This window comes from Klebsiella sp. HMSC09D12, assembly GCF_001808475.1.
Classification (GTDB): Bacteria; Pseudomonadota; Gammaproteobacteria; order Enterobacterales; family Enterobacteriaceae; genus Klebsiella; species Klebsiella oxytoca.
Map to the genome: position 1 here is coordinate 44,119 of NZ_KV793502.1, position 55,408 is coordinate 99,526.

Annotated in this window: 60 protein-coding genes, 2 tRNA genes and 1 riboswitch (1 of these 63 cut by a window edge); of the genes, 31 read left to right on the top strand and 31 right to left on the bottom strand. The window is 58.7% G+C overall.

Annotated elements, in window-relative coordinates:
* Positions 1-279 precede the first annotated feature (279 nt).
* Entirely contained in the window at positions 280-927 is a 648-nt protein-coding gene (gene fucA, locus HMPREF3178_RS21845) for an L-fuculose-phosphate aldolase (RefSeq protein WP_004114950.1), read from the bottom strand.
* A gap of 559 nt (positions 928-1,486) precedes the next feature.
* Here fucA and fucP point away from each other — a divergent pair.
* The 5 genes from fucP (at position 1,487) to fucR (ending at position 7,318) form a co-directional block, all read left to right on the top strand.
* Entirely contained in the window at positions 1,487-2,797 is a 1,311-nt protein-coding gene (fucP, locus tag HMPREF3178_RS21850) for an L-fucose:H+ symporter permease (RefSeq protein WP_004105064.1), read from the top strand.
* Positions 2,798-2,828: 31 nt separating this feature from the next.
* Positions 2,829-4,604 (top strand): L-fucose isomerase, encoded by a 1,776-nt coding sequence (gene fucI / locus HMPREF3178_RS21855; protein WP_053064389.1) that lies wholly within the window; start codon positions 2,829-2,831, stop codon positions 4,602-4,604.
* Positions 4,605-4,707: 103 nt separating this feature from the next.
* Complete coding sequence (gene fucK / locus HMPREF3178_RS21860) at positions 4,708-6,126, top strand: L-fuculokinase (protein ID WP_024274637.1); 1,419 nt, start codon at positions 4,708-4,710, stop codon at positions 6,124-6,126.
* Position 6,127: 1 nt separating this feature from the next.
* Entirely contained in the window at positions 6,128-6,550 is a 423-nt protein-coding gene (gene fucU / locus HMPREF3178_RS21865) for an L-fucose mutarotase (RefSeq protein ID WP_070585508.1), read from the top strand.
* A 57-nt stretch (positions 6,551-6,607) separates the two neighbouring features.
* Entirely contained in the window at positions 6,608-7,318 is a 711-nt protein-coding gene (gene fucR / locus HMPREF3178_RS21870; RefSeq protein WP_004105071.1) for an L-fucose operon activator, read from the top strand.
* Positions 7,319-7,526: 208 nt separating this feature from the next.
* Here the strand turns inward: fucR and rlmM are convergent, their stop codons facing one another.
* From rlmM to HMPREF3178_RS21890, 4 genes are all read right to left on the bottom strand, one after another.
* Positions 7,527-8,627: a 23S rRNA (cytidine(2498)-2'-O)-methyltransferase RlmM gene (gene rlmM, locus HMPREF3178_RS21875; protein ID WP_004114964.1), complete on the bottom strand. Its 1,101-nt coding sequence runs from the start codon at positions 8,625-8,627 to the stop codon at positions 7,527-7,529.
* The gene (locus HMPREF3178_RS21880; RefSeq protein ID WP_004105073.1) at positions 8,620-9,015 is read right to left on the bottom strand and encodes a DUF423 domain-containing protein; all 396 of its coding nucleotides are present in this window, start codon (positions 9,013-9,015) and stop codon (positions 8,620-8,622) included. Before HMPREF3178_RS21880 ends, rlmM begins: the two co-directional genes overlap by 8 nt.
* A 19-nt stretch (positions 9,016-9,034) precedes the next feature.
* The gene (gene gcvA, locus HMPREF3178_RS21885; protein WP_004114967.1) at positions 9,035-9,952 is read right to left on the bottom strand and encodes a glycine cleavage system transcriptional regulator GcvA; all 918 of its coding nucleotides are present in this window, start codon (positions 9,950-9,952) and stop codon (positions 9,035-9,037) included.
* 353 nt (positions 9,953-10,305) lie between these two features.
* Entirely contained in the window at positions 10,306-10,530 is a 225-nt protein-coding gene (locus HMPREF3178_RS21890; protein ID WP_024274638.1) for a YgdI/YgdR family lipoprotein, read from the bottom strand.
* A 198-nt stretch (positions 10,531-10,728) separates the two neighbouring features.
* Here HMPREF3178_RS21890 and csdA point away from each other — a divergent pair, with 198 nt between their 5' ends.
* Positions 10,729-11,934: a cysteine desulfurase CsdA gene (csdA, locus tag HMPREF3178_RS21895; protein ID WP_070585509.1), complete on the top strand. Its 1,206-nt coding sequence runs from the start codon at positions 10,729-10,731 to the stop codon at positions 11,932-11,934.
* Positions 11,934-12,371, top strand: a complete 438-nt coding sequence (csdE, locus tag HMPREF3178_RS21900) for a cysteine desulfurase sulfur acceptor subunit CsdE (RefSeq protein ID WP_004105080.1) — start codon at positions 11,934-11,936, stop codon at positions 12,369-12,371. Before csdA ends, csdE begins: the two co-directional genes overlap by 1 nt.
* 140 nt (positions 12,372-12,511) lie before the next feature.
* On the opposite strand, the gene tcdA is transcribed toward csdE, so the two are convergent.
* The gene (tcdA, locus tag HMPREF3178_RS21905) at positions 12,512-13,321 is read right to left on the bottom strand and encodes a tRNA cyclic N6-threonylcarbamoyladenosine(37) synthase TcdA (RefSeq protein ID WP_004105082.1); all 810 of its coding nucleotides are present in this window, start codon (positions 13,319-13,321) and stop codon (positions 12,512-12,514) included.
* Between the two features lie 165 nt (positions 13,322-13,486).
* Positions 13,487-14,584, bottom strand: a complete 1,098-nt coding sequence (mltA, locus tag HMPREF3178_RS21910) for a murein transglycosylase A (RefSeq protein WP_023330000.1) — start codon at positions 14,582-14,584, stop codon at positions 13,487-13,489.
* 211 nt (positions 14,585-14,795) lie between these two features.
* Between mltA and HMPREF3178_RS21915 the strand changes: the two genes are divergently transcribed.
* A tRNA-Met gene (locus HMPREF3178_RS21915) sits at positions 14,796-14,872 on the top strand.
* 34 nt (positions 14,873-14,906) lie between these two features.
* Positions 14,907-14,983, top strand: a tRNA-Met gene (locus HMPREF3178_RS21920).
* Positions 14,984-15,080: 97 nt separating this feature from the next.
* Here the strand turns inward: HMPREF3178_RS21920 and cobT are convergent.
* The 21 genes from cobT to pduF all read right to left on the bottom strand — a co-directional run bounded on the left by cobT (position 15,081) and on the right by pduF (position 33,318).
* Positions 15,081-16,136: a nicotinate-nucleotide--dimethylbenzimidazole phosphoribosyltransferase gene (gene cobT, locus HMPREF3178_RS21925; protein ID WP_016809884.1), complete on the bottom strand. Its 1,056-nt coding sequence runs from the start codon at positions 16,134-16,136 to the stop codon at positions 15,081-15,083.
* A gap of 74 nt (positions 16,137-16,210) precedes the next feature.
* Positions 16,211-16,756 (bottom strand): bifunctional adenosylcobinamide kinase/adenosylcobinamide-phosphate guanylyltransferase, encoded by a 546-nt coding sequence (gene cobU, locus HMPREF3178_RS21930; protein ID WP_004105085.1) that lies wholly within the window; start codon positions 16,754-16,756, stop codon positions 16,211-16,213.
* Complete coding sequence (locus tag HMPREF3178_RS21935) at positions 16,750-18,273, bottom strand: cobyric acid synthase (protein WP_023330001.1); 1,524 nt, start codon at positions 18,271-18,273, stop codon at positions 16,750-16,752. Before HMPREF3178_RS21935 ends, cobU begins: the two co-directional genes overlap by 7 nt.
* Complete coding sequence (locus tag HMPREF3178_RS21940) at positions 18,270-19,085, bottom strand: energy-coupling factor ABC transporter ATP-binding protein (RefSeq protein WP_004114986.1); 816 nt, start codon at positions 19,083-19,085, stop codon at positions 18,270-18,272. Before HMPREF3178_RS21940 ends, HMPREF3178_RS21935 begins: the two co-directional genes overlap by 4 nt.
* Positions 19,086-19,093: 8 nt before the next feature.
* Positions 19,094-19,771 (bottom strand): energy-coupling factor ABC transporter transmembrane protein, encoded by a 678-nt coding sequence (locus HMPREF3178_RS21945; RefSeq protein WP_053064394.1) that lies wholly within the window; start codon positions 19,769-19,771, stop codon positions 19,094-19,096.
* A complete protein-coding gene (locus HMPREF3178_RS21950) occupies positions 19,758-20,039 on the bottom strand; it encodes an energy-coupling factor ABC transporter substrate-binding protein (protein ID WP_004105092.1) in 282 nt (93 codons plus the stop codon). Before HMPREF3178_RS21950 ends, HMPREF3178_RS21945 begins: the two co-directional genes overlap by 14 nt.
* Before the next feature lies 1 nt (position 20,040).
* The gene (gene cbiM, locus HMPREF3178_RS21955) at positions 20,041-20,778 is read right to left on the bottom strand and encodes a cobalt ECF transporter S component CbiM (protein WP_004105094.1); all 738 of its coding nucleotides are present in this window, start codon (positions 20,776-20,778) and stop codon (positions 20,041-20,043) included.
* A complete protein-coding gene (locus HMPREF3178_RS21960; protein WP_004105097.1) occupies positions 20,775-21,488 on the bottom strand; it encodes a cobalt-factor II C(20)-methyltransferase in 714 nt (237 codons plus the stop codon). The genes cbiM and HMPREF3178_RS21960 overlap by 4 nt, the downstream gene beginning before the upstream one ends.
* Entirely contained in the window at positions 21,485-22,279 is a 795-nt protein-coding gene (gene cbiK, locus HMPREF3178_RS21965) for a sirohydrochlorin cobaltochelatase (protein ID WP_004105099.1), read from the bottom strand. Before cbiK ends, HMPREF3178_RS21960 begins: the two co-directional genes overlap by 4 nt.
* A 10-nt stretch (positions 22,280-22,289) precedes the next feature.
* A complete protein-coding gene (locus tag HMPREF3178_RS21970) occupies positions 22,290-23,075 on the bottom strand; it encodes a cobalt-precorrin-6A reductase (RefSeq protein WP_004105100.1) in 786 nt (261 codons plus the stop codon).
* On the bottom strand, positions 23,072-23,797 hold the full coding sequence (locus tag HMPREF3178_RS21975) for a precorrin-3B C(17)-methyltransferase (protein WP_004105101.1): 726 nt from the start codon (positions 23,795-23,797) through the stop codon (positions 23,072-23,074). The genes HMPREF3178_RS21970 and HMPREF3178_RS21975 overlap by 4 nt, the downstream gene beginning before the upstream one ends.
* Positions 23,797-24,852 carry a cobalt-precorrin 5A hydrolase gene (cbiG, locus tag HMPREF3178_RS21980; protein WP_023321549.1) on the bottom strand — a complete coding sequence of 352 codons (1,056 nt, stop codon included), beginning with the start codon at positions 24,850-24,852 and terminating at the stop codon, positions 23,797-23,799. Before cbiG ends, HMPREF3178_RS21975 begins: the two co-directional genes overlap by 1 nt.
* Positions 24,833-25,606, bottom strand: a complete 774-nt coding sequence (locus tag HMPREF3178_RS21985) for a cobalt-precorrin-4 methyltransferase (RefSeq protein ID WP_004114994.1) — start codon at positions 25,604-25,606, stop codon at positions 24,833-24,835. Before HMPREF3178_RS21985 ends, cbiG begins: the two co-directional genes overlap by 20 nt.
* Positions 25,599-26,168, bottom strand: coding sequence for a decarboxylating cobalt-precorrin-6B (C(15))-methyltransferase (locus HMPREF3178_RS21990; RefSeq protein WP_004105104.1), 570 nt, complete (start codon positions 26,166-26,168; stop codon positions 25,599-25,601). The genes HMPREF3178_RS21985 and HMPREF3178_RS21990 overlap by 8 nt, the downstream gene beginning before the upstream one ends.
* Positions 26,158-26,763 carry a cobalt-precorrin-7 (C(5))-methyltransferase gene (locus HMPREF3178_RS21995; protein WP_004114996.1) on the bottom strand — a complete coding sequence of 202 codons (606 nt, stop codon included), beginning with the start codon at positions 26,761-26,763 and terminating at the stop codon, positions 26,158-26,160. The genes HMPREF3178_RS21990 and HMPREF3178_RS21995 overlap by 11 nt, the downstream gene beginning before the upstream one ends.
* Positions 26,757-27,896, bottom strand: coding sequence for a cobalt-precorrin-5B (C(1))-methyltransferase CbiD (gene cbiD / locus HMPREF3178_RS22000; protein ID WP_004114997.1), 1,140 nt, complete (start codon positions 27,894-27,896; stop codon positions 26,757-26,759). The genes HMPREF3178_RS21995 and cbiD overlap by 7 nt, the downstream gene beginning before the upstream one ends.
* Positions 27,893-28,525: a cobalt-precorrin-8 methylmutase gene (locus HMPREF3178_RS22005; RefSeq protein ID WP_004105109.1), complete on the bottom strand. Its 633-nt coding sequence runs from the start codon at positions 28,523-28,525 to the stop codon at positions 27,893-27,895. The genes cbiD and HMPREF3178_RS22005 overlap by 4 nt, the downstream gene beginning before the upstream one ends.
* A 10-nt stretch (positions 28,526-28,535) precedes the next feature.
* On the bottom strand, positions 28,536-29,495 hold the full coding sequence (gene cbiB, locus HMPREF3178_RS22010) for an adenosylcobinamide-phosphate synthase CbiB (RefSeq protein ID WP_024274641.1): 960 nt from the start codon (positions 29,493-29,495) through the stop codon (positions 28,536-28,538).
* Positions 29,492-30,871: a cobyrinate a,c-diamide synthase gene (locus tag HMPREF3178_RS22015; protein WP_016809887.1), complete on the bottom strand. Its 1,380-nt coding sequence runs from the start codon at positions 30,869-30,871 to the stop codon at positions 29,492-29,494. Before HMPREF3178_RS22015 ends, cbiB begins: the two co-directional genes overlap by 4 nt.
* A gap of 87 nt (positions 30,872-30,958) precedes the next feature.
* Positions 30,959-31,127, bottom strand: a riboswitch (cobalamin riboswitch).
* A 290-nt stretch (positions 31,128-31,417) separates the two neighbouring features.
* Positions 31,418-32,329 carry a transcriptional regulator PocR gene (pocR, locus tag HMPREF3178_RS22020; protein WP_004105115.1) on the bottom strand — a complete coding sequence of 304 codons (912 nt, stop codon included), beginning with the start codon at positions 32,327-32,329 and terminating at the stop codon, positions 31,418-31,420.
* 188 nt (positions 32,330-32,517) lie between these two features.
* The gene (gene pduF, locus HMPREF3178_RS22025) at positions 32,518-33,318 is read right to left on the bottom strand and encodes a propanediol diffusion facilitator PduF (protein WP_004105118.1); all 801 of its coding nucleotides are present in this window, start codon (positions 33,316-33,318) and stop codon (positions 32,518-32,520) included.
* A 525-nt stretch (positions 33,319-33,843) separates the two neighbouring features.
* Between pduF and pduA the strand changes: the two genes are divergently transcribed.
* From pduA to HMPREF3178_RS22130, 21 genes are all read left to right on the top strand, one after another.
* Positions 33,844-34,128, top strand: a complete 285-nt coding sequence (gene pduA / locus HMPREF3178_RS22030) for a propanediol utilization microcompartment protein PduA (RefSeq protein ID WP_001183618.1) — start codon at positions 33,844-33,846, stop codon at positions 34,126-34,128.
* Complete coding sequence (gene pduB / locus HMPREF3178_RS22035) at positions 34,125-34,937, top strand: propanediol utilization microcompartment protein PduB (RefSeq protein ID WP_004105122.1); 813 nt, start codon at positions 34,125-34,127, stop codon at positions 34,935-34,937. Before pduA ends, pduB begins: the two co-directional genes overlap by 4 nt.
* Positions 34,938-34,955: 18 nt before the next feature.
* Complete coding sequence (pduC, locus tag HMPREF3178_RS22040; protein WP_004105132.1) at positions 34,956-36,620, top strand: propanediol dehydratase large subunit PduC; 1,665 nt, start codon at positions 34,956-34,958, stop codon at positions 36,618-36,620.
* Positions 36,621-36,630: 10 nt separating this feature from the next.
* Positions 36,631-37,305, top strand: coding sequence for a propanediol dehydratase medium subunit PduD (gene pduD / locus HMPREF3178_RS22045; RefSeq protein ID WP_004105135.1), 675 nt, complete (start codon positions 36,631-36,633; stop codon positions 37,303-37,305).
* 14 nt (positions 37,306-37,319) lie between these two features.
* On the top strand, positions 37,320-37,841 hold the full coding sequence (gene pduE / locus HMPREF3178_RS22050; RefSeq protein ID WP_070585511.1) for a propanediol dehydratase small subunit PduE: 522 nt from the start codon (positions 37,320-37,322) through the stop codon (positions 37,839-37,841).
* Positions 37,842-37,856: 15 nt separating this feature from the next.
* Entirely contained in the window at positions 37,857-39,689 is a 1,833-nt protein-coding gene (pduG, locus tag HMPREF3178_RS22055) for a propanediol dehydratase reactivase alpha subunit PduG (protein WP_004105140.1), read from the top strand.
* Positions 39,679-40,029: a propanediol dehydratase reactivase beta subunit PduH gene (pduH, locus tag HMPREF3178_RS22060; RefSeq protein WP_004105142.1), complete on the top strand. Its 351-nt coding sequence runs from the start codon at positions 39,679-39,681 to the stop codon at positions 40,027-40,029. The genes pduG and pduH overlap by 11 nt, the downstream gene beginning before the upstream one ends.
* A 19-nt stretch (positions 40,030-40,048) precedes the next feature.
* Positions 40,049-40,324, top strand: a complete 276-nt coding sequence (gene pduJ / locus HMPREF3178_RS22065) for a propanediol utilization microcompartment protein PduJ (protein WP_001057755.1) — start codon at positions 40,049-40,051, stop codon at positions 40,322-40,324.
* A 3-nt stretch (positions 40,325-40,327) separates the two neighbouring features.
* Positions 40,328-40,810 (top strand): BMC domain-containing protein, encoded by a 483-nt coding sequence (locus tag HMPREF3178_RS22070; protein WP_105889103.1) that lies wholly within the window; start codon positions 40,328-40,330, stop codon positions 40,808-40,810.
* Complete coding sequence (locus tag HMPREF3178_RS22075) at positions 40,810-41,442, top strand: phosphate propanoyltransferase (protein WP_004115022.1); 633 nt, start codon at positions 40,810-40,812, stop codon at positions 41,440-41,442. Before HMPREF3178_RS22070 ends, HMPREF3178_RS22075 begins: the two co-directional genes overlap by 1 nt.
* On the top strand, positions 41,439-41,930 hold the full coding sequence (gene pduM, locus HMPREF3178_RS22080; RefSeq protein WP_070585512.1) for a microcompartment protein PduM: 492 nt from the start codon (positions 41,439-41,441) through the stop codon (positions 41,928-41,930). The genes HMPREF3178_RS22075 and pduM overlap by 4 nt, the downstream gene beginning before the upstream one ends.
* Before the next feature lie 3 nt (positions 41,931-41,933).
* A complete protein-coding gene (pduN, locus tag HMPREF3178_RS22085) occupies positions 41,934-42,209 on the top strand; it encodes a propanediol utilization microcompartment protein PduN (RefSeq protein WP_000549823.1) in 276 nt (91 codons plus the stop codon).
* Positions 42,210-42,218: 9 nt separating this feature from the next.
* On the top strand, positions 42,219-43,229 hold the full coding sequence (pduO, locus tag HMPREF3178_RS22090) for a two-domain cob(I)yrinic acid a,c-diamide adenosyltransferase PduO (protein WP_004115028.1): 1,011 nt from the start codon (positions 42,219-42,221) through the stop codon (positions 43,227-43,229).
* Entirely contained in the window at positions 43,226-44,617 is a 1,392-nt protein-coding gene (gene pduP / locus HMPREF3178_RS22095; RefSeq protein ID WP_016809893.1) for a CoA-acylating propionaldehyde dehydrogenase PduP, read from the top strand. Before pduO ends, pduP begins: the two co-directional genes overlap by 4 nt.
* Positions 44,618-44,628: 11 nt before the next feature.
* Positions 44,629-45,741 carry a 1-propanol dehydrogenase PduQ gene (pduQ, locus tag HMPREF3178_RS22100; protein ID WP_004105190.1) on the top strand — a complete coding sequence of 371 codons (1,113 nt, stop codon included), beginning with the start codon at positions 44,629-44,631 and terminating at the stop codon, positions 45,739-45,741.
* A complete protein-coding gene (gene pduS / locus HMPREF3178_RS22105) occupies positions 45,738-47,093 on the top strand; it encodes a cobalamin reductase PduS (protein WP_023330008.1) in 1,356 nt (451 codons plus the stop codon). Before pduQ ends, pduS begins: the two co-directional genes overlap by 4 nt.
* 2 nt (positions 47,094-47,095) lie before the next feature.
* Complete coding sequence (gene pduT, locus HMPREF3178_RS22110) at positions 47,096-47,650, top strand: propanediol utilization microcompartment protein PduT (protein WP_000075777.1); 555 nt, start codon at positions 47,096-47,098, stop codon at positions 47,648-47,650.
* Positions 47,650-48,000, top strand: coding sequence for a propanediol utilization microcompartment protein PduU (pduU, locus tag HMPREF3178_RS22115; RefSeq protein WP_000441103.1), 351 nt, complete (start codon positions 47,650-47,652; stop codon positions 47,998-48,000). Before pduT ends, pduU begins: the two co-directional genes overlap by 1 nt.
* Before the next feature lie 4 nt (positions 48,001-48,004).
* Positions 48,005-48,457, top strand: a complete 453-nt coding sequence (gene pduV / locus HMPREF3178_RS22120) for a propanediol utilization protein PduV (protein WP_004115034.1) — start codon at positions 48,005-48,007, stop codon at positions 48,455-48,457.
* A complete protein-coding gene (locus HMPREF3178_RS22125; RefSeq protein WP_004105218.1) occupies positions 48,442-49,656 on the top strand; it encodes an acetate/propionate family kinase in 1,215 nt (404 codons plus the stop codon). The genes pduV and HMPREF3178_RS22125 overlap by 16 nt, the downstream gene beginning before the upstream one ends.
* 164 nt (positions 49,657-49,820) lie before the next feature.
* The gene (locus tag HMPREF3178_RS22130) at positions 49,821-50,687 is read left to right on the top strand and encodes a GHMP family kinase ATP-binding protein (protein ID WP_004105221.1); all 867 of its coding nucleotides are present in this window, start codon (positions 49,821-49,823) and stop codon (positions 50,685-50,687) included.
* A gap of 261 nt (positions 50,688-50,948) precedes the next feature.
* Here the strand turns inward: HMPREF3178_RS22130 and cobD are convergent, their stop codons facing one another.
* On the bottom strand, positions 50,949-52,028 hold the full coding sequence (cobD, locus tag HMPREF3178_RS22135; protein ID WP_024274646.1) for a threonine-phosphate decarboxylase CobD: 1,080 nt from the start codon (positions 52,026-52,028) through the stop codon (positions 50,949-50,951).
* Positions 52,029-52,045: 17 nt separating this feature from the next.
* Entirely contained in the window at positions 52,046-53,299 is a 1,254-nt protein-coding gene (gene amiC / locus HMPREF3178_RS22140; protein ID WP_024274647.1) for an N-acetylmuramoyl-L-alanine amidase AmiC, read from the bottom strand.
* Positions 53,300-53,526: 227 nt separating this feature from the next.
* Here amiC and argA point away from each other — a divergent pair, with 227 nt between their 5' ends.
* Complete coding sequence (argA, locus tag HMPREF3178_RS22145; RefSeq protein WP_004105227.1) at positions 53,527-54,858, top strand: amino-acid N-acetyltransferase; 1,332 nt, start codon at positions 53,527-53,529, stop codon at positions 54,856-54,858.
* 39 nt (positions 54,859-54,897) lie between these two features.
* On the opposite strand, the gene recD is transcribed toward argA, so the two are convergent.
* Positions 54,898-55,408, bottom strand: partial view of an exodeoxyribonuclease V subunit alpha gene (gene recD / locus HMPREF3178_RS22150; protein ID WP_070585514.1) — the final stretch only. It continues 1,325 nt past the right edge of the window; only the last 511 of its 1,836 coding nucleotides appear in the window; its start codon lies beyond the right edge, outside the window — the gene reads right to left on this strand; it ends in the stop codon at positions 54,898-54,900.

A 55,408-nucleotide genomic window follows, 5' to 3' on the forward strand; every position in this document is an offset into this window, starting at 1 on the left:
GGAGGCGATGCTGCGCATCTGTCCGGGCTACCCAGTCGCAGACGGCGGTGAATGGTGGGGGCTACCCAACCGCAGACGGCGGTAAACCGTGGGGACTACCGGCCCGCAGACGGCGGAATACCTGTAGCCCGGGCAAGGCGCGTCAAGCGCCGCCCCCGGGAGCAGAGCGCAGCGTGGCTGAATTTCCCGGAGGCGATGCTGCGCATCTGTCCGGGTTACCCAGTCGCAGACGGCGGTGAATCTGTACACCGCAGCCGGCAGAAACGTTCGCTTACGAGATCACTCTTCGATACGCAATCCGTAGGTTTTGAATTTCTCCAGCACGATGGCGATAGCCTCATCATCAAGCACCGGAACCGGGTCGATGATGGCCAGGGTGCTGAGATAGAGCTGCGCCAGTACCTCAACTTCATGCGCCAGCCACAGGGCCTTTTCCAGATTCTCTTCACAAGCGATCAGGCCATGGTGCTGCAGCAGGGTCGCTTTGCGATTTTTCAACGCCACGGCCACGTGTTCAGACAACTCACGAGTACCAAAAGTGGCATAGGGTGCGCAAGGAATGGAGTTACCGCCGGCCGCCGCAATCATATAGTGAATGGCGGGAATGGGACGATTGAGGATCGATACCGCCGTGCAGTGAACCGCATGATTATGCACCACCGCGTGAGCATCAGGACGCGTCTGATAAGCCGCCATATGAAAACGCCACTCGCTGGACGGCAGTTTGCCCTGTTCATGCTGACCTTCAGCATCGATATAAACAATGTGCGCTTCCGTCAGCTTTTCATAAGGTATACCGGTTGGTGTGATCAGCATCCCCCCCTGGTACCGCACGCTTACGTTGCCTGCCGTCCCCTGATTTAACCCCAGGCGGGTCATCTCCAGGCAGGTATCAATAATCTGCCGGGCCAGTCTATTACGTTCCATTCTTTACCTCTCTTAATAATGCGCAATACGACAACAGACCGCTCGCCGGGCATGGCGCGCCGACGCTGTTGAATAACTCAAATAATTGCTCACCATCATCATCCCGAATAATCAGAAAGGAATTTACATCCACTGGTTCTGTGATACCCCTCACTTATTTCAGCTTAAAAAAACCGTTTGCTCATTTTTACGTTGTGAAAAAATGCCCGTTATCATCAATAGATTTAAAAACGGTCATTTTACCGATAATGTTAACAACTGACCGTTTTCCACATTATAAATTAAATCGGGCATTCGTTCTGTGGGTTTTAGAATTATCTTTCTCAAACGGTCATGTTTTCCTGATTATTAAAGTGATGATAATCACATAAAATCACTCACCGCATGCTTAGTGTGACCGCCATCATATTAAAAGGCATTTTTTATTTGAAAATGAATTCATGAGTTCATCCCGCGATGTTTATTTCATCATCGTTCTCGTCACAGGAACTCACCTGATTTTTGCGGTCTGGTGGGCAAAGCCGGCTGCTGAATACGCTTCTGAACCAATGAGGATGCTATGGGAAACACAACGATACAAACGCAGAGTTTTCATGCGGTCGAGACAGGGCAAAGCAAGCGCTACATTATTCCCTTTGCCCTGCTGTGCTCGCTATTTTTTCTTTGGGCGGTCGCTAATAATCTTAACGATATTTTATTACCACAATTTCAACAAGCCTTTACCTTAACTAACTTCCAGGCTGGTTTGATTCAATCCGCTTTTTATTTTGGCTATTTTGTTATTCCGATCCCGGCCGGGATCTTGATGAAAAAACTCAGTTACAAAGCCGGCATTATTACCGGGCTATTCTTATACGCTTTTGGCGCCGCGCTATTCTGGCCCGCCGCCGAGGTCATGAATTATACCTTATTCCTGATCGGCCTGTTTATTATTGCGGCGGGGTTAGGCTGTTTAGAAACTGCAGCAAACCCTTTTGTTACCGTGTTAGGGCCAGAAAGCGGCGGCCACTTCCGGCTTAATCTGGCGCAGACCTTTAACTCCTTTGGCGCCATTATTGCGGTGGTCTTTGGGCAAAGCCTTATTTTGTCTAACGTGCCGCATCAATCGCAGGATGTACTCGATAAAATGGCTCCGGAGCAGCTTAGCGCTTATAAGCACAGCCTGGTGCTCTCGGTGCAAACTCCCTATATGATCATCGTCGCGGTTGTCTTACTGGTCGCTCTGTTGATTATGTTGACCAAATTTCCGGCCCTGCAGAGCGACGACCACAGTGATGCCAACCAGAGTTCCTTCTCCGCTTCTCTTGCCCGCCTGGTGCGCGTTCGCCACTGGCGCTGGGCGGTGCTGGCGCAGTTTTGCTACGTCGGCGCACAAACCGCCTGCTGGAGCTATCTGATTCGCTACGCCATCGAAGAGATCCCCGGCATGACGCCCGGTTTCGCCGCCAACTATCTGACTGGCACTATGGTGTGCTTCTTTATCGGCCGTTTCTCCGGCACCTGGCTCATCAGCCGCTTCGCGCCGCATAAAGTGCTGGCGGCCTATGCCCTGCTCGCCATGCTCCTGTGCCTGATCTCCGCTTTCAGCGGCGGCCATGTGGGCCTGCTGGCCTTGACGCTGTGCAGCGCCTTTATGTCGATTCAGTATCCGACCATCTTCTCGCTGGGCATCAAGAATCTGGGGCAGGACACCAAATACGGCTCCTCGTTTATCGTCATGACCATTATTGGTGGCGGCATCGTCACTCCGGTTATGGGCTTTGTCAGCGACGCCGCCGGCAACATCCCTACCGCCGAGCTGGTACCGGCGCTGTGCTTTGCCGTCATCTTCATCTTTGCCCGTTTCCGTTCGCAAACGGCAGCTAACTAAACATTTATCCGCATAACGTGAGGGATCTGGAATGAAAAAAATCAGTTTACCGAAAATTGGCATTCGCCCGGTGATCGATGGACGCCGCATGGGGGTACGCGAGTCGCTGGAAGAGCAAACCATGAATATGGCGAAGGCTACCGCTGCGCTGATTACGGAAAAGCTGCGCCACGCCTGCGGCGCGCAGATCGAGTGCGTCATCGCCGATAGCTGCATTGCGGGGATGGCGGAATCCGCCGCCTGCGAAGAGAAATTCAGCAGCCAGAACGTCGGCGTCACCATCACCGTCACCCCCTGCTGGTGCTACGGCAGCGAAACTATCGATATGGACCCGATGCGGCCAAAAGCTATTTGGGGCTTTAACGGCACCGAACGACCAGGCGCGGTTTACCTTGCGGCAGCGCTGGCGGCCCACAGCCAGAAGGGCATCCCGGCGTTCTCCATATACGGCCACGACGTACAGGACGCCGACGACACCTCCATTCCGTCTGATGTTGAAGAAAAACTGCTGCGCTTTGCCCGCGCCGGTTTAGCGGTCGCCAGCATGAAGGGCAAAAGCTATCTTTCCGTCGGCGGCGTATCGATGGGAATCGCCGGTTCTATCGTCGATCACAACTTCTTCGAGTCCTGGCTCGGTATGAAGGTCCAGGCGGTGGATATGACCGAACTGCGCCGCCGTATCGATCAGAAAATCTATGATGAAAGCGAGCTGGAAATGGCGCTGGCGTGGGCGGATAAAACCTTCCGCTACGGCGAAGACCAGAACGCGCAGCAGTATAAACGTAATGCCGAGCAGAGCCGCGCGGTACTCAAAGAGAGCCTGCTGATGGCGATGTGCATTCGCGACATGATGCAGGGCAACAAGAAGCTGGCGGAAAAAGGACTGGTCGAAGAGTCGCTTGGCTACAACGCCATTGCCGCAGGCTTCCAGGGCCAGCGTCACTGGACCGATCAATACCCTAACGGCGACACCGCCGAAGCGCTGCTTAACAGCTCGTTCGACTGGAATGGCGTACGCGAACCCTTCGTTGTCGCCACGGAAAACGACAGCCTCAACGGCGTGGCGATGCTGATGGGCCATCAGCTGACCGGCACCGCCCAGGTGTTTGCCGACGTGCGTACCTACTGGTCGCCGGAAGCGGTAGAACGCGTCACCGGCCAGCCGCTCACCGGGCTGGCGGAACACGGCATTATCCATCTGATCAACTCCGGATCGGCGGCGCTGGACGGCGCCTGCAAACAGCGCGATGCGGATGGCAAGCCAACCATGAAGCCGCACTGGGAAATCAGCCAGCAGGAGGCCGACGCCTGCGTCGCCGCCACCGAATGGTGCCCGGCGATTCATGAATATTTCCGCGGCGGCGGCTTCTCCTCCCGCTTTCTGACCGAAGGCGGCGTGCCCTTTACCATGACTCGCGTGAATATCATTAAAGGCCTTGGCCCGGTTCTGCAAATCGCCGAAGGCTGGAGCGTGGAACTACCGAAAGAGATGCACGATCGGCTGGATGCCCGCACCAACTCCACCTGGCCCACCACCTGGTTTGCGCCGCGCCTGACCGGTAAGGGCCCGTTCTCCGACGTCTACTCGGTGATGGCGAACTGGGGCGCCAACCACGGCGTGCTGACCATCGGCCACGTTGGCGCCGACTTTATCACTCTGGCGTCTATGCTGCGGATCCCGGTATGCATGCATAACGTAGAAGAGGCGAAAATCTACCGCCCGTCCAGCTGGGCTGCGCACGGGATGGATAGCGAAGGCCAGGATTACCGCGCCTGCCAGAACTACGGCCCGCTGTACAAACGTTAAAAATGCCTGATGGCGCTGCGCTTATTCGGCCTACGGATGATAACGTCTCCGTAGGCTGGATGAGGCGTTTACGCCGCCATCCGGCAACGTCTCGGGAGAGATTATGAAGAATGAAGTCATCCTGGTTCTCGACTGCGGCGCCACCAACGTCAGGGCGATTGCCGTTGATCGCCAGGGGAATATTATCGCCCGCGCCGCAACGGCTAACGCCAGCGATATCGCCGTGGAGAACAGCGCATGGCACCAGTGGTCGCTGGAGGCCATCCTGCAACGCTTCGCCGAGTGCTGTCGGCAGATTGGCGATGCGCTCTCATCCTGCACGGTTCGCGGCATCACGGTCACCACCTTCGGCGTGGACGGCGCGCTGGTGGATGAACAGGGCAAGCTGCTCTATCCGGTCATCAGCTGGAAATGCCCGCGAACCGCAGCGGTGATGGACAATATCGGCCGCTTTATGCCCGCGCAGCAGCTCCAGCAGATCGCCGGCGTCGGCGCATTTGGTTTTAACACCCTCTATAAGCTGATATGGCTGCAAGAAAACCACCCGCAGCTGCTGGAGCAGGCCCATGCCTGGCTATTCATCTCCTCGCTGATCAACCAGCGCCTGACCGGGGAATTCACGACCGATATCACCATGGCGGGTACCAGCCAGATGCTGGATATCCACCAGCGAGATTTCAGCGCGCAGATTCTGCAGGCAACGGGATTGCCGCGCCGCCTGTTTCCCCGGCTGGTGGAGGCGGGCCAGCAGATTGGTACCCTGCAAAACGATGCCGCGAAGATGCTGGGATTACCCGCCGGGATCCCGGTTATCTCCGCCGGGCACGATACCCAGTTCGCGCTGTTTGGCGCCGGCGCGGAGCAGGATGAACCGGTGCTCTCTTCCGGTACGTGGGAAATTTTGATGGTGCGTAGCGTTCAGGTGAATACGCCGCTGCTCAGCCACTATGCGGGATCGACCTGCGAACTGGATAGCCAGCCGGGATGCTATAACCCCGGTATGCAGTGGCTGGCTTCAGGCGTGCTGGAGTGGGTACGCCAGCTGCTGTGGACGGCAGAAACGCCGTGGCGCACGCTGATTGAAGAAGCGCGCGTCATTCCCGCCGGTTCTGAGGGGGTAAGGATGCAGTGCGATCTGCTCTCCTGCCGGAATGCGGGCTGGCAGGGCGTCACGCTGAATACCACTCGCGGCCATTTCTATCGCGCCGCGCTGGAAGGATTAGCCGAACAGCTGGCGCGTAACCTGCAAACGCTACAAAAAATCGGCCATTTTAACGCCAGCGAACTGCTGCTGGTCGGCGGCGGTAGCCGCAACGCGCTGTGGAATCAGATCAAAGCCAATACGCTCGATATGCCTGTCAAAGTACTGGATGACGCCGAAACCACCGTGGCTGGCGCCGCCATGTTTGGCTGGTACGGCGTCGGTGAATTCCACAGCCCTGAACAGGCCAGAGCGCAGGTGAGCTATCAGTATCGCTATTTTTACCCGCAAACCGAACCCGAACTGATTGAGGGAGTATGAGATGCTAAAAACGATTTCCCCGTTAATATCGCCGGAGCTACTGAAAGTCCTGGCGGAAATGGGGCACGGAGATGAGATCGTCTTTTCCGATGCCCACTTCCCGGCGCACAGCATGGGTCCACAGGTCATTCGCGCCGACGGTCTGCGGGTAAGCGACCTGCTGCAGGCGATTATTCCGCTGTTTGAGTTAGACAGCTACGCTCCGCCGTTGGTGATGATGGCCGCCGTGGAAGGCGACACCCTCGACCCGCAGGTCGAAACGCGCTATCGCGAGGCGCTTTCCGCCGCCGCGCCCTGCCCTGAGATCGCCCGCATTGACCGCTTTGCTTTCTACGAGCGGGCGCAAAAAGCCTTTGCGATCGTTATCACAGGTGAGCGCGCTAAGTACGGGAATATTCTTTTAAAAAAAGGAGTAGCGCCGTAATCTCATGCCGCAGCGCCCGTCTGGTGCGGGCGCTCAGCGAACGCCAGGGTGAGAAAAATGAAAGCGGCACGACAGCAAGCGATACTAGACCTGCTCATAAACCATAATAGTCTGACCACCGAAGCCTTATCGCTACAGCTTAACGTCAGCAGAGAAACCATCCGCCGCGATCTCAGCGAGCTTCAGTCCCAGGGAAAAGTACTGCGTAACCACGGTCGGGCAAAAGTCATTCACCGGCAAAGCCAGGACAGCGGCGACCCTTTTCATATTCGTTTAAAAAGCCACTATGCGCACAAAGCGGATATCGCCCGCGAGGCGCTGGCCTGGATAGACGAAGGGATGGTTATCGCCCTCGATGCCAGTTCCACCTGCTGGTACCTGGCTCGCCAGCTACCTGATCTCAACCTTCACGTTTTTACCAACAGTCAGCCGATATGCCAGGAGCTGAGCAAGCGAGAGAACATACAGCTCACCTGCTCCGGGGGGACGCTTCAGCGTAAATACGGCTGTTACGTGAGTTCATCGCTTATCTCCCAGCTCAAATCGCTGGAGATCGATCTGTTCATTTTTTCCTGTGAAGGTATCGACAGCGGCGGCGCGCTCTGGGATTCAAATACGGTCAACGCCGAGTTCAAATCGCTGCTGCTTAAGCGCGCCTCGCAATCGCTTTTGCTGATTGATAAGAGCAAGTTTAATCGTTCAGGGGAGGCCCGAATTGGCCATCTGGATGATGTGACGCATATTGTTTCGGACGTGTCGCAGTCGTAACGGCTATTGCAGCGCCGGATAGCGGCTTAGAGCCTATCCCAATAGGCGTTATTGGTGCAGTCAGTTTGAACACGGACAGCGCGGAAGAACCGGAGCGTACACTTAGTACGTGAGGATTCTGAGCACTGCCCAGGTTCAAAATGGCAAACAAAATAGCCCTAATGGGATAGGCTCTTAGTGCCTTATCCGGCCTACAAAAGCGGCTAAACTAGCGTTCGTCGCGGCGACCGCCGACGGCAGCCCACAGGCGACGAACGTGAACCGTCACTTCTTCGCGATCGTGATACAGCTGGCGCGCCTGGATTTGCGCGTTGATGCCGTGCTCATCCAGCTGCTCCTGGATATAGGCCAGGTTGCGCGACAGCTCTTCATAGCGCTTTTTCATCGGCAGCTTAAGGTTAAAGATGGTTTCACGGCACCAGCCGTTCACCAGCCACTGCGCCATCAGCGCAGCCACTTTCGCCGGCTTCTCCACCATATCGCACACCATCCACGAGATGTTGTTGCGCGTTGGGCGGTACTTGAAGCCATCTTCGCGCAGCCAGGTCACCTGGCCGGTATCCATCAGGCTTTGCGCCATCGGGCCGTTATCCACCGAGGAGACCCACATATTGCGTTTCACCAGCTGATAGGTCCAGCCGCCGGGGCAGGCGCCGAGATCCACGGCGTACATACCGTTCGCCAGGCGCTCGTCCCACTCATCCGCCGGAATAAAGACGTGAAACGCCTCTTCCAGCTTGAGAGTCGAGCGGCTCGGCGCATCGGCCGGAAACTTGAGGCGCGGAATGCCCATATAGAACGGTGAGTTGTTGTTAGACAACGAATAGCCGGTGTAGCAGCAGCCCGGCGCGATAAAGAAAACGTGCACCACCGGACGTTTTGTCGTTTCATAGCTGGTCAGCACGCCCGCTTCGCGCAGCGCAGCGCGCAGCGGTACCGTAAACTTGCGGCAGAACTTCATCAGCTCTTTGCTTTCGTTGGTATCGGCGACCTCTACGCGCAGCTCGCCGCCCTTTTCCACAACGCCCTGCAGCATACCGACGATCGGGGAAATCCGGTCTTCCGGCGGCAGATCGCGCAGCAGTTCGCCGACCACAAACATCTGGCGGGCAAATACCAGCGAGCTGAACGGCAGTTCGCGCACCAGCTTTTCGCCATCTTCAGCCTGATAGCACTCAAAAATCACATAGCCGGAGTCATCTTTGACCCGGGCAAAACCAAATACTTCAAGGCGCGAGGCCTTATCGGTAATTTCTGCTGCGCACTCTTTCTCAAACCCAGGGCGACAATAGAGGACAACTTTATTCATGAACAACGCCCTTACGTTTCAGACGAATTGCACCAATTAACATTAATACCCAACCGGCGAGGAAGCAGACGCCCCCTACCGGCGTAACGAACGCCCACAGGCGTAAATGCGATAGCGCCAGGCAGTAGAGGCTGCCGCTAAAAAGAACGGTACCAAGCGCCATAAAGACGCTGCTCCAGTAAAACCAGATGCTGATGCGGCGCTGCATCGCCACCGCCAGGCCAAAAATAGCCAGCGTATGGAAAGCCTGATACTGCAGGCCGGTGTGGATCCAGCCCATTTCCGCAACGCCCATCGTTTTACTTAAAACGTGCGCGCCAAACGCGCCCAAAGCCACAAAGATAAAACCGCTTATCGCGGCGAATATCAGCATAAAACGGCTGGTCATGTGTTTACCCTACGATGATTTATTGTTCATAACGAAAGCGAAATTTTTCTTGTTCATTAGCCGCTTTTGCCAGAATCCACTGGCGGAAGGCGGCTATTTTACCCAGTTCTGCCTGACTGTCATGACAAACGAGATAAAACGCATTCTTACTGACCAGAACATCATTAAACGGGCAGACCAGTCGGCCTGCCTCAATCTCGGACTGCGCCATCACATTGTTGGCCAGCGCGACCCCCTGTCCATGGATTGCCGCCTGCAGCACCATTGCGCTGTGGCTAAAAATAGGTCCCTGTTGAACATTGATATGGTTTAGACCCAGCTGACGGGTATAAGTTTGCCAGTCGCGGCGGGAAGCGTCGTGCAGCAGGGTATGTTGCGCCAGATCGGCAGGCGTTTTCAACGCTTTATCGCCGGTAAGTAAAAGCGGGGAACATACCGGAAGCAGATATTCGGCGTACAGTTTTTCCACGCGCAGCCCCGGCCAGTTGCCGCGGCCATAAAAAATTGCCACGTCGACATCGTCGGCCAGCTTATCTTCCTGGCGGTCTACCGCCTGGATTCTGACATCGATTCCCGGATAAGCTGAATTAAAGCTTGTCAGCCTCGGCACCAGCCACTGGATGGCAAAACTGGGGAGCATACTGACGGTTAAGGCCCCTTTTGCGCTTCGGGCCTGAAGCTTGCGGGTCGCTTCGGTGAGCTGCGAAAAAATCTCTTTGATATCCTGAAAATAGCTCTGCCCCTCCTCCGTTAAAAGAAGAGAACGATTGCGTCGACGGAACAGCTTGAGGCCGAGGAAATCCTCCAGGGACTTGATTTGGTGGCTGACTGCGGCCTGCGTCACAAAAAGCTCATCGGCGGCGCGAGTGAAGCTAAGGTGGCGGGCGGCTGCATCAAAAACACGTAATGCATTCAGAGGTGGCAAACGCTTGGACATAGTTATTCTGGCTTAGATGTAAAGGCAATTTAACAAATAGGAAACAACAGTTAACCTATTAGTTTTTTTTATCTGAGCTATTATAATTTGTCCGTTGAGCTTCTACCAGCAAATACCTATAGTGGCGGCACTTCCTGAGCCGGAACGAAGAGCTTTTTTTGGAATGCGTGTTCCAACAAGCTTTTGGCTTACGGTTGTGATGTTGTGTTGTTGTGTTTGCAATTGGTCCGGGTTTGCGGACCATGGTAGCGAAGCTACCCCTTTTCACTTCCTGTACATTTACCCTGTCTGTCCATAGTGATTTAATGTAGCACCGCACTGCGCGGTGCTTTTTTTTGCCTGCTATACCTGAATCAGTTATCCAGCTCGCCCAGCTGTTTGACGTCAGAACGGTTAATCTGCTGCTTGTTACCCCAGGCATCTTTGTACGAAATCATGCCAGTATCATTGTCCGTTTGCGGTTTACCGTCGGTGACGATAGTGCGCCCATCGTTAGTGTGCATCACGTAGTTAGAGGAACAGGCGCTCAGGCCAAAGGTCAGCACACAGGCAGAAATAATGGCGGCAGTCTTATTCATTTTCATCTTTCTCTCCTTACGACTATTTATACTGTTTATGATTCGTTCTGTACCAGGTTAAAACACAAACCCAACACTATTTAGCATAACCATCTTTCACGCCGGCGAATTCATATTCAGAAAATTCCAGTAGTTAGCAGAAAACTTGTATCACCCGCTGATTTGCGCGACGATCCTGGTATCGATACGAGGAGTCTCATGAACGCATTCAACCCCGCCCAATTTCGCGCTCAGTTTCCGGCGCTGGCCGACGCTGGCGTCTATCTTGATAGCGCAGCGACGGCGCTCAAGCCGCTGGCGGTCATTGAGGCCAGCGATCAGTTCTATCGCCTCAGCGGCGGTAACGTCCACCGTAGCCAGTTTGCTGCCGCCCGGCAGCTAACCGACCGCTATGAAAACGCGCGCGAACGCGTGGCGGCGCTGCTCAACGCCCCTTCCGGCCAGGATATCGTCTGGACGCGCGGCACCACTGAAGCCATTAACATGGTGGCGCAATGCTACGTGCGCCCGCGCCTGAAGCCCGGCGATGAGATTATCGTCAGCGAAGCGGAACATCATGCCAATCTGGTGCCGTGGTTAATGGTTGCAGAGCAAACCGGCGCGAGGATAGTGAAGCTACCGATCGCTCCCGATCGCCTGCCGGACGTGGCCGCGCTTGGCGCGCTCATCACGCCGCGCAGCCGGGTGCTGGCGATTGGCCAGATGTCCAACGTCACCGGCGGTTGTCCGGATTTGGCGCAGGCGATTCGCCTGGCCCACGATGCCGGGATGGTGGTAATGGTCGACGGCGCGCAGGGGGCGGTGCATTTCCCGGCGGACGTTCAGACGCTGGATATCGACTTTTATGCTTTTTCGGGCCATAAGCTCTACGGGCCGACCGGCATCGGCGCGCTGTATGGCAAAAGCGAACGGCTGGCGAAAATGTCGCCGTGGCTCGGCGGCGGTAAAATGATCGCCGAAGTCACTTTCGACGGCTTTAAAACCCAGCCCGCGCCCTGGCGCTTCGAAGCGGGAACGCCCAATATCGCCGGGGTGATTGGCCTGAGCGCAGCGCTGGAGTGGCTGGACGAGACGGATATCGCACAGGCGGAAAACTGGAGCCGTGGGCTGGCGACGCTGGCGGAAGAGGAGCTGGCGAAACGTCCGGGATTCCGTTCGCTCCGCTGCCAGGACGCCAGCCTGCTGGCGTTTGATTTTGACGGCGTTCACCATAGCGATATGGTGACGCTGCTGGCGGAATCGGGGATTGCGCTGCGCGCCGGTCAGCACTGCGCTCAGCCGCTGCTGGCGGCGCTTGGCGTCAGCGGTACCCTGCGGGCCTCATTCGCGCCTTATAACACGCAGGACGATGTTTACGCGCTGGTGCACGCCGTGGACCGCGCTCTGGAAATACTGGTGGATTAATGACGACTTCTCACCCTTTTGGTACCCGCGTCACCGAAGCGACCCTTCTCCAGACGTTTACCCCGCTCAGCCAGTGGGAGGATAAATACCGCCAGCTAATTTTACTGGGTAAGCAGCTCCCTGCGCTGCCGGACGACCTCAAAGCGCGGGCTAAAGAGATTGCCGGTTGTGAAAACCGCGTCTGGCTGGGACACTTCATTGACGTCGACGGTAAGCTGCATTTCTTCGGCGATAGCGAAGGCCGTATCGTACGCGGCATGCTGGCGGTGCTGTTGACCGCCATTGAAGGCAAAAGCGCCGCTGATCTGCTGGCGCAGGATCCGCTGGCGCTATTTGATGCGCTGGGGCTGCGCGGCCAGCTGAGCGCCTCGCGCAGCCAGGGGCTCAACGCCCTGAGTGAGGCGGTGCTCGCCGCCGCCCGCGAGGTTGAGGTTTAAGCTCATCCCGGGGGCGGCGCTTGACGCGCCTTGCCGGGCTACGGGTTCGTGCGGTTTTGTCGCCCGGACAGGTGCGCAGCACCGCCTCCGGGGAATTGTCTTGTAGCCCAGGTAAGGTGCCTGCGCCGCGACCCGGGAATTTACGCCGTCTGCCGCTCCGCCTTCGCCAGCATTTTCTTCAGCGCATGGGAGACGGCGACAAAGCCAAAGGTTGCGGTCACCATCGTCGCGGCGCCAAACCCGGATGCGCAATCCATTCGCTTCGGCCCCTCAGCGGTGCTTTTCATCGCACAAACGCTGCCGTCCGCCTGCGGATAAACCAGCGCTTCGGTGGAAAACACGCAATCCACGCCGAGCTTACCTTTGCTGTTCTTCACCACCCCAAACTGGCTCTTCAAACGCTCACGCAGCTTTGCCGCCAGCGGATCCTGGATGGTTTTCGCCAGATCGGCGACCTGGATTTGCGTCGGATCGATTTGTCCGCCCGCGCCGCCGGTGGTGACCAGCGGCACCTTATGGCGACGACAGTAAGCGATTAACGCCGCTTTCGGGCGCACGCTGTCGATGGCATCGATCACATAGCTAAAGCCAACGCCCAGATACTCGGCGACGTTTTCCGGCGTGATAAAATCGTCCACCACCGTCACCCGGCACTCGGGGTTAATCAGGCGAATGCGTTCCGCCATCACCTCGGCTTTCGCCAGACCTACGTTGCCGCCAAGGGCGTGGATCTGGCGATTGGTGTTGGTCACGCAGACATCATCCATATCGATGAGGGTAATCGCGCCAATTCCGGTTCTCGCCAGCGCTTCCGCCGCCCATGAGCCTACGCCGCCGATGCCGACCACGCAGACGTGCGCGTCGGCAAAACATTGCAGCGCCTTTTCACCATATAAACGCGCCGTGCCGCCAAAGCGCTGGCGCCAGGCATCGCTAATTACAACAGACATATAACCTCAAAATAAGTGGACATTCCCGGGTCGCGAGGCAAGGGCCTTACCCGGGCAACAAAATCAGCCATCGTTCCGGGAAATATTCCCGGATTACGTCGTCAATGGCTTATTCAGGCGACCGTAGCCCCGGTAAGCGCAGCGCGACCGGGGAAAATGTGAGCACTAGCTGCTAAAGACGTTGCCTGCGCCCGGGGCGTTTTTCAGCACCCATACGCGGCCATAGTGGTTATACCAACCAGCACGGTGCCCGGCATCCGGGCCAATGCCCTGGTAAATATCGAAGTGCTGGCCTTTAATCGCCCCGCCAACATCAAGTGCCACCATTAAACGCAGCTCGTACTGGCCGTTAAACTTACCGTTATTATCCAGCAGCGGCACCTCCGCCAGCAGCGTGGTGCCTGCAGGAACAATGGAACGGTCGGAGGCCACCGACGCGCGACCGATCAGCGGCACCGCGCTGGCGCCTTTCACCGGCGCGAAGGACTGCGGTTTAAAGAAGACGAACGACGGGTTCTGCTCCAGCAGCTCGCGGACTTCCGCCTCGCTGTGCTTTTCGCCCCATTCGCGAATTGCCTGCATCGACATATCTTCGCGCTTTACTTCCCCGCGGTCGATCAGCACTTTACCGATGCTGTAATAGGGCCAGCCGTTTTTCCCGGCATAGCTAAAGAAGTTCAGCGGCGAGCCGTCGCCAAAATCAATGTAGCCGCTGCCCTGCACGTCCATGATGAAGTTATCCATCAGCGAGTTGCTGTAGGCCAGGATGTAGTTGTCGCTCAGAGCCCCGGCGTAGATGCTGGCGCGAGACGGCAGCTTGCCGCGCTTCGGCGGCATCCGGTAAATCGGATACTGGAACTCGCCCTGGCGAGTATGGCGCGCCTGAACCACCGGCGTGTAGTAGCCGGTAAACTGGACGTTACCGTAGTTATCCGTTCCCTGCATCTGCCAGGCGTCGATACCAAACTGGCTCAGCGTACGGGTATCGCCGCCGGAACGCAGCCACTCCTGAACCGCATTGTAGACGTTGCTCTGGCTGGTATAGAGGCGCGGAGAGGCGCTACGAATCTGTCTCACCTGTTCGGAGAAATCGCCGGCGTTGATCGGCGAACCTACCGCATCAGGTTGGTTAACCAATGAAAACGGCTGGGTGAGTTTACCTTCATTATACTGCTGACCGCGATCGGTCGGTTTTGAGGAACAGGCGGCCAGCATTGCCAGCATTGCGCCTGTTACTGCATATTTTGCCCAACGTCCTTTCATGGTATCTCTTCTTTATGCTGCTAAGCCCGGGTGCGTGATGAAGATAACAAACCCCCAGGGCTAATGAAATGCGCTTAGGTACCGCAAAGGCAATTTTGCGCAAAAAATAGGCTGGAAGTGATTCTATATGCACCATTTTTTACAAAATTGATGATTTCTGCCAAAAAGGGTTGCATCAAAACGTTAGCGGAGTATAGTGCGCTTCCACGGACGCGGGGTGGAGCAGCCTGGTAGCTCGTCGGGCTCATAACCCGAAGGTCGTCAGTTCAAATCTGGCCCCCGCAACCAATTAAAATTTGATGAAGTACAAGCAGTACGGTGACGCGGGGTGGAGCAGCCTGGTAGCTCGTCGGGCTCATAACCCGAAGGTCGTCGGTTCAAATCCGGCCCCCGCAACCAACATCATAAACACCCTCAAGGGTGTTTTTTTGTTTCTGCGATTCGCAAAATCTTATACCTGATTCAGGGAACGGCTAAGCGCCGCTCCCTCACCTTCTCAGCCCTTCGGCAACACAATATTGCTCGCCGCCAGCATCCCCATTTCGTGATACATCGCGCAGGCCGCTTCAACGATCGGCATCGCCAGCGCCGCGCCGCTGCCTTCTCCCAGGCGCATCCCCATGTTCAGGTAGGGTTCCAGCTCGAGATGCATCAACGCCGTACGCGCCCCCTTCTCCGCCGAATAGTGCGACGGGATAAGATAGGGTTTTACCTGCGGCGCAATTCGGCACGCCGCCAGCGCCGCTGCGTAGGAGAGGAAGCCATCGAGCACCACCGGCAGACCGCAGGAGGCCGCGCCCAGCATCACACCCGTCATCCCCAATAAATCAAAACCGCCCACTTTTGCCAGCACGTCCAGACCATCATGCGGATCGGGGCGGTTAACGGCGATGGCCCGTCGTACCACCTCAACTTTATTGCCGACCTTCGCCAACGGCAGATTAGCGCCAATTCCCACCACCTCCTGGGCATCGCTGCCGGTCAGGACGCTGACGATTGCCGCCGCCGGGGTGGTATTGGCCATTCCGAGCTCCCCGACGCCAAACAGCGTGACGCCATCCTCCGCCAGCCCCCGGGTATAGCGCATCACCTCCAGCAGCAGCTCTTCCGCCTGGCTGCGGCGCATTGCCGGACCAACGGCGATATTGCCGCAGCCGCGCGCCACGCGCATGTTGATGACGCCCGGTATCAGCTCGGCATCGATTCCAACATCAATCACGTGCATCTTCGCGCCCGCCTGCGCCGCCAGTACGCAAACGCCGGTTTTGCCCAGCGTCATATTCGCCGCCTGAATTGCGGTCACCGCTTTTGGCGAAATGGCGACCCCTTCGTCCCACACGCCGTGGTCGGCGCACATCACCAGCAGCGCCTTTTTTTTCACCTGCGGCACGCCTTCAAGACCGGGCATACCCGCCAGCTGCACGGCAAGATCTTCAAGGCGTCCAAGGCTTCCGGGCGGTTTCAGCAGACCATCAATATGAAGCCGGGCGCGCGCCATCGCGTTTTCATCAGGCGCAGGGATCGCGCCCAGTAGAGAGGTTAAGCTTTGCATAGAGGTTCTCGTCTTGTTGGCTGACTCATCGCAGAGCCAGCAGGAAGAATAACGCCCGTTACGGCGCGCCTGGCCTATTTGATTTTTACGCCAATGCCCGACACCACCAGCCACACCTCGTCTGCCGCCGCCGCAAGGCGCTGGTTGACGCGTCCGGCGATATCGCGGAAATGGCGGGCAAGACGGTTTTCCGGCACAATCCCCATCCCTACCTCGTTGGTCACCAGCACCACGCGGGCCGGGCAGCGCTGGCAGGCGGCAATCAGTACCGCGATTTCGGCGTCGATCGCCCGCTCCATCGCCGCATAATCCCAGCCGTCCGGCGAGCTGTCGCCCCCCAGCGCAAACAGCAGGTTGGTCACCATGGTGGTGATGCATTCCAGCAAAATCGCCTCCTCTGGGGCGATATCCGGGGTGATCAGCTCATCAAGCTGCTGCCAGCGCTCGGCGGTGCGCCAGTGCGCGGGCCTGCCGTCGCGGTGGTGCTGGATCCTCGCCGCCATCTCGTCATCAAAGACCTGCGAGGTGGCGATATACAGTACCTGCGGCGCATGGGCGATCAGCGCTTCGGCATGGCGGCTTTTACCGCTGCGCGCCCCGCCGGTCACTAAAGTCAGCATACGGGCTCCTGATGTTGGCGCATGATGGCGTAGATTTTTTCGATATCAATATGCTGACGCATCGCGTCCGCCAGCAGATCGAACTGGCGCGATTTATACTGCGCATACTCGAAATTGCTATCCAGCGCCGCCAGCCCTTTACGCTGGCGCAGGCCGTTAACCAGCGCGCGGGTAAATGCATCGCTATCGAACAGGCCGTGCAGATAGGTGCCAAACGCCAGGCCGTCATCGCTGACCGCGCCGTCCGCCACGCTCAGGCCGCCTTTATGTAATTGCATCAGCGAACGGCAGCCGTCGCGCAGCTCGGTTTCGCCCATATGAATTTCGTAGCCGCTTACGGCCAGCCCCGCCGTTGCCGCCAGCCACGCCGGCAGCGCTGTTGCCAGGGTTGCCGTTACCTGGGTCGTCGTCTTGCTTTGCGCAAAGTGGGTGACGGTATTTAGCAACCCCAGCCCCGGCTGCGTGCCAAGCCCCGACTCTACCTCATCGATAATGGTTTCGCCGAGCATCTGATAGCCGCCGCAGATCCCCAGCACCGGTACGCCCTGACGCCGGGCCTGCAGTACCGCATGCGCCATGCCGCTCTCGCGCAGCCAGCCCAGGTCGCCGAGCGTATTTTTACTGCCCGGCAGGATCACCATATCCACGCCCGCCAGCTCCTGCGGCTGGCGAACATAGCGGACGCGGACGTCCGGCTGCGCCGCCAGCGCGTTGAAATCGGTAAAATTGGAGATGTGCGGCACCTGAATCACGGCAATCTCAATATCGCGCCTGTCGGTGCGCAGATATTTCCCTTTTTGCAGCGCGACGCCGTCCTCATCTTCAAGATCGACATCCAGCCACGGCATGACGCCGAGCACCGGGACGCCGGTGAGCGCTTCTATCTGCTCGATCCCGGAATACAGCAGCGCCACGTCGCCGCGAAATTTATTAATAATCACGCCCTTGACCCGCGCGCGCTCGCGATCGTGCAGCAGCGCGAGCGTGCCGTAGATAGAGGCGAATACGCCGCCGCGATCGATATCCGCCACGAGGATCACCGGGCACTGGGCCATCTCGGCCATGCCCATATTGACGATGTCGCGATCGCGCAGATTGATCTCCGCCGGACTTCCTGCCCCTTCCAGCACCAGCACATCATGTTCGGCGGCCAGGCTGTTATAAACCGCGAGGATCTGTTCCCGCAGGCGCGGTTTATATTCGTGATAGCTCACCGCGTCCATATCGGTCGCCACCTTGCCCATCAGCACCACCTGCGCTTTGCGGTCGCTGGTTGGCTTAAGCAGCACCGGGTTCATGCGCACATCCGGGATAATACCCGCCGCTTCGGCCTGGAAAATCTGCGCGCGGCCCATCTCTTTGCCATCCGGCGTGATACCGGAATTGAGCGCCATATTCTGCGATTTAAACGGCGCGGTGCGCTGCCCGTCCTGATAAAAGATGCGGCACAGCCCCGCGACCAGCACGCTTTTGCCGACGTCAGAAGCGGTGCCCTGTAACATAATTGCCAGCGTCATGACGCCTCCTTCATCGCGTTGCTTCGCATCCGCGTAAAAAATTCTTCTTCGGTTTTACACAGCGGCAGCCCGAGCTGCGCGTGCAGTTTCACCAGCCACGGCTGGGTGAGCCCGGCCTGGGCCATCAGTTCGCTGCGGGCAAACACCGCCCCGGGTTCGCCGTGCGCCAGCACTTCGCCGCGGCGTAACACGTAAACCGCATCGCTGATTTCATAGATCAGATCGATATCGTGGCTGGAGATCGCCACGTGGTTGCCCCGATCGGCAATACGCTTAATGATGTCGATCATCTGAGCGCGTCCCGAAGGATCGAGACCCGCCGTCGGCTCGTCGAGCAGTAAATAGCGCGCCTGCAGCACCAGCGCGCCGGCTATCGCCACGCGCTTTTTCTGCCCGTGGCTCAGGCACTGAATCGGCTGGTGACGAAACCCCTGGGCATCGACGAGAGTCAGGGCATCGTCCACCCGGCGGGCAATTTCCTCTTCCGCTACGCCCAGGTTCCGCAGGCTAAAGGCGATATCGCTGTCGATATCGGTATAGAAAATCTGCTGGTCCGGGTCCTGGAAAACGGTCGCCACCTGCTGACGCAGCGCCAGCAGGCCACGCTTGCTGTAGTCCAGCGGTTTTCCTTGCCATAGCACCGCCCCGCTCTGCGGGCGCAGCAGACCGCTCAGGTTCATAAACAGCGTGGATTTTCCGCAGCCGTTCGCCCCTACCAGTCCGGTCACGGCGTGATGGGAAAAATCCAGCGTCAGCCCCTTCAGCACCGGCTCGTCCTGATAGCGAAACCAGAGATCGGTCGTGGCAAGCATACTTATCCTTAAAGGTGAAAATCACCCTGATACAGTTTGATATCCAGCGTGGTGCTCATCTGCTGGTAGCGAATCATCACCCGGGTAAACAGCAGTCCTACCAGCATCGCCAGCGAACGATAGCCCTTCGGCACGCTACGGTAGCCAAAACGTAATGTTTGCGCACGGTGAATCGCCAGCGCTTCGTCTAAAAGAATAAAAATAAAACGCCAGGTCAGCAGGATTTGCTCGGTCAGCAGCCGCGGTACCCGTCCGCGCTTGAGCAGCAAAATAAGCTGCGGGAACGGCAGATTCAGCACCAGCCAGAAGGTGGACGCCAGCGCCGCCAGGCTGCGCCAGAAGGTCTGATTGGCGGTCGTCAACCCCTCCGACGTCATGCCCAGCCAGACGCTGCCCAGCGGTAGGCTCACCAGCAGATCCTGCGGATTGCGGCTAACGCTGAACAGAATGGTCAGCACACCGATCAGCAGGAAGCCAAACGGCAGCGCCATCCAACGGCACCAGCGCCACGGCGAGACCCGCAGCAGCCAGCAGGTTAAGGCGGCAATCAGCACCATTTCGATACCCTGCCCCAACGGAGGCAGGGTAAAAGCCAGCACCATCAGCAGCAGCCAGAACAGGAACTTGCGCTCCGGTGCGACGTGAAACCAGCGGCTCTGATAGCTGAGTCGGTCAAACCCGGTCATCACGGCGCTGTCTGCCTTTGCTGTAGCCCAGAATATAGAAAATTACCGCCGCGCCGAGAGAGCCCTGGAGCGTAAACAGCAGGCTCTCAATTTCTCCGCTAGCCGGTTCGTACAGCGGCTGGAACCACGGCTCATAATGCGGCGCGACCACCTGAATCTGGCTCTCCGCCTCGCCGTCTGAACCGCCGAATTCGCCGCCGTGATCGACAAAGAACGGCAGGATCACCAGCGCCACCACCATGGCGAACAATATCAGCGTCTTTTTCATGTTAATGCCCCTGTGCGGTAATCAGCTGACGTTTGGTCAACTGGTCGTAGATCATGACGGTTAACAGTCCTTCAGCAATGGCGATCGGGATCTGCGTCAGGCAGAAGATCCCCATAAACTTGACGATCGATCCGGTCGCGCCGGCGGCGGGATCCGGAAAGGCCACGCCGAGCTGTACGGAGGTGACAAAGTAGGTCACCAGATCCGCCAGCATCGCGCAGAGAAACACCCCGACGTCGCGGCGAATGCCCGCGCGGCAGGCCATTTTCCACACCATATAGCCGACCACCGGCCCGATGACCGCCATCGACATCCCGTTCGCGCCGAGCGTCGTCAGCCCGCCGTGCGCCAGCAGCAGCGCCTGGAACAGCAGTACGATGGCGCCAAGGATCGCCACCACGCCAGGCCCGAAGAGAATCACCGCCAGGCCGACGCCGGTCGGGTGGGAACAGCTGCCGGTTACGGAAGGAATTTTCAGCGCCGAGAGGACAAAAATAAACGCCCCGCACAGCGCCAGCAGCACCTTCTGATTGTTATCTTCCTGCACAATGCGGCGCAGGCGCACCAGCCCGTACCACAGGCAGGGTAAAAACAGCAGCCACCATGCCAGGGCCCACATCGGCGGTAAAAAACCCTCCATGATGTGCATCGCGAAAGCCTTTTCGGGAACCACTATCAGCAATAGCGCCGCAGCTAACCCGCTGAAAGACAGCTGTTTTAGCTGTTGTTCAAGTTTCATTCTGCATACTCCCACTGTTTATTGACCAGAATGGTCGAGAAATAGGGCAGCGGCTGGTCGTCGCTGACGTCATTGAGATGGCGCCAGCACTGCTCGCCCGGCAGCGTGGCTTCAGACATCATCAGCGCGGCATCCAGCAGACCGTTTTTCGCCAGCAGCGCTTTGATGCGGGGAAACCGCCCGTACACTTTCATCAGCACCAGGCTTTCATGCTGGCGCAGCGCCTGCTCGATTTCCGTTTCCGGCGCGGTGCAGGAGATCACCGCCAGCGATTGCTGCTCCATGGCCAGCGGCGTTTTTGAACGCGCGGCAATGGCGGCAAAAGAGGTGACGCCGGGAACAATCTCCAGCCACTCCGGGCAGCCGATACGCTGGAGTAAGAACACCCAGGTGCTGAACAGCATGGCGTCGCCGAGGGTAATAAAGCCGACCTGCTTGCCCGCTTCCACTTCCTGAACCAGCGCGGCGGCAACCTCATCCCACACCGCCTCTTTTTCCGCGCTGTCGGCGCTCATCGGGAAATGGCAGCAGCGTACTTCGGTCCGTTCGCCGATATACTCGCGCACGATGGAGAGCGCGAGGCTGTCGCCGCCTTTACGTCCGGCGGGCGCGTAGAGAATGTCCAGCGTGCCCAGCACCCGCGCCGCGCGCACGGTGATCAGGTCGGCGGCGCCAGGGCCGGTACTTAAGGCATATAGTTTACCGCTCATGCCGCCTCCTCCATTGCCAGGCTCAGCGCCTGCTGCAGGTGAGCGACGAACATTGCGCGCACCGCCGGATTCTCTCCCAGCCCGTTCAGCCAGGGCGTCGCCGTGATACCGGCGGCGTTGAACAGCGTTTTCCAGGAGTCCTCTTCGTCCGAGGCCATATCGTTAATGGCGTGATCGCCGGCCACCAGCATCAGCGGCATCAGGTGCACGCCCTTCACCCCCTGCTGGCGCAGGCTATCGATAAGAATATCGACTTCCGGATAGCTCTCGACCGCGCCGACCCGCGCCGGAAATCCCTTCGCCGTCATCATATGATCCAGACAGGCGTAGGCGGCGAAAGCGTGATGGCTGGCGCCGTGGCCCATAAAGACCACCGTTTCATCGGCGGCAAGCGGCGGCATCTGCTGGCGCAGCGCCTGCATCAGCTGGACATAATCGTTATGGCTGCTCAGCAGCGGCGCCCCCAGCGTCAGGCGGAGGAACAGCGGGCGCAGGCTTTGCACTTCGCGGACGATCTTTTCATACTCATCGCCGTTGATAATGTGCAGCGACTGAATCGCCACATCCTGGTAGCCCTGCTCGGCCAGCTTCTGCAATGCCTGCAGCGGCGTATCAATCTCGATACCGTCGCGCTGTTTGAGCTTGCGGATAATCATCCCGGAGGTGAAGGCGCGAAACGTGTCGCGGTCCGGACAGCTGGCCGCCAGCTCGCGCTCGCAGGCGACGATGTTCTTTTCACAGGTGTCGGGATAGCTGGTGCCAAAACTGACCACCAGAAGCGCTTTTTTCATTTCTGACTCCTTAAGCAGCGGCCAGCCAGCGCGATAAGCGCCGGGCAAAGGCAGCCTGACTTTCCAGTAACTCTTCACCCGTCACCAGCGGCGCCGGGCGCGTAATCACGATGCAGGGGATACCGGCATCCAGACAGGGTTGTACTTTTTCCTGATAGCCGCCTTCGGCGCCGGAGGCTTTGGTGATCACCACGTCGGCCCGGCACTGGCGGTAAAAAGCGGCGTTGAACGCGGCGCTGAACGGCCCGCACAGGGCGAAAATCTCGCCAACGCCAAACCCCAGCGCGGCGCATTGCGCGATGACATCGGCGACCGGCAACACCCGGGCCAGCAGCGTTTTGTCACCTAATCCCGCCCGCCAGCGCGCCAGATCTTTACTTCCCGTGGTGAGCAGCACGCGCTGGCCGAAACGCCGCGCCACCTCGCAGGCTTGTTCAATGCTCTCCACGGTATAGAGCAGCGGATGCGTCAGGCCGCTCAGCTGCTCTGGGCGCTGATAGCGGCTCAGCAGCACGCCGGCGGTTTCACAGGCCCGGACGATATTGCGGCTTACCGCTTCGGCGTAGGGGTGCGAAGCATCGATCACCCAGCGGGTCCGGTTAGCCTTCAGCCAGGCGATCATCTCCTCCAGCTCGAGGCGCCCGCAGCGCACCTGGCCGCGAATATCCCCCGCCAGCTGCTGACCGGTGGGCGTCGCCACCGACAGGGTGTAGGGGACCTGCGCCGCGTCAAGCTGCTGACACAGCGCCCTCGCGTCGCTGGTTCCGCCCATCACCAGCACCTCGCCGTGGCTCACAGTACGTAGCCTCGCGGCGTGATCATCAGGCCATCCTGGATATACGTCGCTTTGTTGCCGACGATCACCAGGCTGGTCATATCGACCGGTGCAAAATCCATCTCCCCCAGGGTAGTCAGCCATTTCTCCTGTTTTTTACGTCCGGCGGATTTCACGACTCCCACCGGGGTCTGCGCGCTTTTACTGGCCGACAGCAGCTCAAAGGCGCGCGCCAGATGGCCCTCGCGGCCGCGGCTGCGCGGATTGTAAAAACAGATGACGAAGTCGGCTTCCCCGGCGGCGACAATGCGTTTTTCAATCACCGGCCACGGGGTCAGCAGGTCGCTGAGGCTGATATGGCAGAAGTCGTGCATCAGCGGCGCGCCCAGCAGCGAGGCGGCGGCAATGCTGGCGGTCATCCCCGGGATCAGGCGGACTTCCACATCCAGCTTCTGCTTGCTGACCAGTTCAAGCACCAGTCCGGCCATGCCGTAAATACCGGCATCGCCGCTGCTGATCAGCGCCACGTTATGTCCGGCCTGCGCCAGCTCAATCGCCGCCTGGCAGCGCTCAATCTCTTTGCACATTCCGGTTTTAATCACCTGCTTATCGCCGGTAAAGGCTTTCACCAGGTGCGTGTAGGTCTTATAGCCAACGACGATTTCCGCCGCCTGCAGCGCTTCAATGGCCTCCATGGTCATCATGGACTGCGAGCCAGGGCCGATTCCGATTACGCTTAACATCAGTGTGAAACTCCCAAAGTAATAGTGACGCCCTGTTCGCGCAGGGTTTCGCCTAACAGTTGCCCATGGCTCAGCAGCCAGGCCGCCGGACCGGATACGCTCCCCACGCCGACGGTTTTTCTGACGAACGATGAAGCGGGAAAGTGATGCTCATGCTCGCGCAGGGCATCAGCGGGAAAGGTTTCGAACGGTACGCGACAGCAGGAAGCCAGCTGAATCAGCCCCTGCTCGTGCTTCTTCAACGTGACGCTGCCGATAGCTTTCAGCGCCAGCGGATCCAGGCGCTGCGCCTCAAGCTGGCGCGCCAGCAGCGCCGCTAATAGCGGGAATGGCGTATCGCGGCGGCAGCCAATTCCGGCGACCACCCGCTGCGGCACCAGCTTCCAGTGCGGCACGGCGATCGGCGGCAGTTCGTTGCGCAGCGTGACGCAGACCAGCGCATCCAGCTCGGGAAGCTGGTGCAGATCGGTCACGGTGATAAACCCCCGCCGGTCGCAGTGGCGGACGTCTTCATCCAGCTCTTCGTCCCACCACAGACCGACGCGCTGATGGCTGACCAGCATCTGGTTGACGGTTTTCACCGCCGCGCGGAAGTCGCTCATCCGGGCATTAAGCTGGAATGCCAGCGTATCCAGGGCCGCCAACTCGTTGACGTCGGTGGCGGTGGTGATCACCGGGTCGGCGCCGAGCATCCCGGCCAGATAGCGGCTGAGGGCATTCGCGCCCCCCGCATGGCCGGAAAGCAGGCTAATGACGTGCTGGCCGCGTTCGTCGATCACCACCACGGCCGGATCGCTGAACTTATCATTGACCAGCGGGGCCAGCACGCGTACCGCGATCCCGGTGGCGCCGATGAAAATCAGCGCCGAATAGCTGCTGAAGGCCTCCCGCGCGGCGCTGGCAAAACCGTTTTCAAAGGGGAGAAAACCCTCTTCCAGCAGCTTCTCGCTGGTAAAGCAGGTTAACGGCAGCATCGCCGCCAGCCGTTTCGCCAGCCGAACGCCCCCTGGCGTCAGGCAGAAAAGTGCGATTGATTCAGGCTTTACGGTATTCATGGCTAAAGTCCGCCGCGTAGAGTTTTGAGTAGTGATACTCAGAGCCCAGGAAATTCCCGACCAGAATGAGCGCCGTTTTGCGGATCCCCGCCTCGCGTACCTTGTCGCCGATATCCGCCAGCGTACCGCGTACGGTCTGGCTTTCCGGCCAGGTCGCTTTATAGATCACCGCCACCGGCGTGGTTGCCGGATAGCCGCCTTCAATCAGGCGCTCCGCTACCCGGTGAATGCGCTGCACGGAAAGGTAAATCGCCATTGAAGTCTGGTGGCTGGCAAATGATTCAAGCTGCTCGCGCGCCGGCACCGGCGTGCGCCCTTCAAGGCGGGTGATGATCAGGCTCTGGGAGACTTCCGGCACGGTGTACTCGACGCCCAGCTCCGCCGCCGCGCCCAGAAACGCGCTGACGCCCGGCACCACCTGCCAGTCGATACCGCGTTTGGTCAGCTCTTCACCCTGCTCGCGGACCGAGCCATACAGCGACACGTCCCCGGTCTGTAAACGCACTACCGTTTTCCCGGCTTTAACGCCGGCTTCCATAAGGTCGAGAATTTGCTCCAGATGCAGTTCGGCGCTGTCGTGACACTCGGCGCCGGGCGGACAATACTCCAGCAGCTCGGTGTTTATCAGCGACCCGGCGTAGATCACCACCTGGGCCTGCTGGAGCAAGCGGTAGCCCTTGAGGGTAATCAGCTCACGGTCGCCCGGCCCTGCGCCAACGAACCACACACTACGGGGGTCAAATGTCTCAGCCATGGTTTTCTTCCTTCTGACAGGCGATAACAAAAACGGGATTATTCGGTTTGAAATAGTGGCCGCTGCCCAGCGCGGTCAGCGATGAAACGTTCAGCAGCAGGCAATCAATCTGTGTAATCCCCCGCTGCTGCAGATAGTCGAGAGCCGCGTTCAGGTTCTCCTGCAGGATAAAAGTCATTACCAGACGGCCGCCGGGATAGAGCTGCTGCCACGACCAGTCAATCAGTTCGTCGAGACGGCCGCCGCTGCCGCCCATAAAAATGGCGTCGGCCCGCTCGGTAATCACCATCGGCGCTTCACCGGGCAGGATCTCAATATTGCCGCAGGTGAAATGCTGGCGATTTTCGTCCAGCAGCCGGAGAGCCGCGGGGTTGCGTTCGATGGCGGTTACCTGCAAAGAGGGATACTGCAGCGCCGCCTCAATCGACACGCTGCCGGTACCGGCGCCGATATCAATCAGGTGGCTTGCCCGGTGCAGTTCAAGTTTGGCCAGCGCCAGCGCGCGAACCGCTTCTTTGGTCATCGGCACCTTCTCGCCGCGCAAAAAAAGCTCATCTTTCATCGAGGATCACCACCGCGTTCATCTCATATTCGGCATCGACCTCACTGACCGGTAGCCAGTGGATCCGCTCGTTATCCATCGCCAGATTTTCGCCAATCACCATCCAGCGATACCCTTTACCCCGCGCCGCCAGCTGGGCGGCGATTTCCCGCGGCCCGCAGCGCCCGTCGGTCACCATCGCCACCTTGCGCTGACGCGCCAGCTCATCAAAACAGACATCTCGCCCGTGGCTGCTGGTCAGCCAGATATCGTTCATATCAATACCGGCCTTCGCACAGAGATACTGCACCGCGCTGATGCCGGGAATAATGCGCACGCGATCGATGCCAAAGTGGGCTATCAGCCGCGTGCCGATCCCGTAAAAGAGCGGGTCGCCTGAGGCCAGCACCACCACCTTCTGCGCTGCGCGTTCGCCGAGCCAGACCAGCAGTTCGGCAATATTGGCGCCCAGCGCAAACCGTTCGCCGCGAAATCCGGGGAACTGCTGCAAATGCCGCTTACCGCCTACCAGCGCATCCGCACTGGCGACCGCATCTTGCGCCGCCGGCGTCATCAAATGCAGTCCTGACGGCCCCATGCCAACCACCGTTAACATGACATCTCCCGCGCAATCTCGGCCACCGGGCGATTGCTGCCGAGGACCTTGTTATCAAAGGAGAACATGATGGCGTCGCAGACGGGCGGCGTTTTGGTAAAACGCAGCATCTGCATCACCCGCAGGCAGATGCGTTCAGCAAGATGGTTATAGATAGGCTGAAAACCGTACGCGTCAATGTGCTCCATCGCCGCTTCGGTGGTATCGCATTCGCTCACCAGTTGCAGCAGCGCCAGCGGCGCCCCCAACAGCGCCAGATGCGCGACCAGCGTTTCCATGCGCGCATCGGCGATATGGCTGTGGGTATGGAAGATCCCGGCGGCGACTTTAATCAGCTTGCCGGGATGGCCAATCAGCACAATCTGACGGAACCCGAGGCGGACGGCCTCTTCAATCATGTAGCCGACGAAGTTGCTCATGGTGACCACCACCTGCGAGTCGATGCCCATCTGCTCGCGTACGAAGCGTTCACCGTGGTTGCCCGGCACCAGCACCACCCGCTCCAGCCCCGCCGCGCGCTTAATTTCCAGCTCCAGCGACAGCGAACGCTTCCAGCTCTCTTCCGACATCGGCGTCACGATACCGGTGGTGCCGATAATCGAGATACCACCCAGGATCCCCAGCCGCGAGTTATAGGTTTTCTGCGCCCGCTCCTCGCCCTCCGGGGCGAAAATCTCTACCGTCGCCCCGCGCGACGGGCCTATCGCTTCGCGCACCGCCGACTCAATGGTGTGGCGCGGGGTGCGGTTTATCGCCGGGCTGCCGATAGGCAGGCCGATTCCTTTACGGGTGATGGTGCCGATACCTTCGCCGCCGCGCAGGGTTATCTCGCCGGAGTCGTCGAGCGTCACGCGAGCGAAAATCAGCATGCCGTGGGTGGCGTCAACGTCATCGCCGCCGTCTTTACGAATCGCGGCGATCGCCTGCTGCCCTTCGACGTGCGGTGATTCGACGTTAAGACACAGGGTGACGCCGGAAGGAGTCACAATGGAGACCTGATGAATGAGGTGCTGGCGCATCACCATCAGCGCCGCGACCTTTGCCGCCGCCGTCGCGCAGGATCCGGTGGTATAGCCTTTACGCAGCGCCTTGCCGTTGTGCCACACCGGGGCGTCGAAGGATTGCTCGCTCATCTCGCCCCCTGTAAGTGGTACAGAATGGCGTTGACGATAGCGGCGGCGACGTTGCTGCCGCCTTTACGACCCAGCGCGGCAATGCCCGGCAGGCCGCTCTGCGTCAGGGCGTCTTTCGACTCCGCCGCGCCGACGAAGCCGACCGGCACGCCAATCACGCCGTTGACCGCGACATCATGCTCCAGCAGACGAAACAGCGCGGTGGGCGCATTGCCGAAAACAAACACCTTCTCGCCCTCTTCGGCAACCGCAATATCGACCGCCGCCATCGAGCGGGTCATCCCCTGCGCTTTGGCCTCCGCCACCACGCGCGGATCGCTGATATAGCAGCGGCACTCGCCGCCGAATTTCGCCAACAGAGTTTTATTGATCCCGGAAAGGGCCATGGTGGTATCGGTATAAAGCGTGCAGGGCTGGCTCAGGGCGGCGCTTAAGCGAGGAAGCACGTCGGGAGAAAACCACAGGATATCCAGCCAGTCAAAATCGGCGGTGGTGTGGATCACCCGCTTGATAATGGCTTCGTGTAGCGGGCTGGCAAAGCGGTAGTCCGGGCGGGTCTGCGCAATAATGTCGCCAATAATGTCGAAGCTTTTCGCCTCAATCGCCTGCGGTTGCTGGATATAGTGCATTCATTTGTCCTCAGGCTGCGCCGACCAGCCAGAACCGGATCGCCATAAACAGCGCCAGCGCCAGGGTCGAAGACACCCACATCAGTCGAATCGTTCGGGAAATATCGTCTACGGAAACGTCGCGCGTCGCCTCGCCAATCCACGGCTTCTCCACGCGCTGACCAAAGTAATCGTTAGGGCCGCCAAGCCGGATGCCGAGCGCCCCGGCGACGGCGGCCTCCGACCATCCGCAGTTTGGGCTGCTGTGGTTGTAGCGATCGCGCCAGCCGATGCGCAACGCGCGGCCACTCGCTTCACCACAGAGGAGAGCGGCGAGGCTGATAAGCAGCCAGCTCAGGCGAGCGGGGATAAAGTTGGCGACATCATCAAGGCGAGCGCTAACCATGCCGATGGCGCGGTATTTTTCGTGCTTATAGCCGACCATCGAATCCAGGGTGTTGACCGCTTTATAGGCCATCGCCAGCGGCGCGCCGCCGAGCAGCAGGAAGAAGAGCGGCGCGATAATCCCGTCAACGGTGTTTTCCGCCACCGTCTCAACAACCGCGCGATTAATCTGCTGCGGCGCAAGCTGCGACGTGTCGCGCCCGACAATCCATGACAGCTTGCTACGGCTTTCCGCCAGATCCCCCGCGCGCAGCGGTCGCTCGACGTCCCGCGCCGACTGCGCCAGACAGCGTCCGGCCAGCACGGTGAAAATCATCCAGACCTCAACCAGCCAGCCAAGCCACGGATGAATCCTCTGCGCCAGCGTCAGCACGCCCCAGCAGACGCCCCACGTCAGTCCGACTACAACTATCCACATCACCCCGCCGCCGATGCGCAAGGCAACATCGCTACGGCAATAGCGGCGCACGCCGCGCTGAACGTCGGCGATCAGGTTGCCAATCCAGCGCACCGGATGCGGCCAGCTTTGCGGATCGCCGATGATAAAATCGAGAAGCCAGGCAACGCCCCATGCCAGTAGCGTCATAGCGCGCTCCTTGCCGCAGCCAGCCAGTGTTTGAGCATGGTGGGGCGCTGCGCAAAGTGCAGGTGCAGATAGCTGGCGAACGCGTTGCCCACCTGCCAGCCGCCGGACCACTGCTGAAGGGTCATACCGTCGCGGACCTTGCGGCAGGCCAGAACCGCCGGGGACTCGGGAGTAAAATCCGAGTAGTGAAATTCATGTCCGCGCAGGGTTTCGCCCGGCGCCGCCAGCAGCGTTTTGCGCATAGCTCGCGCCTCGCAGTAGCCAAAGCGGGTAAGCCGTTTGCCCATTTTGCTATGGCCGGGAATAAGGTTGGCCATCGGGTAGATATCACCGTTGGCGTCTTCCAGGGAGCTGCCGAGATACATCAGACCGCCGCATTCAGCGTAAATCGCCACCCCGCGCCGGTGCGCCTCCTGCAGCTGCGCCAGCATCGGCGTATTGGCCGCCAGCGCGGCAGCATGAATTTCCGGATAGCCGCCGCCGAGCCAAATCATCTGGCACGGTGGAAGCTCGCTATCGTGCAGCGGGCTGAAGCGCACGATATTCACTCCGCAGCGTTCAAGCAGCGAGAGGTTATCCGGGTAGTAAAAGTTGAAGGCCTCGTCGTCGGCCAGCGCCAGCGTCAGGCCCGCGCCAGCATCAGGGGACGGCAGCGTCGGCCACTCCCCGGCGGGTAGGATGGAGAGCTGGCTGAGGGTAAGAAGCTGTTCAATATCCAGCGTTTGCGCCAGCGTTTGGGCAAAATCGCGCCACGGCTGCTGGTTAACCAGCGACTCGCGGGCGGTAACCAGTCCCAGATGGCGTTCGGGTAGCGCCACCCCTTCCACTCGCGGTACGTAGCCGAGCACCGGCAGCTCGCAGTAGCGTTCAATGGCGCCTTTGAGAAGCTGATAATGGCTTTCGCTGTTGACGCGATTGACGATAACGCCGGCAATGTTAAGACTGGGGTCGAAGTGTTGAAATCCCATCACCGTGGCGGCGATGGAGGTGGAAACCGCTTTGCCATCTACCAGCAAAATGACCGGACAGCCGAGCTGTTTAGCCATCGCGGCGGTGCTGCAGTAGCCTGGGTCGGTACCGAAGCCGTCATACAGCCCCATCACGCCCTCAATGACCGCGATATCCGCCCGCTGCATCTGTTCGCAAAATAGCGCGTTAAGCACCGGTTCCGGGAGCATAAAGCTGTCGAGGTTGCGGGAAGCGACGCCGCTGACGGCGGTGTGCCAGCCGGTGTCGAGGTAGTCCGGGCCGACTTTGCAGGGCTGAACCCGCATGCCGCGCTGCTTCAACAGGCTGAGCAGGCCAAGCGTGACCGTAGTTTTACCACAACCGCTGCCGGTACCTGCAAGAATGAATGCGTGCTGCCTGGCTGCCATACCCCGATCCTGTGCCGGGTGGTAGGGCTGCGTGCATTCCCAGTCTTTCGACTGTACGCATCTGAGCAACCCACTTCCCACCGAAGTTGTTGATTATTACCGACAGGCAGGTCTTCTGGCTTAGCGTCGTCCTCCCCCATCCTTCCCAATCCGGTAAGCAGATCAGTGGCTAAATATGGGTTCGTCAGCATCACAGCAGCGGGGGCTGCGGGGGATTCACACCCCCTTCCCTGGCGCCTGTCGGTTTTATCGAGCGGGATGAAACCCACTCGAATGATTCCCGGAACATCTTACGGAAGCAGGATGGCTCCCGTCGTGTTTAATTTTTAATTACCAAAGCCGTTTCATTACGCCGATGGCGCGCTGAAAGCCATTTCGGATATCACTCTATCTCATCAAATAAATAAAAACTGGTGCAGCTTATCGTTCTCTCATTATTAATTTGTTGCGCTATGACAATTTATTGCTCTGAATGAGATATTTTCATTTTATAATGAGCCAGATACGCGGGTATAACAAAAATCGGCAATAACAAATTATTGTCATTTAAAATGGCTCAGTTTGTGATCTGGCGTTAATTTGCTGGCGATAGGCCTGCGGAGTCACCTGATAGGCCTGGCGAAAAACTTTGCAAAAATAACTGGTTTGCGAAAATCCTAAATTCCGCGCAATGCTGGCGATGCTCCAGTCGCTGTGGCAAAGCAGCTCTTTGGCGCTCACCATCCGCTGATGGTTCACCCAGGCATTAAAGCCAATACCCTGATATTTTTTGAACAGCTTACTGAAGTAATAGGGGCTGAGATAAACGTGAGCGGCGACGTCTTCCAGGCGAAGCTCGTCGGATAAATGGGCATCAATGTAGCGCAGCGCCTTCTTCATTTTGCTGTCATGAGGGCTGGCAACGCGGCTGGCGCGCGCAGGTTCCGGCTGCTGGGGATTATCTTTAATCACCACAAAGTTGAGCTGTTTTTTAAGGCAGTTTTCGACGATGAGCTTCAGTAAATCAGCAGAAGCAATCACTCTGGAGTAGTCCATTTCCGGCACGTCGCGAAACGCTTTAAGCAGCTCAGGGTCGGCCTGCCAGCGGTCATCCACGTTGAGGATATCGACCAGTTCAACATCGTTGCTTAAGCGCACCTGGCCGCAAAGCACAAAGCCTACAAGGTGCCCGGCAATGACCAGAGGAATGGAGAAATCGGTTAACCCGGCGTGGCAGCGGTAGATACAGAGCTGATCGGTTTTAGACGCCTCAAGCCCGCCGCAGCGGTCGCTCATTCGACAGCGGGTGCTGTGCTGGGGATGCTGGCGCATCAGCTGGCAAAAAGGTGTGAAGTTAAACAGTTCAGATATTTCATCACCATGAATATTGACGACCACCACCGCCAGACTGGTGGCCTGCGCAAAATCCTGTGCGATTTTATTAATGAGTTCTGAGTTCAGTGTGCTCGCAGAAATCATGATAAAACCTCTCAGTTAATTTTTTGTTATAAATAAAACATTTCTTTAATATTTACTTCCTTTCATCATCAATTGCCGCCAACGATAAAAGAATAATACGATAGCAAAAGTCTCCCATCCGTGGGAGACGTTTTTGGCGAGTTCGTGATACCGGTTCATGAAAATTTTTGGCTATTTCAGCCGTGACCTTAATCCTCTAATTTACAGGTATTACACGGTAGATTATTACCAATCAGATAACGATAGATGGCCGCGCCGAGACAAGCGCCGATCAGTGGCGCAATAATCGGCACAATAAAGTACGGAATATCCCTTCCGCCGGTCATCGCGATATCGCCCCAACCCGCCATCCACGTAAACAGCTTCGGCCCAAAATCACGCGCCGGATTCATCGCAAAGCCGGTCAGCGGCCCGGTTGAAGCGCCAATTACCGCCACCAGCAGGCCGATCAGCAGCGGGGCCAGCGGCCCTTTCGGTACGCCGTTGCCGTCGTCGGTCAGCGCCATAATCATCCCCATCAGCATGGAGGTGATCACCACTTCAACCAGCGCCGCATGCCAGATGCTCAGCGATGCCGCCGGGTAGGTGCTGAAAATACTCGCCAGCTGCAGGCTCTCTACGCTGCCGCGCGCGATATGGTGGGCGGATTCAAACTCGGTAAACATCGTGCTGTACAGCACATAGGCCAGCACCGCGCCGCCAAAGGCGCCGGCAACCTGTGAAACGATATAGGGGAAAACTTTTCGTCCGGGAAAGCAGGCAAACAGCCATAAAGCGACGGTCACCGCCGGGTTGAGATGCCCGCCGGAGATCCCCGAAGTCAGATACACGGCAAGCGAGATCCCCAACCCCCAGATAATGCATATCTCCCACAGTCCGAGGCTGGCTCCCGCCACCTTTAACGCGCTCAGGCAGCCGATGCCGAAAAACAAAAATAGCCCGGTGCCCAAAAACTCGGCGGTACATTGCGCTTTTAACGAATCATTCATTATGACACCTTCTTAGCAGAGTTCGTGTCCTGACCAGCCAACATCCTGCTGGCAGTAGAGTACAACGGGCACCACTATATGAACTCCCGTCCGCAAATTGTTGGCAACCTGCTGACGGCAGCCTCCGGAAAATTCGGGCATCAATAACAAATTATTGTCATTAAATAACTCAGAATTGCATTGCTCACGCGCGGCTTTCGCAATTATGCCACCGCCATGGCATGCAAAAATATTGCTAAAACCAACTCATCGTTTTCCAACAAACATCACAAATCAGATTCTCTCGCATAGCAGATAAAATTAAAATCGTCATGAACAAATTTGTAAATATGGAATATACAAAACAAGATAATCACATCAACACAAATAAAAATAACAAATAACATCAAACAGTTAAATAAATAAACGACAATTTTATATTATCCAATACCCACTATTTTTTCACCATCAAATTGAAGTCAGCCATTCTTTTTCCTCGCATCTTCTTATAGTCCCAACTATCGGAACACTCCATGCGAGGTCTTTATGCAACAAGAAGCACTAGGAATGGTAGAAACCAAAGGCTTAACCGCAGCCATAGAGGCCGCTGATGCAATGGTTAAGTCAGCCAATGTGATGTTAGTGGGCTATGAAAAGATTGGCTCCGGGCTGGTAACCGTCATCGTGCGCGGCGATGTTGGCGCGGTAAAAGCGGCCACCGATGCGGGTGCCGCCGCCGCACGTAACGTGGGTGAAGTGAAAGCCGTACACGTCATCCCACGCCCTCACACCGATGTAGAAAAAATCTTACCGAAGGGAATTAGCCAATGAGCAGCAATGAGCTGGTTGAACAGATCATGGCTCAGGTGATTGCCCGCGTGGCAACGCCGGAACAGCAGGCCATCCCTACTGAAAACCATCCAATACGAGAGACGGCTATGGCAGAAAAAAGCTGCAGTTTAACGGAATTTGTCGGGACCGCCATTGGCGACACCCTGGGCCTGGTTATCGCCAACGTCGATACCGCCCTGCTGGACGCGATGAAGCTTGAAAAGCGCTATCGCTCCATCGGCATTCTCGGCGCCCGTACCGGCGCAGGCCCGCACATTATGGCGGCGGACGAAGCGGTGAAAGCCACCAACACCGAAGTGGTCAGCATTGAGCTTCCGCGCGATACCAAAGGCGGTGCAGGCCACGGTTCGTTGATTATTTTAGGCGGCAACGACGTTTCCGACGTTAAGCGCGGGATTGAAGTTGCGCTGAAAGAGCTCGACCGCACCTTCGGCGATGTTTACGGCAATGAAGCCGGACATATCGAGCTGCAGTACACCGCCCGCGCCAGCTACGCCCTGGAAAAAGCCTTCGGCGCGCCGATTGGCCGCGCCTGCGGCATTATCGTCGGCGCACCGGCCTCCGTTGGCGTGCTGATGGCCGATACCGCCCTGAAGTCAGCCAACGTAGAAGTCGTGGCGTATAGCTCTCCGGCGCACGGCACCAGCTTCAGTAACGAAGCCATCCTGGTGATTTCCGGCGACTCTGGCGCGGTCCGCCAGGCAGTCACCTCCGCGCGCGAAATCGGTAAAACCGTCCTTGCGACCCTCGGTTCTGAACCGAAAAACGATCGCCCGTCCTACATCTGATACCTACGAGGCTGATTCATGAGATCGAAAAGATTTGAAGCACTGGCGAAACGCCCTGTGAATCAGGACGGCTTCGTTAAGGAATGGATCGAAGAAGGCTTTATCGCGATGGAAAGCCCGAACGATCCGAAACCGTCGATAAAAATCGTTAACGGCGCGGTGACCGAGCTGGACGGGAAACCGGTGAGCGATTTTGACCTGATCGACCACTTTATCGCCCGCTACGGCATTAACCTGAACCGCGCCGAAGAAGTGATGGCGATGGATTCGGTTAAGCTGGCCAACATGCTGTGCGATCCGAACGTTAAACGCAGCGAAATCGTCCCGCTGACCACCGCGATGACGCCGGCAAAAATTGTCGAAGTGGTTTCGCATATGAACGTCGTTGAGATGATGATGGCGATGCAGAAAATGCGTGCCCGCCGCACCCCATCCCAGCAGGCGCACGTCACCAACGTCAAAGATAACCCGGTACAGATTGCCGCCGACGCCGCCGAAGGCGCATGGCGCGGATTTGACGAACAGGAAACCACCGTTGCGGTAGCGCGCTACGCGCCGTTCAACGCCATCGCGCTGCTGGTCGGCTCGCAGGTAGGCCGTCCGGGCGTACTGACTCAGTGCTCGCTGGAAGAAGCCACCGAGCTGAAGCTCGGCATGCTGGGCCACACCTGCTACGCCGAAACCATCTCTGTCTACGGTACCGAACCGGTCTTTACCGACGGCGACGACACGCCGTGGTCGAAGGGTTTCTTAGCCTCCTCCTACGCCTCTCGCGGTCTGAAAATGCGCTTCACCTCCGGCTCCGGCTCCGAAGTGCAGATGGGCTACGCCGAAGGCAAATCCATGCTTTACCTGGAAGCGCGCTGCATCTACATCACCAAAGCCGCGGGCGTACAGGGCCTGCAAAACGGTTCCGTTAGCTGCATCGGCGTGCCGTCTGCGGTACCTTCCGGCATTCGCGCGGTGCTGGCGGAAAACCTGATCTGTTCGTCGCTGGATCTGGAGTGCGCCTCCAGTAACGACCAGACCTTCACCCACTCCGATATGCGTCGTACCGCGCGCCTGCTGATGCAGTTTCTGCCGGGGACCGACTTTATCTCTTCCGGTTATTCCGCGGTGCCGAACTACGACAACATGTTCGCCGGTTCCAACGAAGATGCCGAAGACTTTGACGACTACAACGTCATCCAGCGCGACCTGAAGGTGGACGGTGGTCTGCGTCCGGTTCGCGAAGAAGATGTTATCGCCATCCGGAATAAGGCTGCCCGCGCGCTGCAGGCCGTTTTTGCCGGAATGGGGCTGCCGCCGATTACCGATGAAGAAGTTGAAGCCGCGACCTACGCCCACGGTTCGAAAGATATGCCGGAACGCAACATCGTTGAAGACATCAAGTTCGCCCAGGAAATCATCAATAAAAACCGCAACGGCCTGGAAGTAGTGAAAGCGCTGGCGCAGGGCGGGTTCACCGACGTTGCCCAGGACATGCTCAACATCCAGAAAGCCAAACTGACCGGAGACTATCTGCATACCTCCGCAATTATCGTCGGCGATGGGCAGGTGCTGTCAGCCGTCAACGACGTTAACGACTATGCCGGTCCGGCAACGGGCTATCGCCTGCAGGGCGAACGCTGGGAAGAGATTAAAAACATCCCTGGCGCTCTTGATCCCAACGAGATTGATTAAGGGGTGAGAAATGGAAATTAATGAAAAATTGCTGCGCCAGATAATTGAAGAAGTGCTCAGCGAGATGAAGGGCAGCGATAAACCCGTCTCGTTTACTGCGCCAGCGGCCTCCGCGGCGCCCCAGGCCACGCCGCCCGCCGGCGACGGCTTCCTGACGGAAGTGGGCGAAGCGCGTCAGGGAACCCAGCAGGACGAAGTGATTATCGCCGTCGGCCCGGCTTTCGGCCTGGCGCAGACCGTCAATATCGTCGGCATACCGCATAAGAGCATTTTGCGCGAAGTCATTGCCGGTATTGAAGAAGAAGGCATTAAGGCGCGCGTGATTCGCTGCTTTAAATCCTCCGACGTGGCCTTCGTCGCCGTTGAAGGCAATCGCCTGAGCGGTTCCGGCATCTCTATCGGCATCCAGTCAAAAGGCACCACGGTGATTCACCAGCAGGGGCTGCCGCCGCTCTCTAACCTGGAGCTGTTCCCCCAGGCGCCGCTGCTGACCCTGGAAACCTATCGCCAGATTGGTAAAAACGCCGCCCGCTATGCGAAACGCGAATCGCCGCAGCCGGTCCCGACGCTGAACGACCAGATGGCGCGGCCAAAATACCAGGCGAAATCGGCCATTTTGCACATTAAAGAGACCAAGTACGTGGTGACGGGCAAAAACCCGCAGGAACTGCGCGTGGCGCTTTGATAAAGGATAACTCCATGAATACCGACGCAATTGAATCGATGGTGCGCGACGTATTAAGCCGCATGAACAGCCTGCAGGGCGAGGCGCCGACGGCGGCTCCGGCGGCAGACGGCGCGTCCCGTAGCGCAAAGGTCAGCGACTACCCGCTGGCGAACAAACACCCGGAATGGGTGAAAACCGCCACCAATAAAACGCTGGACGACTTTACGCTGGAAAACGTGCTGAGCAACAAAGTTACCGCCCAGGATATGCGTATTACCCCGGAAACGCTGCGCATACAGGCTTCTATCGCCAGGGACGCGGGCCGCGACCGGCTGGCGATGAACTTCGAACGCGCCGCCGAACTGACCGCGGTACCGGACGATCGCATTCTTGAAATCTACAACGCCCTCCGCCCCTATCGCTCGACGAAAGAGGAGCTGCTGGCGATCGCCGACGATCTCGAAAGCCGCTATCAGGCGAAGATTTGCGCCGCTTTCGTTCGCGAAGCGGCAACGCTGTACGTCGAGCGTAAAAAACTCAAAGGCGACGATTAATTACAGGGGTATGTGATGCGATATATAGCTGGCATTGATATCGGCAACTCATCGACGGAAGTCGCCCTGGCGACTCTGAATGAGGCTGGCACGCTGACAATCACCCACAGCGCGCTGGCGGAAACCACCGGGATCAAAGGCACGTTGCGTAACGTGTTCGGTATTCAGGAGGCGCTCGCCCTCGTCGCCAGAGGCGCCGGGATCGCTGTCAGCGATATTTCGCTCATCCGCATTAATGAAGCTACGCCGGTGATTGGCGATGTGGCGATGGAAACCATTACCGAGACCATCATCACCGAATCGACCATGATCGGCCATAACCCGAAAACGCCCGGCGGCGCGGGGCTTGGCGTGGGCATCACCATTACGCCGCAGGAGCTGTTAACCCGCCCGGCGGACGCGCCCTATATCCTGGTGGTGTCGTCGGCGTTCGATTTTGCCGATATCGCCAGCGTGATTAACGCTTCCCTGCGCGCCGGATATCAGATTACCGGCGTCATTTTGCAACGCGACGATGGCGTACTGGTCAGCAACCGGCTGGAAAAACCGCTGCCGATTGTTGACGAAGTGCTGTACATCGACCGCATTCCGCTGGGAATGCTGGCGGCAATTGAGGTCGCCGTCCCGGGGAAGGTCATCGAAACGCTCTCTAACCCCTACGGCATCGCCACCGTATTCAACCTCAACGCCGAGGAGACGAAAAACATCGTCCCGATGGCTCGTGCGCTGATTGGCAACCGTTCCGCCGTGGTGGTCAAAACGCCATCCGGTGACGTCAAAGCGCGCGCGATACCCGCCGGTAACCTTGAGCTGCTGGCCCAGGGCCGGAGCGTACGCGTAGACGTTGCCGCTGGCGCCGAAGCCATCATGAAAGCGGTCGACGGCTGCGGCAAGCTCGATAACGTCACCGGCGAGTCGGGGACCAATATCGGCGGCATGCTGGAACACGTGCGCCAGACCATGGCCGAGCTGACCAACAAGCCCAGCAGCGAAATATTCATTCAGGACCTGCTGGCCGTCGATACCTCGGTGCCGGTGAGCGTCACCGGCGGTCTTGCCGGGGAGTTCTCGCTGGAGCAGGCCGTGGGCATCGCCTCAATGGTGAAATCGGATCGTCTGCAGATGGCGATGATTGCCCGCGAAATCGAGCAGAAGCTCAATATCGACGTGCAGATCGGCGGCGCCGAGGCCGAAGCCGCCATTCTGGGCGCGCTGACCACGCCGGGTACCACCCGACCGCTGGCGATCCTCGACCTCGGCGCAGGCTCCACCGATGCCTCCATCATCAACCCCAAAGGCGAAATCATCGCCACTCACCTCGCCGGAGCTGGCGATATGGTGACGATGATTATTGCCCGCGAGCTGGGGCTGGAAGACCGCTATCTGGCGGAAGAGATCAAGAAGTATCCGCTGGCCAAGGTGGAAAGTCTGTTCCATTTACGCCACGAGGACGGCAGCGTGCAGTTCTTCTCCACGCCGCTGCCCCCCGCCGTATTCGCCCGCGTCTGCGTGGTGAAACCGGACGAACTGGTGCCACTACCCGGCGACTTAGCGCTGGAAAAAGTGCGCGCCATTCGCCGCAGCGCCAAAGAGCGGGTCTTTGTCACCAACGCCCTGCGCGCACTGCGTCAGGTCAGCCCCACCGGCAACATTCGCGATATTCCGTTCGTGGTGCTGGTCGGCGGTTCGTCGCTGGATTTCGAGGTCCCGCAGCTGGTCACTGATGCGCTGGCGCACTACCGCCTGGTTGCCGGGCGGGGAAATATTCGCGGCAGCGAGGGCCCCAGAAACGCGGTGGCCACCGGCCTGATTCTCTCCTGGCATAAGGAGTTCGCGCATGGACAGTAATCACAGCGCCCCGGCTATTGTGATCGCCGCCATCGACGGCTGCGACGGCCTGTGGCGCGAAGTGCTGCTGGGTATCGAAGAGGAAGGCATTCCTTTCCTGCTCCAGCATCACCCGGCCGGGGATGTCGTGGACAGCGCCTGGCAGGCGGCGCGCAGCTCGCCGCTACTGGTGGGCATCGCCTGCGATCGCCATACGCTGGTCGTGCACTACAAAAATTTACCCGCATCGGCGCCGCTTTTTACGCTGATGCATCATCAGGACAGTCAGGCCCAACGTAACACCGGTAATAACGCGGCACGGCTGGTCAAAGGGATCCCGTTCCGGGATCTGAATAGCTAAGCAACAGGAGAACAGCAGTATGAATAACGCACTGGGACTGGTTGAAACAAAAGGGTTAGTAGGCGCCATTGAGGCCGCCGATGCAATGGTGAAATCGGCCAACGTGCAGCTGGTCGGCTACGAAAAAATTGGCTCGGGTCTGGTGACCGTAATGGTTCGCGGCGATGTCGGCGCGGTCAAAGCGGCGGTAGATGCGGGCAGCGCGGCGGCAAGCGTCGTAGGCGAAGTGAAATCCTGCCACGTGATCCCGCGTCCGCACAGCGACGTTGAGGCCATTTTACCGAAATCAGCCTGATTGATGGCGAATAAGGAGCACCGCGTGAAGCAATCACTGGGATTACTTGAAGTTTGTGGTCTGGCACTGGCTATTAGCTGCGCCGATATCATGGCGAAATCCGCTTCTATCACGCTGGTCGCCCTCGAAAAGACCAATGGTTCAGGCTGGACGGTCATTAAAATTACCGGTGATGTGGCCTCAGTACAGGCGGCCATCACCACCGGTGCACAGTTTGCCGAACAGCGAAACGGTCTGGTGGCTCATAAAGTCATCGCCAGACCCGGAGAAGGGATCCTGCCCGCAGAGGCTCCCCCATCCTCCGTCATGGAACCTGAGCCTGAAGAGTCAGAGACGGCTAATGTCGTTTCTGAAGCGCCAGCAGAAGAGCCCCTCCAGCAACAAGGCGTGGTCAGCTGCAACCTGTGCCTGGATCCAAAATGTCCGCGCCAGAAGGGCGAGCCGCGCACCCTTTGCATTCATCCCGGCAAGCGAGGTGAAGCGTAATGGATAAACAGCTTCTCGAATCAACGGTCAGTAAAGTCCTCGACGAGATGCGTCTGCGGCCCATTCCGCTGGGGGTTTCAAATCGTCATATCCACCTGTCGGCGTCGGATTATGAACGCCTGTTTCCTGGCCATCCCATCAGCGAGAAAAAAGCGCTGCTGCAGCCGGGACAGTACGCTGCGGAGCAAACCGTCACCCTGGTAGGGCCGAAGGGGCAGCTTAAAAATGTGCGCCTGCTCGGCCCACTGCGTTCGGTAAGCCAGGTGGAAATATCGCGTACCGATGCCAGAACCCTGGGGGTTGCGGCGCCGCTGAGAATGTCCGGCGATCTGAAAGGGACGCCGGGCATCCGTCTGGTCAGCCCCTATGGCGAACTGACGCTCTCGTCAGGAGTTATCGTCGCGCAACGGCATATTCATATGTCGCCGCTCGATGCGCTGATCCTGCGGGTTTCCCACGGCGATAGGGTCTCCGTGGCCATTGAAGGCGACGAGCGCGGGCTGATTTTCAACAACGTGGCGATTCGCGTTTCACCGGATATGCGTCTCGAAATGCACATTGATACCGATGAAGCCAACGCCGCTGGCGCCGATAATCCGCAGGCCTTTGCCCGGCTGGTAGGCCCGCGATGAACGGCGAAGTTCTGCCGCGCATCGTGGAGGAAATCGTCTCCAGGCTGCAGCGTCGCGCCCACAGCACGGCGACGCTGAGCGTTGCGCAGCTGCGCGATGCCGACTGCCCCGGGCTGTTCAGCCAGCACGCCTCGCTGCGCATCCTGCTTGTCGACCTGCCGCTGCTGGGCCAGCTGACGGAGGCGGAAACCGACGATCCTGCGGCCCGGAAAATTCACGACGCGCTGGCTTTCGGCATCCGCGTGCAGCTCACCCTGCACAGCCAGCTGCTGCCGGTTATCCCGGTCAAAAAACTGGCGCGCCTGCCGACGATCTTCACCGACGAGCGCGGGCTGCCGCTGATCCTGCACGCAGGATCGGTGCTGAGCTATCGCGACGTCGCGCAGCTGGGCCAGGGTCGCCTGGTTATCCACCGCAAATGCATCGTGACCGCGCTGGCGCGCGAAGCGGCACAGGCGCGGCATATTCAATTAATTAAGCAGGAGTAAATCATGCATCTGGCACGAGTCACGGGCGCGGTTGTCTCCACGCAAAAATCGCCTTCCCTGATCGGCAAAAAGCTGCTGCTGGTGCGGCGGGTCAGCGCCGATGGCGAGCTTCCCGCCTCGCCGACCTCCGGCGATGAAGTCGCCGTGGATTCCGTCGGCGCGGGGATCGGCGAGCTGGTTCTGCTCAGCGGCGGCTCCAGCGCCAGGCACGTTTTTTCCGGGCCAAACGAGGCCATCGACCTCGCCGTTGTCGGCATTGTCGATACGCTTTCACGTTAAGGAGCGAATATGGCGATTTATACCCGAACGGGCGACGCTGGCACCACCTCACTCTTTACCGGCCAGCGGGTGAGTAAAACCCACCCGCGGGTTGAAGCCTACGGCACGCTGGATGAGCTGAACGCCGCGCTGAGCCTGTGCGCCTGCGCCGCCGCGGATGAAAATCACCGCGCCTTACTTGAGGCCATCCAGCAGCAGCTTTTTTGGTTTAGCGCAGAACTGGCCAGCGACAGCGAACGGCCGTCACCGAAACAGCGCTACATCAGCAGCGAAGAGATTTCCGCTCTGGAAGCCGCCATCGATCGGGCCATGGCCCGCGTCGAACCGCTGCACAGTTTTATTTTACCCGGCCGCTGCGAAGCCGCGAGCCGCCTGCATTTTGCCCGCACGCTGGCCCGCCGGGCCGAACGGCGACTGGTTGAGCTGGCGGCGGAAGTCAACGTGCGCCAGGTGCTGATGCGCTACATCAATCGCTTGTCAGACTGCCTGTACGCCCTGGCGCGCGCGGAAGATAGCGATGCGCACCAGAACAACATCATTCGTGAAGTGAGCCGGCGCTATCTGGCCGCCACTCTACCGAGCCGCAGCAAGGAGAAGACGCCCCTGGACCTTTCATTCCACGATCTGCACCAGCTCACCCGCGCCGCCGTTGAGCGCGCGCAGCAGCTTCAGGTGCCGGTGGTGATCAGCATCGTTGACGCACACGGCACCGAAACCGTGACCTGGCGGATGCCGGACGCCCTGCTGGTCAGCAGCGAACTGGCGCCGAAAAAAGCCTGGACCGCGGTGGCGATGAAAACGGCGACCCATGAGCTGAGCGAGGCCGTTCAGCCGGGCGCCGCGCTTTATGGCCTCGAAACGCATTTGCAGGGAAAAGTGGTTACCTTTGGCGGCGGTTACGCCCTGTGGCGCGACGGCTCATTAATTGGGGGTCTTGGCATCAGCGGCGGCAGCGTTGAACAGGACATGGATATAGCACAGACCGCCATCGCGGCCATTAACGTGGGAACTCATCAATGAATACTTCTGAACTCGAAACGCTTATTCGCACCATTCTTAGCGAACAGTTAACCCCAGCCCAAACGCCAAACCCGGCGCAGGGCAAAGGGATTTTTCAGTCCGTGAGCGAGGCCATTGATGCCGCGCATCAGGCGTTCTTACGTTATCAGCAGTGCCCGCTAAAAACCCGCAGCGCCATCATTAGCGCAATGCGTCAGGAGCTGACGCCGCATCTGGCCGCCCTGGCGGAAGAGAGCGCCAATGAAACGGGGATGGGCAACAAAGAAGATAAATTTTTGAAAAACAAAGCTGCGCTGGACAACACGCCGGGCGTGGAAGATCTCACCACCACGGCACTGACCGGCGACGGCGGCATGGTGCTGTTTGAGTATTCGCCATTTGGCGTTATCGGGTCGGTCGCACCGAGCACCAACCCGACGGAAACCATCATTAATAACAGCATCAGCATGCTGGCGGCGGGCAATAGCGTCTACTTCAGCCCGCATCCGGGAGCAAAAAAGGTCTCACTGAAGCTGATTAGCATGATTGAAGAGATTGTTTTCCGCTGCTGCGGCATCCGCAATCTGGTGGTTACCGTAGCAGAACCCACTTTCGAAGCCACCCAGCAGATGATGGCCCATCCGCGCATTGCGGTTCTGGCCATTACCGGCGGCCCGGGTATTGTGGCGATGGGCATGAAGAGCGGTAAGAAAGTCATTGGCGCTGGCGCGGGTAACCCGCCCTGCATCGTTGATGAAACGGCGGATCTGGTTAAAGCGGCGGAAGATATCATCAACGGCGCCTCGTTCGATTACAACCTGCCCTGCATTGCCGAGAAGAGCCTGATTGTGGTGGAGAGCGTCGCCGAACGTCTGGTGCAGCAAATGCAAACCTTCGGCGCGCTGCTGCTGAGCCCTGCCGACACTGACAAACTCCGGGCCGCCTGCCTGCCTGAAGGCCAGGCGAATAAAAAACTGGTCGGCAAAAGCCCATCAGCCATGCTGGAAGCGGCCGGCATCGCCGTTCCGGCGAAAGCGCCGCGTCTGCTGATAGCGCTGGTTAACGCCGACGATCCGTGGGTCACCAGCGAGCAGCTGATGCCGATGCTGCCGATAGTGAAAGTTAGCGATTTCGATAGCGCGCTGGCCCTGGCGCTGAAGGTTGAAGAGGGACTGCATCATACCGCCATTATGCACTCGCAGAACGTGTCGCGCCTGAACCTCGCGGCCCGCACCCTGCAAACCTCGATATTCGTCAAGAACGGCCCCTCTTATGCCGGGATCGGCGTCGGCGGCGAAGGCTTTACCACCTTTACTATCGCCACGCCGACCGGTGAAGGGACAACCTCGGCGCGCACGTTTGCCCGCTCCCGTCGCTGCGTGCTGACCAACGGCTTTTCCATTCGCTAACCGAGGTCGCGATGAAGACTTTCTCACTACAAACGCGGTTGTACAGCGGTCAGGGTAGCCTGGCGGTGCTCAAGCGCTTTACCAACAAGCACATCTGGATTATCTGCGATGGCTTTCTTGCGCGCTCGCCGCTGCTGGAAACCCTGCGTCAGGCGTTGCCCGCAGATAACCGCATTAGCGTCTTTAGCGAGATAACCCCGGACCCCACTATCCACACCGTGGTACAGGGCATTGCGCAAATGCAGGCCCTGCAGCCGCAGGTGGTCATCGGCTTCGGCGGCGGATCGGCAATGGATGCGGCGAAAGCTATCGTCTGGTTCAGTCAGCAGAGCGGCATCAGCATCGAAACCTGCGTGGCTATACCGACCACCAGCGGTACCGGTTCAGAAGTAACCAGCGCCTGCGTAATTAGCGATCCGGATAAAGGCATCAAGTACCCGCTGTTCAACAATGCGCTCTATCCCGATATGGCGATCCTTGACCCGGAGCTGGTGGTCAGCGTGCCGCCGCAGATTACGGCCAACACCGGCATGGACGTGCTGACCCACGCGCTGGAGGCGTGGGTCTCTCCGCACGCCAGCGACTTTACCGACGCGCTGGCGGAAAAAGCCGCCAAACTGGTGTTCCAGTATCTGCCCACCGCGGTGGAAAAAGGCGACTGCGTGGCGACGCGCGGGAAAATGCACAATGCCTCAACGCTTGCCGGGATGGCGTTCAGCCAGGCGGGGCTGGGGCTTAACCATGCTATCGCCCACCAGCTTGGCGGGCAGTTTCATCTCCCGCACGGACTGGCCAACGCGCTGCTGTTGACCGCGGTTATCCGCTTTAACGCCGGTCATCCGCGCGCCGGAAAACGCTACGCGCGGCTGGCCAAAGCCTGCGGCTTTTGTCCGGCAGACGCCAGCGATAGTACGGCGATCAATGCGCTGATCCAGCAAATCGAACGGCTCAAGCAGCGCTGTGCGCTGCCGTCACTGGCGGTCGCGCTGAAAGAGGGACGTGCCGAGTACTCAGCGCGCATTCCGGCCATGGTGCAGGCCGCACTGGCTGACGTGACCTTGCGCACGAATCCTCGCCCGGCCAGCGCCGGGGAAATTCAGGAACTGCTGGAGGAACTGCTATGAGTACCGCCGTCAACGCTGTTGAAATGGCCAGAAGCGCCGAGGAGATCCGCGAGCGCGTGCGCGCTGCGGGCGTAGTCGGCGCGGGTGGAGCGGGTTTTCCCGCCCACGTGAAGCTGCAGGCGCAGGTGGAGATCTTTCTGGTTAACGCCGCCGAGTGCGAACCGATGCTCAAGGTCGACCAGCAGCTAATGTGGCAGCAGGCTGCACGTCTGGTCCGCGGCGTGCAGTACGCGATGACGGCAACCGGCGCGCGCGAAGGGGTGATTGCCCTGAAAGAGAAGTACCGCCGGGCTATCGACGCCCTCACCCCGCTGCTGCCTGCCGGTATTCGCCTGCATATTCTGCCGGATGTCTATCCCGCAGGCGATGAGGTGCTGACTATCTGGTTAGCTACCGGTCGACGGGTCGCACCCGCCGCGCTGCCAGCCAGCGTTGGGGTCGTGGTGAATAACGTACAAACGGTGCTCAATATTGCCCGTGCGGTTGAGCAGCAGTTTCCGGTGACCCGCCGCACGCTAACCGTTAACGGCGCGGTCGCCCGACCGCTGACCGTCACCGTCCCCATCGGCATGTCGCTGCGCGAAGTGCTGGCGCTGGCGGGCGGCGCGACGGTCGACGACCCCGGTTTTATTAACGGTGGCCCGATGATGGGCGGCCTGATGACTGCTCTCGATAGCCCGGTAACCAAAACTACCGGCGGCCTGCTGGTGCTGCCCAAAAGCCATCCGCTTATCCAGCGGCGGATGCAGGACGAGCGCACGGTGCTTTCCGTGGCCCGTACCGTCTGCGAACAGTGTCGCCTGTGTACCGATCTCTGCCCACGGCATCTGATCGGCCACGAACTCTCCCCGCACCTGCTGGTGCGGGCGGTGAACTTTCATCAGGCCGCCACGCCCCAGCTGCTGCTGAGCGCGCTCACCTGTTCGGAATGCAACGTCTGCGAAAGCGTGGCCTGTCCGGTGGGGATCTCGCCGATGCGCATCAACCGCATGCTGAAACGCGAGCTGCGCGCGCAAAACCAGCGCTATGAAGGACCGCTCTATCCGGCCGACGAAATGGCGAAATATCGCCTCATGCCGGTGAAGCGACTGATCGCCAAACTGGGGCTGAGCCCCTGGTATCAGGAGGCGCCGCTGGTGGAAGACGAACCGGCAGTAGAATCAGTGACTTTACAGTTGCGCCAGCATATCGGCGCCAGCGCGGTAGCGAACGTTGCAGTGGGAGAACGCGTTACCCGCGGGCAATGCGTTGCCGATATCCCGGCAGGCGCGTTAGGCGCGCCGGTTCACGCCAGCATCGACGGCGTGGTTGCGGCCATCAGCGAACAGGCCATCACGGTTGTAAGAGGTTAACCATGTCTCAGGCTATAGGAATTTTAGAACTCACCAGCATTGCCAAAGGAATGGAACTCGGCGATGCGATGCTGAAAAGCGCCAACGTCAATCTGCTGGTCAGCAAGACTATCTGCCCGGGTAAGTTTCTGTTGATGCTCGGCGGGGATATCGGCGCTATCCAGCAGGCCATTGAAACCGGCACTTCGCAGGCCGGCGAAATGCTCGTCGACAGCCTGGTGCTGGCGAATATCCATCCCAGCGTACTCCCGGCCATCAGCGGCCTGAACAGCGTAGACAAACGCCAGGCAGTCGGCATCGTTGAAACCTGGAGCGTTGCGGCCTGCATCAGCGCCGCGGACCGGGCGGTGAAAGGCTCCAACGTCACCCTGGTACGGGTGCATATGGCCTTCGGCATCGGCGGTAAATGCTACATGGTGGTGGCGGGCGACGTTTCCGACGTCAACAACGCGGTTACGGTAGCCAGCGAAAGCGCGGGTGAAAAAGGGCTGCTGGTTTATCGTTCGGTGATCCCGCGACCGCATGAAGCCATGTGGCGACAGATGGTGGAGGGATAATGGAAAGACAGCCAACAACGGATCGCATGATTCAGGAATACGTTCCTGGGAAACAGGTAACCCTCGCGCACCTGATTGCCAATCCCGGGAAAGATCTCTTTAAGAAACTCGGCCTGCAGGATGCGGTGTCCGCCATCGGCATCCTCACCATTACGCCCAGCGAAGCGTCGATTATCGCCTGCGATATCGCCACCAAATCCGGCGCGGTGGAGATCGGTTTTCTTGACCGCTTTACCGGTGCCGTGGTGCTGACCGGCGACGTTTCCGCCGTCGAGTACGCTCTCAAGCAGGTGACGCGCACCCTGGGCGAGATGATGCAGTTTACTACCTGCTCAATAACCCGGACGTAGCGCGATGAAACGTCTGATGTTGATCGGCCCCAGCCAGTGCGGCAAAACCTCGCTGACCCAGGGCCTGCGCGGTGAAGCGCTCCATTATAAGAAAACCCAGGCGATTGAATGGTCGCCGATGGCCATCGACACGCCGGGTGAATATCTGGAGAACCGCTGCCTTTATAGCGCTCTGTTGACCAGCGCCTGCGAGGCCGACGTTATCGCTCTGGTGCTGAACGCCGACGCGCAGTGGGCGCCGTTTTCTCCGGGTTTTACCGCTCCGATGAACCGCCCGACGATTGGTCTGGTCACTAAAGCCGACCTTGCCGATGCGCAGCGGATATCGCTAATCGGCGAGTGGCTCAGGCAGGCTGGCGCCCAGCAGATTTTTATCACCAGCGCGCTGAATAATCTGGGTCTTGATGCCGTGCTGGATTTTCTGAATTCGAAGGAACCTTTATGTCTTACAAAATAATGGCCATTAATGCCGGCAGCTCATCGTTAAAATTCCAGCTGCTGGAGATGCCTCAGGGCGATATGCTCTGCCAGGGATTGATCGAGCGTATCGGCATGGCAAACGCCCAGGTGACCCTTAAAACGCCGGCGCAAAAATGGCAGGAAACGGCGCCCGTAGCCGATCACCGTGAAGCCGTCACCCTGCTGCTGGAAAAGCTCCTCGACCATCGGATTATCCAGAGTTTGCAGGATATCGATGGCGTCGGCCACCGCGTGGCGCACGGCGGGGAGCGCTTTAAAGATTCGACGCCGGTGACCGATGAGACCTTAGCGGAAATCGAGCGCCTGGCGGAACTGGCCCCGCTGCATAATCCGGTCAACGCGCTGGGCATTAAAGTTTTCCGCCAGTTGCTGCCCGACGCGCCGTCGGTGGCGGTGTTTGATACCGCTTTTCACCAGACGCTGGACGAGCGCGCGTTTATCTATCCGCTGCCCTGGCGCTACTACAGCGAGTTGGGCATTCGCCGTTACGGCTTCCACGGCACCAGCCACAAGTACGTTAGCGCGACGCTGGCGGAAAAGCTGGGCGTACCGTTGAGCGCTCTGCGCGTGGTGTGCTGCCATCTCGGCAACGGCAGCAGCGTTTGTGCAATCAAAGGCGGGCGCTCGGTTAACACGTCAATGGGCTTTACGCCGCAGTCCGGCGTGATGATGGGCACCCGCAGCGGCGATATCGATCCGTCGATTCTACCGTGGCTGGCGCTGCATGAGGGAAAAACGCCGGAGCAGCTTAATCAGCTGCTGAATAACGAGTCCGGCCTGCTGGGGGTTTCCGGCATCTCGCACGATTATCGCGATGTCGAGCAGGCGGCGGACAGCGGTAATCGTCAGGCAGCCCTGGCGCTCTCGCTGTTTGCCGAGCGCATTCGCGCCACCATCGGCAGTTATATTATGCAGATGGGCGGCCTGGACGCGCTGATCTTTACCGGCGGCATCGGCGAAAACTCCGCCCGCGCCAGGAGCGCCATCTGCCATAACCTGAATTTCCTCGGGCTCTCGGTCGATGAAGAGAAAAACCAGCACAACGCTACCTTTATTCAGGCCGAAAATGCGATGGTCAAAGTGGCGGTCATCAATACCAATGAAGAGCTGATGATTGCCCGCGATGTGATGCGCCTGGCGCTTCCCGAAGCGCAGACATTAACCGTTTCAGCCTGAGCTCGCCGCCAGGCAAATTGCGGTGAATCATGGAAATAGCGGGATCGGCATGACACTATGCGCTTAAAATTCTGAAAACTTTACCCTAAATAATTCAGGTCACAGGACAAAGCACTGGTGCTTTGTCCCGTAGCTTGAAGTATAACGGGTAAAAAGGTGAATACGTGGCCGTAGCGCAATGCCCCGCCTCCTGTGGGGAACTCATCCAGGGCTGGATCCTCGGCAGCGAGAAGCTGGTCTCCTGCCCCGTTGACTGGTACAGCACCGTCGAGGTGGACTACGGTTCGCCTCGGGCGGATGAACGTCCGCTGGCGCGGGCGATGGTCGACCAGTTGCTGAGCTACTGGCGTTATCCGCCGGCGCTGAGCAAGGAGATTCGGATCGATATCTGCTCCACGATTCCGGTTGCCAAAGGTATGGCCAGCAGCACCGCGGACATCGCCGCGACGGCGGTAGCCGCCGCGCATCATCTCGGCCATCCGCTGGATGAACCCACCCTCGCCCGGCTCTGCGTCTCCCTGGAGCCCACCGACAGCACTCTGTTTCGTCAGCTCACCCTGTTCGACCACAACACCGCCGCCACGCAGATTGCCTGTGACAGCCAGCCTCAGCTCGATCTGCTGGTGCTGGAAAGCCCCGCTACGCTGCTGACCACCGATTACCACCGACTTCCCCGGCTTGAAAAGCTGCACGCCCACTCCGCGTCTCTGCAGCTAGCCTGGGAGAAAGTTCAGCTGGCCTGCGAGACGGATAATCCCCGGCGGATGGGAGAGGCCGCGACGCTTAGCGCCGTCGCCAGTCAGCATCTGTTACCAAAGCCGGGGTTTGATACGCTGCGGGGGCTGGTGGAAGAGTGCGATTTATACGGTATTAACGTGGCGCACAGCGGCAGCGTGGTCGGCCTGATGCTCGACCGTCAACGTCACGACATTGAGTATTTACAGCGACGGCTGGAAGAGACGCGACTTAGCGAGCTCTGGCCCAGGCAGCACCTGCTGCGCATGGTGCAGGGCGGCGTCGAACTGCGCTAACGCTGCCGCAGCTATGCCCCGGAGGCGGTGCTACGCGCCTGTCCGGGCTACCGGACCACAGACGGCTGTAAACCCGTAGCCCTGCTAAGCGCAGCGCGAGCCGGGAAGAAGCCGCACCGATGCATTAATCCCGGCGCATTCCCCGGAGGCGGCGCTGCGCGCCTGTCCGGGCTACCGACCCGCAGACGGCTATGAACCCGTAGCCCGGTCATACAGCAGCGCCACCGGGAAGAAACGCAGACGAACAATAGCGGCAGACATCTACTCGTTAAATACCCGCCTGAAGGCCGTCAGCAGCCGGGTATTTTCCTGCTGGCTGCGGATCGCGACGCGAAAGTAGCGCCCGTCGAGCCCTGGATAATTGGCACAGCTGCGGATCAGGATGTGCTGCTGCAGCATCGCGTATTGCAGATCCAGATCCGCAACGTCGCAGCGCAGAAACAGATAGTTTGCCTGTCCGGGATAGACCGTCAGGCCGGGAATATGGCGCAGTTGATGATAAAAGCGCTGCCCTTCCTCCGCCAGCCACTGCAAGGTTTTCTGCTGGTAGGCGCTATCCTGGAGAATGATCTCCCCCGCCAGGGCGGCAAAAGCATTTATCGACCACGGCATCTGGCGCTCGCGCATTCTTGCCACCGCCCGCGCATCGCCATTGACCAGATACCCCAGGCGCAGGCCGGGTATGGCATAAAATTTGGTGAGCGAACGCAGCACCCACACGTGCGGATTGTGGGCCAGAAGCGGAATAAATCCCGGCTCATCGGGGATAAAATCGATAAACGCCTCATCGAGGATCAGGGCGATGTCCAGCGACTGACAGCGTTCAGCAATCAGCGCCAGCAGTCGACGATCGGGCAGCAGGCCGGTTGGATTGTTCGGCGTGCAGAGAAATAAGCAGTCCAGATCCGGCGTCAGGGCGTCAAGAATCGCTCCGGTGAGCTGCCAGCCATCCTCCTCGCGCAGCAGAAATTCCCGCACCGCGCACTCCACCGACTGCAGCGCCCGGCGATATTCGGCAAAACCCGGAGTGACGATCATCGCCTGGCGCGGTTTCAGCCCCTGAACCAGGGTAAAAATCGCTTCAGTTTCGCCGTTTCCTGCAAGGATCGACGACGCAGGAATATGATGATGTTCCGCCAGCGCAAGGTGCAGCTGCTGATACTCAACGTCGGGATAGCGTTCAGCGCAGTCCATATTGTTGAGGATTGCGCGCTTTAAACTTTCCGGCATCCCCAGCGGGTTGATGTTGGCGCTAAAATCCAGCAACTGCTCCGCAGAGATGCCCATAAGCGCGGCGGCCTCGCGAATATTGCCGCCGTGCGCGCTCTTTAATAGAGCCATTTCACTTTCCTGTTGCGTTATCCTCGCCTTGCCAGCGTCGCGCCGTCGGCGAAGTAGGCTTTAATCCCTGCCAGAATCGACTCTGCAACCTGCTGCTGGAATTTCGCCGTTTTCAGTTTACGCTCTTCTTCGATGTTGCTGATAAACGCGGTTTCCACCAGGATCGATGGAATATCCGGCGCTTTCAGCACCGCGAAGCCCGCCTGCTCAACCTGATTCTTGTGCAGGTTATTAATATTTCCCATCTTTTCCAGCACCGCCTTGCCAAACTTCAGGCTGTCGGCAATGGTCAACGACTGCACCATGTCGAACATCGTGTGGTCGACGTAGCGATCGCCGCTTTTGCTGACGCCGCCGATCAGATCCGAGGCGTTCTGGGTCTGAGCCAGATATTTAGCCGCGGTACTGGTAGCCCCTTTGGTTGACAGGGCAAATACCGACGAGCCGCTCGGCTGACGGCTGGTAAACGCATCGGCGTGAATAGAGACAAACAGGTCGGCGCGCTGCTTCTGCGCTTTGGCGACGCGAACCTTCAGCGGGATAAAGACATCCTCGTTGCGGGTCATATAGACCTTCATGTTGCCCTCTTTCTCGATCAGCGCGCGCAGCCGTCGGGCTATCTGCAGCACCACGTCTTTCTCGCGGGTGCGGTATTTACCGACGGCGCCGGAATCCTCGCCGCCGTGTCCGGGATCGAGCATGATAACGATAGGCCGATCGCGCCCGGCTTTACCCGGTTTCGGCCCGCTCTCCGCAGGCGGAACCTGCCGCTGCAGATCGCCTTTATTGTAATCCTCGAGCAGCGCCAGCAGCGGATCCTGCACGTCGGTCGCGTTGGAAGGGTAGAGATCCATGACCAGACGCTCTTTAAAACCGGCGACCGGAGCGAGCGCGAACAGCTGCGGTTTTACGTTCTGTTTCAGCTCGAACACCATGCGTACGGTTTGCGGGTCGAATTGTCCCACGCGGGCGGACTGAATATAGGGATCGTCGCTGCGAATCTGGTTACCCATGCCTTTTAGGACGGAGTTGAGGTTAACGCCTTCCAGATCCACAACCACACGTTCAGGATTACTGAGCGCAAACTGCCGATATTTCAGGATATGGTTGGACTCCACGGTGACGCGCGTGTAGGTCGATGATGGCCAGACGCGTACGGCAACCACCTGCGCCGCGGCAGCCAACCCAACCGGACTCACACTCATTAACCACATGGCGCCCGCCCCCTGTAAAAATCGGCGGCGGCTTAATCCTGACTTGTATCCCGACATGCCACTCCCAAGCAGTAAGAAATCATTCGTATTTAAAACAAACAGATTGACCAGAAACTTTAACGAAAGGCGCATAACCTGTCATCTATAAAAGGGTAAACAATCTTTGACACCCTGATTTGGCTCACACTGTTTTCTCGGTTGCGCGAGAAATTGGGGCTTGCGTTTGCCGGCAAAACAGAATAAAAATACATAAATTACGAATAATCATGCATTGAGGTTGTGTCATGGTGAAGGAACGTCGCACCGAACTGGTAGAGGGATTCCGCCATTCTGTCCCCTATATTAACGCCCATAGAGGTAAAACGTTTGTCATCATGCTGGGCGGGGAAGCCATCGAGCATGATAATTTCTCTAGCATAGTCAACGACATTGGCCTGCTTCACAGCCTGGGAATTCGTCTGGTAGTGGTCTATGGCGCCCGTCCACAGATCGACGCCAACCTGGCGGAGCACCGTCACGAACCGGTCTATCACAAACAAACCCGAGTGACTGACGCCAAAACGCTCGAGCTGGTTAAGCAGGCGGCGGGTATGCTGCAGCTGGAAATTACCGCTCGCCTGTCGATGAGCCTCAATAACACCCCTCTGCAGGGCGCCCACATCAACGTGGTCAGCGGCAATTTCATTATCGCGCAGCCGTTAGGCGTGGATGACGGAGTGGATTACTGTCACAGCGGGCGCATCAGGCGCATCGATGAAGAAGCCATTCACCGTCAGTTGGATAACGGCGCGATTGTGCTGATGGGCCCGGTTGCGGTGTCGGTCACCGGCGAAAGCTTTAACCTGACCTCCGAAGAGATTGCAACCCAGCTAGCGATTAAGCTCAAAGCCGAAAAGATGATTGGCTTCTGCTCGTCACAGGGGGTCTACAACCAGGATGGCGAGATCGTCCCCGAGCTATTCCCTAACGAAGCCCAGGCGCGGGTTGAAGAGATGGAAGCGGACGAAGACTACAGCTCCGGTACCGTGCGCTTCCTGCGCGGCGCGGTAAAAGCCTGCCGCAGCGGCGTGCGCCGCTGCCACCTGATTAGCTATCAGGAAAACGGCACTCTGCTGCAGGAGCTGTTCTCACGCGACGGTATCGGCACTCAGATAGTGATGGAGAGCGCCGAGCAGATCCGCCGCGCCACCATTAACGACATCGGCGGCATCCTTGAGCTGATAAGCCCGCTGGAGCAGCAGGGCATTCTGGTCAGGCGTTCTCGCGAACAGCTGGAGATGGAAATCGATAAGTTCACCATTATTCAGCGCGACAACACCACCATCGCCTGCGCCGCGCTCTATCCTTTCCCGGAAGAGAAGATCGGCGAAATGGCCTGCGTGGCGGTGCATCCGGACTACCGCAGCTCATCGCGCGGCGAAGTGCTGCTCGAACGAATTGCCGCGCAGGCGAAGCAAATGGGCCTCAGCAAACTGTTTGTTCTGACAACCCGCAGCATTCACTGGTTCCAGGAGCGCGGATTTACGCCGGTAGACGTTGACCTGCTGCCGGAGAGCAAAAAAGAGATGTACAACTACCAGCGCCGCTCCAAGGTGTTGATGGCAGACCTGGCCTGATTATCTCCCCGGAAAGCGCATGGCTGACCGGGGAAAACATCACTGAGCGGAAAAAATATCCGCCAGGCCGCTGCGTCGTTCGGTACGCGCGACAACCGCCTGGGTCAGTACCTGCTCATCGGCATAGATCGACAGCTGCCGTTTCGCGCGAGTTATAGCGGTATAAACCAGCTCGCGGGTCACCAGCGGCACGCTGCGCGAAGGCAGGATCAGCGCCGCGTGATCGAACTCCGACCCCTGCGATTTATGCACCGTCATCGCCCAGGCGGTATCATGCTCCGGCAGACGACTTGGCTGTACCGACTTGATGCTGCCATCAGGCATCGGGAACCAGACGCGCAGGCCATCACCTCTTTCCAGCGCGATACCGATATCGCCGTTAAACAGCCCCAGCGCGCTGTCGTTGCGCGAGATCATCACCGGCCGACCTTCATACCAGCGCGAATGGCGCGGTAACGTAATCGCCCGCTTGCGGTTGAGCATCTGCTCCAGCTGTTCATTAACTCCGCTGACGCCATACGGACCCTCGCGCAGCGCGCACAGCAGCTGG

Bases quoted from the DNA above. Each gene is read 5' to 3' on its own strand.
- fucA (WP_004114950.1), bottom strand. From the start codon at position 927: ATGGAACGTAATAGACTGGCCCGGCAGATTATTGATACCTGCCTGGAG.
- fucP (WP_004105064.1), top strand. From the start codon at position 1,487: ATGGGAAACACAACGATACAAACGCAGAGTTTTCATGCGGTCGAGACA.
- fucI (WP_053064389.1), top strand. From the start codon at position 2,829: ATGAAAAAAATCAGTTTACCGAAAATTGGCATTCGCCCGGTGATCGAT.
- fucK (WP_024274637.1), top strand. From the start codon at position 4,708: ATGAAGAATGAAGTCATCCTGGTTCTCGACTGCGGCGCCACCAACGTC.
- fucU (WP_070585508.1), top strand. From the start codon at position 6,128: ATGCTAAAAACGATTTCCCCGTTAATATCGCCGGAGCTACTGAAAGTC.
- fucR (WP_004105071.1), top strand. From the start codon at position 6,608: ATGAAAGCGGCACGACAGCAAGCGATACTAGACCTGCTCATAAACCAT.
- rlmM (WP_004114964.1), bottom strand. From the start codon at position 8,627: ATGAATAAAGTTGTCCTCTATTGTCGCCCTGGGTTTGAGAAAGAGTGC.
- HMPREF3178_RS21880 (WP_004105073.1), bottom strand. From the start codon at position 9,015: ATGACCAGCCGTTTTATGCTGATATTCGCCGCGATAAGCGGTTTTATC.
- gcvA (WP_004114967.1), bottom strand. From the start codon at position 9,952: ATGTCCAAGCGTTTGCCACCTCTGAATGCATTACGTGTTTTTGATGCA.
- HMPREF3178_RS21890 (WP_024274638.1), bottom strand. From the start codon at position 10,530: ATGAATAAGACTGCCGCCATTATTTCTGCCTGTGTGCTGACCTTTGGC.
- csdA (WP_070585509.1), top strand. From the start codon at position 10,729: ATGAACGCATTCAACCCCGCCCAATTTCGCGCTCAGTTTCCGGCGCTG.
- csdE (WP_004105080.1), top strand. From the start codon at position 11,934: ATGACGACTTCTCACCCTTTTGGTACCCGCGTCACCGAAGCGACCCTT.
- tcdA (WP_004105082.1), bottom strand. From the start codon at position 13,321: ATGTCTGTTGTAATTAGCGATGCCTGGCGCCAGCGCTTTGGCGGCACG.
- mltA (WP_023330000.1), bottom strand. From the start codon at position 14,584: ATGAAAGGACGTTGGGCAAAATATGCAGTAACAGGCGCAATGCTGGCA.
- cobT (WP_016809884.1), bottom strand. From the start codon at position 16,136: ATGCAAAGCTTAACCTCTCTACTGGGCGCGATCCCTGCGCCTGATGAA.
- cobU (WP_004105085.1), bottom strand. From the start codon at position 16,756: ATGCTGACTTTAGTGACCGGCGGGGCGCGCAGCGGTAAAAGCCGCCAT.
- HMPREF3178_RS21935 (WP_023330001.1), bottom strand. From the start codon at position 18,273: ATGACGCTGGCAATTATGTTACAGGGCACCGCTTCTGACGTCGGCAAA.
- HMPREF3178_RS21940 (WP_004114986.1), bottom strand. From the start codon at position 19,085: ATGCTTGCCACGACCGATCTCTGGTTTCGCTATCAGGACGAGCCGGTG.
- HMPREF3178_RS21945 (WP_053064394.1), bottom strand. From the start codon at position 19,771: ATGACCGGGTTTGACCGACTCAGCTATCAGAGCCGCTGGTTTCACGTC.
- HMPREF3178_RS21950 (WP_004105092.1), bottom strand. From the start codon at position 20,039: ATGAAAAAGACGCTGATATTGTTCGCCATGGTGGTGGCGCTGGTGATC.
- cbiM (WP_004105094.1), bottom strand. From the start codon at position 20,778: ATGAAACTTGAACAACAGCTAAAACAGCTGTCTTTCAGCGGGTTAGCT.
- HMPREF3178_RS21960 (WP_004105097.1), bottom strand. From the start codon at position 21,488: ATGAGCGGTAAACTATATGCCTTAAGTACCGGCCCTGGCGCCGCCGAC.
- cbiK (WP_004105099.1), bottom strand. From the start codon at position 22,279: ATGAAAAAAGCGCTTCTGGTGGTCAGTTTTGGCACCAGCTATCCCGAC.
- HMPREF3178_RS21975 (WP_004105101.1), bottom strand. From the start codon at position 23,797: ATGTTAAGCGTAATCGGAATCGGCCCTGGCTCGCAGTCCATGATGACC.
- cbiG (WP_023321549.1), bottom strand. From the start codon at position 24,852: ATGAATACCGTAAAGCCTGAATCAATCGCACTTTTCTGCCTGACGCCA.
- HMPREF3178_RS21985 (WP_004114994.1), bottom strand. From the start codon at position 25,606: ATGGCTGAGACATTTGACCCCCGTAGTGTGTGGTTCGTTGGCGCAGGG.
- HMPREF3178_RS21990 (WP_004105104.1), bottom strand. From the start codon at position 26,168: ATGAAAGATGAGCTTTTTTTGCGCGGCGAGAAGGTGCCGATGACCAAA.
- HMPREF3178_RS21995 (WP_004114996.1), bottom strand. From the start codon at position 26,763: ATGTTAACGGTGGTTGGCATGGGGCCGTCAGGACTGCATTTGATGACG.
- cbiD (WP_004114997.1), bottom strand. From the start codon at position 27,896: ATGAGCGAGCAATCCTTCGACGCCCCGGTGTGGCACAACGGCAAGGCG.
- HMPREF3178_RS22005 (WP_004105109.1), bottom strand. From the start codon at position 28,525: ATGCACTATATCCAGCAACCGCAGGCGATTGAGGCGAAAAGCTTCGAC.
- cbiB (WP_024274641.1), bottom strand. From the start codon at position 29,495: ATGACGCTACTGGCATGGGGCGTTGCCTGGCTTCTCGATTTTATCATC.
- HMPREF3178_RS22015 (WP_016809887.1), bottom strand. From the start codon at position 30,871: ATGGCAGCCAGGCAGCACGCATTCATTCTTGCAGGTACCGGCAGCGGT.
- pocR (WP_004105115.1), bottom strand. From the start codon at position 32,329: ATGATTTCTGCGAGCACACTGAACTCAGAACTCATTAATAAAATCGCA.
- pduF (WP_004105118.1), bottom strand. From the start codon at position 33,318: ATGAATGATTCGTTAAAAGCGCAATGTACCGCCGAGTTTTTGGGCACC.
- pduA (WP_001183618.1), top strand. From the start codon at position 33,844: ATGCAACAAGAAGCACTAGGAATGGTAGAAACCAAAGGCTTAACCGCA.
- pduB (WP_004105122.1), top strand. From the start codon at position 34,125: ATGAGCAGCAATGAGCTGGTTGAACAGATCATGGCTCAGGTGATTGCC.
- pduC (WP_004105132.1), top strand. From the start codon at position 34,956: ATGAGATCGAAAAGATTTGAAGCACTGGCGAAACGCCCTGTGAATCAG.
- pduD (WP_004105135.1), top strand. From the start codon at position 36,631: ATGGAAATTAATGAAAAATTGCTGCGCCAGATAATTGAAGAAGTGCTC.
- pduE (WP_070585511.1), top strand. From the start codon at position 37,320: ATGAATACCGACGCAATTGAATCGATGGTGCGCGACGTATTAAGCCGC.
- pduG (WP_004105140.1), top strand. From the start codon at position 37,857: ATGCGATATATAGCTGGCATTGATATCGGCAACTCATCGACGGAAGTC.
- pduH (WP_004105142.1), top strand. From the start codon at position 39,679: ATGGACAGTAATCACAGCGCCCCGGCTATTGTGATCGCCGCCATCGAC.
- pduJ (WP_001057755.1), top strand. From the start codon at position 40,049: ATGAATAACGCACTGGGACTGGTTGAAACAAAAGGGTTAGTAGGCGCC.
- HMPREF3178_RS22070 (WP_105889103.1), top strand. From the start codon at position 40,328: ATGGCGAATAAGGAGCACCGCGTGAAGCAATCACTGGGATTACTTGAA.
- HMPREF3178_RS22075 (WP_004115022.1), top strand. From the start codon at position 40,810: ATGGATAAACAGCTTCTCGAATCAACGGTCAGTAAAGTCCTCGACGAG.
- pduM (WP_070585512.1), top strand. From the start codon at position 41,439: ATGAACGGCGAAGTTCTGCCGCGCATCGTGGAGGAAATCGTCTCCAGG.
- pduN (WP_000549823.1), top strand. From the start codon at position 41,934: ATGCATCTGGCACGAGTCACGGGCGCGGTTGTCTCCACGCAAAAATCG.
- pduO (WP_004115028.1), top strand. From the start codon at position 42,219: ATGGCGATTTATACCCGAACGGGCGACGCTGGCACCACCTCACTCTTT.
- pduP (WP_016809893.1), top strand. From the start codon at position 43,226: ATGAATACTTCTGAACTCGAAACGCTTATTCGCACCATTCTTAGCGAA.
- pduQ (WP_004105190.1), top strand. From the start codon at position 44,629: ATGAAGACTTTCTCACTACAAACGCGGTTGTACAGCGGTCAGGGTAGC.
- pduS (WP_023330008.1), top strand. From the start codon at position 45,738: ATGAGTACCGCCGTCAACGCTGTTGAAATGGCCAGAAGCGCCGAGGAG.
- pduT (WP_000075777.1), top strand. From the start codon at position 47,096: ATGTCTCAGGCTATAGGAATTTTAGAACTCACCAGCATTGCCAAAGGA.
- pduU (WP_000441103.1), top strand. From the start codon at position 47,650: ATGGAAAGACAGCCAACAACGGATCGCATGATTCAGGAATACGTTCCT.
- pduV (WP_004115034.1), top strand. From the start codon at position 48,005: ATGAAACGTCTGATGTTGATCGGCCCCAGCCAGTGCGGCAAAACCTCG.
- HMPREF3178_RS22125 (WP_004105218.1), top strand. From the start codon at position 48,442: ATGTCTTACAAAATAATGGCCATTAATGCCGGCAGCTCATCGTTAAAA.
- cobD (WP_024274646.1), bottom strand. From the start codon at position 52,028: ATGGCTCTATTAAAGAGCGCGCACGGCGGCAATATTCGCGAGGCCGCC.
- amiC (WP_024274647.1), bottom strand. From the start codon at position 53,299: ATGTCGGGATACAAGTCAGGATTAAGCCGCCGCCGATTTTTACAGGGG.
- argA (WP_004105227.1), top strand. From the start codon at position 53,527: ATGGTGAAGGAACGTCGCACCGAACTGGTAGAGGGATTCCGCCATTCT.